Here is a 56,734-nt window from a genome sequence, read left to right as displayed (position 1 = left end):
CCGGTGCTGCCGAGCACGACCAGCGCCGTATACCAGAACGTCATCCACAGGGAGTGCCAGAACGCAGCATCGCCCAGAATGCGAATGTAGTTATCCAGGCCGACGAACACCGCATCAATACGCGGGTTCAGCGGTAAACGTAAAAAACTGATTTCAATGTTGGAAATCATTGGCCAGGCCACCAGGCACCCCAGCAAAATCAGGCTGGGGGCCAACAGCAGCATGGCGAAAGGCATATCTGAACGACCAGAAAACAACGTCTTCATAATTCCCTTCGCAAAGCGCTCCTATCGTTGTGATATCAGGTCAGTCAGTTTCTTCTGGCTGTTGCTTAACGTCGCACTGAGATCTTTTTGTCCCACCGTCACGTTATGCACCATGGAACTGATAATGCCGGAGCCGGTAACGTCTCCCATGCGGGTAAAGTTTTTGTCGCCTACGGCGCCAAATACCTGGACGTTCGGGAACTGCGCAATCAGCTCGTAAGGCAGTTGGCCAAAGGCTTTGATCACGTCGTTGTTTTTCCAGCTATCAGTGCCCACCACGAGTTTGTTCACCGGCAGCGCCGCGCCAGGGGACATCATCACCCAGTCAGACGCGTTTTGAGCCTGCTCCATCCAGGTCACAAACTTTTCTGCCGCCTGCGTTTCCTCTTCGGTCTGGCCGGTCGTGATCGTCAACGAGGTGATCATGCCGTACACGGCTGATGATTTTTCCGTCGGGACCACGAACCCCAGGTTGGCCGGATTGCCATCTTTGTAGACCGCGGGCAGGATATAGGTGGAGTAAACGGCCATAGGCGCAGAGCCGTTCATGAAGGCGTCTTTGATCTCCATGACATCATTGGAGCCCGGCATGGTGTTCGCGGCCAGTGCCCGATAAAACGCCAGCGCTTTCGACATTTCAGGGGTATCGATTTTCACGTTGCCGTTTGCATCAAAGACGTTGGCTCCGCCTGACAACGCAAACTGCGAGAAGGCCTGCTCCGTCATGACGCTTTCTGCGGTTGGAAGCGCGATACCGTAATGTTTTTTCGCCGGTTCGTTGAGCGCCTGACTGGCTTTCAGCAGTTGCTCCCAGTTGTGCGGTTCTTCGATTCCCGCTGCCGCGAGCGCATCTTTGTGATACCAGACGCCGGACAGCCACGCGCTAACCGGCACCCCCGTCCATGCCTTGCCGTCTTCGGTGCGAACAACGCGTAAAATACCGTCGTAAAAGGTATCTTCACCGACGGCTTTAATCGCGTTGCCGATCGCGTCACGGTCCAGCAGTTGCTCTTTATCCATGACTTTGGCGTAGTCATGGCTGACTTCAATCACTTCCGGCAGCGCGCCGGTACGGGCCAACGTAATGACCTTGGTGTTATAGGCATCTTCCTCAACGGGGACCTGTTTCACCGTAATAGTCGGGTTTTCTTTCTCGAATTTTTCGATCAGTTTCGTAATAACTGCCTGACGCTCCTGTTCTACCGACGAGTGCATAAACTCAATGGTGACCTGAGATGCTTTATCGTCCTTACAGCCTGATAACAGGGCGCACGAAACCAGTGCTGATAACAGCACAATTTTGGGCATTTTCATTTTAGGGTCCTTTTTAGTTTTCTTTAATCCACATTACCTGCCATGGATTGAGGGTCAGTTCCGTACCGCTAATATCTTGTCCTGAGAGTAATTCCCTACCAAAGAGCGTTTGTCCATAAACGGTCTGCATTTTATTGCTAAAATTAAATAATGCTGTCATTCGCTCGCCATTTTCAGCAACACGAACAATTTTAAGAATATGTTCACCGATTGCGTCAAAAATAGCCTGACTATCCGGATGGAACGCACGCTCGCCGCGACGAATAGCAATAAGCTCACTCAAACGAGAATAAATCTGATAACGTATACTCTTATTATTATTAAGCTCCCGATCAACCTGACCTGCGGTGTATTTCTTCCTGTTTATCGCGCGATTATATCCGAGACGTTCGACACCTTCATAATCGTTACGCGAACCAAGAATGCTTTGAATATATACAGCCGGTACGCCAGGAAAACTTAATAACACAGCATGCGCCAGGATGAACCGCGCAATGCGCTCATCATCTGAGCTGTCTCGCAAACTCAACGCATCAAGATAGGTGACATTAATTTCATAGGGGCTTCGCGTTCCGTCAGGATTATTTTTCCAGTTGACCAGCGCGCCTTCCTGCTGAAGCTTTTCGACCAGCGAAAGGATCTCTGATTCCGGAAGGATGCCGCGTAACGGGTTCAATCCGATACCATCATGTGAAGCCAGGAAATTAAACCAGGTGGTGTAAGTTGAAGGCAGCGCCAGCGAGCCCGCCCACCGGCACAGGGCTTTGACATCCTGACGATGAACGGCGTGCAGCACCAGCGGTGGTAAGGAAAACTGATAGACCATCTGGGCTTCATTTTCACCATCACCGAAGTAAGAGATATTGTCTTTGTGGGGAACATTTGTCTCAGTGATGATCACCGTGCCAGGCGCCACGGCGTCCGTAATGGCGCGGAACAGCTGGATAAGGCAATGGGTTTGTTCCAGATGGATACAGGTGGTTCCCGGGATCTTCCACATAAACCCGACCGCATCCAGACGGATATAACGCGCCCCTTCCATGAGGTAATGGAGCAGAACGTCAACCATGGCAATCAGCACCTGCGGCGAGGCGAAGTTGAGATCGATCTGGTCATCGCTGAATGTGGTCCACAGATGACGAACGCTGCCATCATTAAGCGTGAACGGCGTCAGCAGCGGTAATGCGCGGGGACGCGTCACCGCCGATAAATCGGTTTCGGGATCGACAGAAATAAAGAAATCTTCGTAGCCCGGCTTCTGCGCCAGATAATTAGCAAACCATTCGCTTTTCGCTGACATATGGTTGCAAACGAAGTCAAACATTAAGCTGGCAGACTGTTTTAATTCCGCGACATCTCGCCAGGTTCCGGTTTCAGGTGCAACTTCGTGATAATCAATAACGGAAAATCCATCATCCGACGACCACGGATAAAACGGTAACAGATGGACATGAGAAAACGTGCGAGAAAGCCATTCATTATAGAAACGGATAAATACCGGCAACGCTTTCTCCCCTTTCGCGGAGAACTGATCGGCATAGGTAATCAGCACAACGTCTTTTTCATCCCAGCCTGACTTACGCTTTTCCGTAATATTAACCGCCGCCTTTTCAAGCTTGGTTAATAACACGTTAAGGTGTGCATCTGAAAATGATTCACCGTAAATATGATTGATAAGTTTTTTAATTTTTGCGTTCACATTATTTTCCATGGTAGCGGTCCCACGGATTGGCAATCTACTCCCATGAAAAATATCTGTCAACGGACCCGGGGGCAGAAAGCAGCAATCTCAGCGCAGCGCAACGCATTATTGTGAGCTGCCGCAAAGAAAGCAGAAAAGGAGAAGAAACGCAGAAGGGAAAGTCATGCCCCTTCTCTGGGCGAGAAAGGGCTTATGCGGGAGGAACTAGCGTGACAGGTAGCGCCGGGAAACGCGTTTTGCCAACTTCTGTAACAGCGGCTCCAGAGCGACCGCCAGCAACATTCTGACCGGCTTGCGGGCAACAGACTTGATCGCCCAACCCGCCACACCGGCCGGGCCATAACGTAACGCCGTCATCAGAACCAGTTTACCTGCGATTTTCAGGCCGGGTTTTACCTTTTGACCGGCCTGTTGCCAGTTTTGTTTCATGTAAGTTCTCTCTTAAAGCTGACGAAAACGACTTCTCAGCGTAAAGGTATCGGAGGTGACATAACGTTCCATCTCGCGCAATCGCTTCTCCCCTGCGCTCAGCTGTTCATCCACCGCGTTCAGGAGATCGCTGCTGGTTGGCGTGTTCTCCGCATCCAGCTCACCTTCCGGCATAGGATCGAGTACAAACGACAGAATGATGTATGCCACAAGCGTAATAAAGGCCAGGCCGAAGAAAATCGACAATACGGTGACCACACGCACCAGTTTTACCGGAACATCCAGATAGTGCGCCAGCCCGGCGCAAACGCCCCGAACCATGCCCTGCTGTGGGATCCGCCACAGTTTTTTATTCAGATTCAGTCCAGCCATTACCGTTCCCTCCAGTTCGGGTGTTCCGCGTCCAGGATCGCTTCCAGCGCCTGAATACGTTCGCGCATTTTATTTGCCTCGGCAGAGAGCTGCGCCAGCCGCTGTTGTTCACTCTGCGACAGCTCACCGCGTGAAGAGCGGTTGCTGTAGTGCAGCCATAACCAGATGGGCAGAAAAAACAGCACGAAAATGGTCAGGGGTATAGCCAGAAAAAGCGCGCTCATGTGTACTCCTTGTCTTACGATGCGGCACGCTCAGGTGCCGCAGGAATTATTATTGGTTGTCTTGTTTCATTTTGGCTTTCAGCGCAGCCAGTTGCTCGCTAATTTCATCATCGGCTTTCAGGTCAGCAAACTGCTGATCGAGGGTTTTCTGCTTACCGATGCTGTGGCTCTCGGCTTCCGCTTCCATGTGGTCGATACGACGTTCAAACGATTCGAAACGGGCCATCGCTTCATCCAGCTTGCCGCTGTCCAGCTGGCGACGCACGTCGCGGGACGAGCTTGCAGCCTGGTGGCGCAGCGCCAGCGCCTGTTGACGTGCACGGGTTTCGCTGAGTTTGTTTTCAAGCTCACCAATCTCTTTCTTCATACGCCCCAGAGTATCATCCACCAGCGTCACTTCGTGTTCCAGCGTGGCAACCATGTCGGTCAGCTTCTGCTTCTCAATCAGCGCAGCGCGAGCCAGATCTTCTTTATCTTTACGCAGCGCCAGTTCCGCTTTTTCCTGCCATTCGTTAAGCTGGGCAGTTGCCTGCTCGATACGACGCGTTAACTGCTTTTTCTCTGCCAGCGCGCGGGCGGAGGTGGAGCGTACTTCAACCAGCGTGTCTTCCATCTCCTGAATCATCAGGCGCACCAACTTCTGCGGATCTTCCGCTTTCTCCAGCAGCGAGTTGATGTTGGCGTTCACGATGTCGGCAAAACGAGAAAAAATACCCATAATTCAATCCTCATAGTTCTGTTATCGGGCGATGCCCTGCTGAGTAGTTAATACAAATCCCATGCCAACTTTTTATCTTATTGATTTTACTGAGTGTGATTGATATTTATCCAGCCAGCGGCTATTCTCACCTGGTGAATATCACTAAGGAGTGGTTAATTTCATCATGGCTGAATATAAAGATAATTTGCTTGGCGAGGCCAACAGCTTCCTGGAAGTGCTTGAACAGGTATCGCGCCTCGCGCCGCTGAATAAACCGGTGCTGATTATCGGTGAGCGCGGAACGGGTAAAGAACTTATCGCTAACCGCCTGCACTTTCTGTCTGGCCGCTGGGACGGCCCTTTTATTTCGCTTAACTGCGCGGCGCTGAATGAAAACCTGCTCGACACCGAGCTGTTTGGTCATGAAGCTGGCGCCTTCACCGGCGCACAAAAACGCCATCCCGGACGCTTTGAGCGCGCCGATGGCGGAACGCTCTTTCTCGACGAGCTGGCGACCGCGCCGATGCTGGTGCAGGAAAAGCTGCTGCGCGTCATTGAGTACGGTGAACTGGAACGCGTTGGCGGCAGTCAGCCGCTCCAGGTCAACGTTCGCCTGGTGTGCGCCACCAACGCCGACCTGCCCGCGATGGTGGCTGAGGACAAATTCCGCGCTGACCTGCTGGACAGGCTGGCTTTCGATGTTGTACAGCTGCCGCCGCTGCGGGAGCGGCGCAGCGATATCATGCTGCTGGCCGATCAGTTTGCCATTCAGATGTGCCGGGAACTGGGTCTGCCTCTCTTTCCGGGCTTCAGTGAACGGGCCACCGGGACCCTGCTCGGTTACCACTGGCCGGGCAATATTCGTGAACTGAAAAACGTGGTGGAACGGTCCGTTTACCGGCATGGCAGCAGCGAGACCGAACTGGACAACATTATTCTCGATCCGTTTCGGCGCGAGGATAAACAGCTCCCTGCTCCGGCGACGCGCCAGCAGGCTCCGGCGTTGCCGCTCGATTTACGCCAGTTCCAGCATCAGCAGGAGCAACAGCTGCTTGAGCAGAGCCTGAAAGAGGCGAAATATAATCAGAAACGGGCGGCTGAACTGCTGGGCCTGACCTACCATCAGTTAAGGGCATTGCTCAAAAAACATCAAATGCGCTGACATTATCAGCACTTACCCCCAGACATTTTTACGAAGCAGGCGTAAGTGCGATACACTTTGCAGATCGAATCTAAAAACCTTAAAAACTATGCGCCTGGTTTTATCGTCCCTGTTTGCACTCGGTTTGTTCAGCAATCTGGCCTTTGCTGCGCCCGATCGCGCTGTGCCTCCTGATATCCGTGATAGTGGTTTCGTCTACTGCGTCAGCGGTCAAGTTGATATTTTTAATCCGCAAAAAGCGGGGAGCGGCCTGATTGTCGATACGCTGGCCGCACAGCTCTACGATCGCCTGCTCGACGTCGATCCTTATACCTATCGGCTGGTTCCGGAGCTTGCTGAAAGTTGGGAAGTGCTTGATAACGGCGCCACATACCGCTTTCGTCTACGCGATGATGTCGCATTTCAGCACACCCCGTGGTTTACCCCAACTCGTAAGCTCAACGCGGATGACGTGGTTTTCACCTTCCAGCGCATATTCAATCGCAATCATCCGTGGCATAACGTTAATGGCGGGAACTTCCCCTATTTCGACAGTCTGCAATTCGCGGACTCGGTCAAAAGCGTTCGCAAACTGGATAACCGTACGGTTGAGTTTCGTCTGAATCGCCCGGATGCCTCCTTCCTCTGGCATCTGGCGACGCACTACGCCTCGGTCATGTCAGCCGAATACGCGGATCAGCTGACGAAAAAGGATCGTCAGGAACGTCTCGATCGTGAGCCTGTAGGCACCGGTCCGTTCCAGTTAGCAGAGTACCGCGCCGGACAATACATTCGCCTGCAACGCCACGATCGTTTCTGGCGCGGCAAGCCGCTGATGCCGCAGGTTATTGTTGATCTGGGTTCAGGTGGAACAGGCCGACTCTCCAAACTGCTGACCGGCGAGTGCGATGTGCTTGCCTGGCCTGCGGCCAGCCAGTTGACCATTTTGCGCGACGACCCACGCCTGCGCCTGACCCTGCGCCCGGGCATGAACATCGCTTATCTGGCGTTTAACACCGATAAGCCGCCGCTGAATAATCCGGCCGTGCGCCATGCGCTGGCGTTAGCGATCAACAACCAGCGTCTGATGCAGTCGATTTACTACGGTACCGCGGAAACCGCCGCCTCTATTCTTCCGCGCGCCTCCTGGGCCTATGACGGCGAGGCGAAGATTACGGAATATAATCCGGCGAAAGCGCGCGAACAGCTTAAAGCGCTGGGGGCAGAAAACCTGACGCTACAGCTGTGGGTGCCCACCAGCTCTCAGGCGTGGAACCCCAGCCCGCTGAAAACGGCTGAGCTGTTGCAGGCTGATATGGCGCAGGTGGGCGTTAAGGTGATCATCGTGCCTGTCGAAGGCCGTTTCCAGGAGGCGCGTCTGATGGACATGAATCACGACTTAACGCTGGCTGGCTGGTCCACCGACAGTAACGACCCGGACAGCTTCTTCCGTCCGCTGCTGAGCTGTGCGGCAATCAACTCCCAGACCAACTACGCCCACTGGTGTAACCGGGAATTTGATGCCGTGCTGCAAAAAGCGCTGGCGTCTCAACAGCTTGCCTCACGCATTGAGGCCTACGATGAAGCGCAAAATATTCTGGCCAGAGAACTTCCCGTGTTGCCGCTTGCCTCTTCCCTGCGCCTCCAGGCCTACCGTTACGATATTAAAGGGCTGGTACTCAGCCCGTTTGGTAACGCCTCCTTCGCGGGCGTGACCCGTGAGAAAGAACAAGAGGTGAAGAAACCATGATTATATTTACCTTGCGTCGGCTGCTGTTACTGCTGGTGACCCTGTTCTTCCTGACCTTTGTCGGCTTTAGCCTGAGCTACTTTACGCCGCACGCCCCGCTTCAGGGCTCATCTCTCTGGGACGCCTGGCTGTTCTGGTTTAATGGCCTGCTGCACTGGGATTTTGGCGTGTCCAGCATCAACGGACAGCTCATCTCCGAACAGCTGAAAGTGGTTTTCCCGGCCACCATGGAGCTGTGTATACTCGCCTTTGGCTTTGCCCTCATGGTGGGGATCCCGGTGGGAATGCTGGCGGGAATTTATCGTAATAAATGGCAGGATAAATTTATTAGTGCGCTTGCCTTAATTGGCTTTTCCATCCCTGTTTTCTGGCTGGCGCTGCTGCTTACCCTATTCTTCTCACTGACGTTAGGCTGGCTGCCGGTATCTGGCCGTTTTGACCTGCTGTATAACGTGCAAACGGTGAGCGGCTTCGCCATCGTTGACGCCTGGCTTTCTGATTCAGTCTGGCGCGACGAGATGATCGTGAGCGCGCTGCGCCACATGGTGCTGCCGGTGCTCACGCTGGCCGTCGCGCCGACGACCGAAGTGATCCGCCTGATGCGCATCAGCACTATTGAAGTCTTCGATCAAAACTATGTGAAGGCCGCCGCCACGCGCGGACTGTCTCGCCTGACGATTCTACGTCGCCATGTGCTGCACAATGCGTTGCCACCCGTTATCCCACGTCTTGGGCTGCAATTCTCAACCATGCTGACGCTGGCGATGATCACCGAGATGGTTTTCAGCTGGCCGGGCCTTGGGCGCTGGATGATCAACGCCATTCGCCAGCAGGATTACGCGGCGATCTCCGCCGGCGTGATGGTGATTGGCTCGCTGGTCATTATTGTTAACGTTATTTCCGATATTTTGGGTGCCATGGCCAACCCATTGAAGCATAAGGAATGGTATGCCTTACGATAACGTCTACAGCGAAAAGCGCACGCCCGGTGCGCTACGTACCGTGTGGCGTAATTTTTACGGCGACACCACGGCGATGATCGGCTTTTACGGCTGCATTGGCCTCGTGTTGCTGTGCGTTTTGGGTTCGTGGTTTGCACCGTATGGCATCGATCAGCAGTTCCTTGGCTATCAGCTTTTACCGCCGTCGTGGTCGCGCTACGGGGAGGTTTCGTTCTTCCTGGGGACTGACGATCTCGGACGCGACGTGCTAAGTCGTTTGCTGAGCGGCGCCGCACCGACGGTAGGCGGCGCGTTCGTGGTCACCCTGGCTGCCGCAATCTGCGGCCTGGCGCTGGGCATTTTTGCCGGCTCAACCCACGGGCTGCGGTCGGCCGTGCTTAACCATATTCTTGATACCCTGCTCTCTATTCCTTCGCTGCTGCTGGCGATTATCGTCGTGGCCTTCGCGGGGCCGCACCTCACCCATGCGATGTTCGCCGTCTGGCTGGCCATTCTGCCGCGCATGGTGCGCTCGGTTTACAGCCTGGTTCACGACGAGCTGGAGAAAGAGTATGTCGTTGCCGCCCGCCTGGATGGCGCCACCACGTTTAATATTTTGTGGTTTGCCGTGCTGCCTAACATTGCCGCCGGGCTGGTGACGGAGATCACCCGCGCCCTGTCGATGGCGATTCTGGATATCGCAGCGCTGGGCTTCCTGGACCTTGGCGCGCAGCTCCCCTCCCCGGAATGGGGCGCCATGCTCGGCGATGCGCTGGAGCTGATTTACGTTGCGCCGTGGACGGTCATGCTGCCGGGCGCGGCCATCATGGTGAGCGTGCTGCTCGTTAACCTGCTGGGCGACGGGATCCGCCGCGCAATCAATGCGGGGGTGCAATAATGCCGTTACTCGATATCCGCAACCTCACGATCGAAATTAAAACGGGCGAAGGCTGGGTCAAGGCCGTGGATCGCATCAGTATTACGCTTGCAGAGGGCGAAATCCGCGGGCTGGTGGGCGAATCGGGTTCAGGGAAAAGTCTGATCGCCAAGGCCATTTGCGGCGTGGCGAAGGACAACTGGCGGGTGACCGCCGATCGTATGCGCTTCGACGACATCGATCTGTTGCGTCTCTCCCCGCGCGAACGCCGTAAACTGGTGGGCCATAACGTCTCGATGATTTTCCAGGAGCCGCAATCCTGTCTCGATCCGTCCGAGCGCGTCGGGAAACAGCTGATGCAGAACATCCCCGGGTGGACCTATAAAGGCCGCTGGTGGCAGCGTTTCGGCTGGCGTAAACGCCGTGCCATTGAGCTGTTGCACCGTGTCGGGATCAAAGACCATAAAGACGCGATGCGCAGTTTCCCCTACGAACTGACCGACGGTGAATGCCAGAAAGTGATGATTGCCATCGCCCTGGCGAATCAGCCGCGTCTGCTGATTGCGGACGAACCAACGAACGCGATGGAGCCAACCACCCAGGCCCAGATTTTCCGCCTGCTCACGCGTCTGAACCAGAATAACAACACCACCATTTTGTTGATCAGCCACGACCTGCAAATGCTGAGCAAGTGGGCGGATAAAATTGATGTAATGTATTGCGGCCAGACGGTAGAAACCGCGCCAAGCGAAGACCTGGTGACGACGCCGCATCATCCCTACACGCAGGCGCTGATCAGGGCGATCCCGGATTTTGGCAGCGCGATGCCGCACAAAAGCCGGCTGAATACGCTGCCTGGCGCGATACCGCTGCTGGAATCGCTGCCCATTGGCTGCCGTCTGGGTCCGCGTTGCCCGTATGCTCAGCGCAAATGCATCGAAACACCGCGCCTGACAGGGCCGAAAAATCATCTGTTTGCCTGTCATTTCCCGCTGAACATGGAGAGAGAGTGAAATGGTCGAAACCTTACTGGAAGTACGTAACCTAAGTAAGACCTTTCGCTATCGCACCGGCCTGTTTCACCGTCAGACCGTCGAGGCTGTTAAACCGCTGAGCTTTACGCTGCGCGAAAAGCAGACGCTGGCGATTATCGGTGAAAACGGCTCGGGCAAATCGACCCTGGCAAAAATGCTCGCGGGTATGGTCGAGCCGAGCGGCGGTGAAATACTGATTGACGATCATCCTCTGGAATTTGGGGACTACTCTTTTCGCAGTCAGCGCATCCGGATGATTTTTCAGGATCCGTCGACGTCCCTGAACCCGCGCCAGCGTATTTCCCAGATTCTGGATTTCCCGCTGCGGTTGAATACCGACCTGGAGCCGGAAGCGCGTCGCAAACGGATTGTCGAAACCCTGCGTCTGGTAGGCCTCCTGCCCGACCATGTCAGCTATTACCCGCACATGCTGGCCCCGGGCCAAAAACAGCGTCTCGGTCTGGCCCGCGCGCTGATCCTGCGCCCGAAGGTCATCATCGCCGACGAAGCGCTGGCGTCGCTGGATATGTCGATGCGTTCGCAGCTCATTAACCTGATGCTGGAGTTACAGGAAAAACAGGGGATCTCGTATATCTACGTGACTCAGCACCTGGGCATGATGAAGCACATCAGCGATCAGGTGCTGGTAATGCACCAGGGAGAAGTTGTCGAGCGCGGCAGTACCGCTGACGTACTGGCCTCCCCGCTCCATGACCTGACGAAACGCCTGATTGCCGGACACTTTGGTGAAGCGTTGACGGCGGACGCGTGGCGTAAAGATCGTTAGCCGCTGCGTAACCCGCTTGCCAGCAGAGTAAACACCTCTATGGCATGCGGGAGGGTCTTCTGCGGTTCATCACTCGCGGCAATCAGCAGAGCCGCATTCAGAGCAGCGCCATTTAGCAGATGGGCTGCGACTCTGGCATCCATCTTTTTGATTACGTTGCACTCCATCATTTTTTCGATGGTCTGACGGGTCGACTCAAGGCAGCTGTTCTGGCTGGGCCATTGCGCCGGGTCGCCCAGAACAGCAGGGCCGTCAAGGAGGACGATACGCTGAACTTCCGGAACGAGCGCCATTTTGATATAGGCGATGCCCTCCGCCAGCAGTCGCTCCCAGTCATCTTCGGCGGCGGCGGCAATCGCTTTTGCGTTTGCTGCCATTTCGCTGTCTATCTGCGCGACCACCGCCGCCAGTAGTCCCTTCTTGTCGTTGAAATTATGATATAGCGCGCCGCGTGTTAACCCCACGCTTGCCGTGAGTTCATCCATTGACGCTGCGGCATAGCCTTTTTCAGCAAATGCCTTTCGCGCCGCCTGAATCATTTTCTCGCGATTTTCCTGGGCCGTTTCAGCGCGACGTTTTGTAGCCATGGGACTTCCTTAATTAAGCGATAACTATAATTTGACATACGCGACGTATGTGAATTACATTTTTCACATACATCGCGTATGTTACTTCTACCGTGTAAGCACAACAATACCTCTGACAGAAAAGGAAAAGCCATGCCTTCACGTGATCCCGTCTTCCCGGCTAACCGACATGCCCTCTATGAAGAGCATGGCTATTCAGCTGCAATTCGCTCTGGCGATCTGTTATTTGTTTCCGGTCAGGTTGGCAGCCGCAGCGATGGCACACCTGAACCCGACTTCCCCGCTCAGGTGCAGCTGGCGTTCGATAATTTACGGGCGATCCTGGCAGCCGCGGGATGTACTTTTGACGATCTGATTGATGTCACGACGTTTCATACCGATCCTGAAAACCAGTTCCCCGTTATCATGGAGGCGAAAAAACTGGCATTTCCCCACGCTCCTTACCCAAACTGGACAGCAATAGGCGTTAACTGGCTTGCGGGTTTTGATTTCGAAATTAAGGTTATCGCCAGAATCCCCTCGTCAGCGAATTAAGATCCGGCTGTATAAGCGTGAAGCTCCGGGCAGTCTCTGGTTGGATGAGGCGAACCCTGCGTGCGGTGATATACTGCTGGGATACACACGAAACAGCCTGATGAAGAGTCAGTTCAACCTCTTCCGTGAGCCCATTCACGGCGCAGGAGCGAGAAATATCGTGACACAAGGGGCTGTGAGTGGGCTATAATTTCGAGCTAATTTCGAATGATTTTGAAATACTGCCTGTAACGCTATGAATTACAAGGCAAAATAAGCAATGAATATAAGGATTAAAGCTATGGGTTTTCTTTCCGGTAAGCGCATTCTGGTGACTGGCGTTGCCAGCAAACTGTCCATCGCATACGGCATCGCACAGGCAATGCATCGCGAAGGCGCTGAGCTGGCGTTCACCTACCAGAACGACAAGCTGAAAGGCCGTGTTGAAGAATTTGCCGCGCAGCTGGGTTCCAGCATTGTTCTGGAATGTGACGTTGCACAAGACGAAAGCATTGATGGCATGTTTGCTGAACTGGCAAAAGCATGGCCGAAATTCGACGGTTTTGTTCACTCCATCGGCTTCGCTCCTGGCGACCAGCTGGACGGCGACTACGTGAACGCGGTTACCCGTGATGGCTTCAAAATCGCCCACGACATCAGCTCCTACAGCTTCGTTGCAATGGCAAAATCCTGCCGCGCGATGCTGAACCCGGGCGCAGCCCTGCTGACTCTGTCCTACCTCGGCGCAGAACGTGCTATCCCTAACTACAACGTTATGGGTCTGGCGAAAGCATCTCTGGAAGCCAACGTGCGCTACATGGCGAACGCGATGGGTCCTGAAGGCGTGCGTGTTAACGCTATTTCTGCGGGTCCAATCCGTACCCTGGCCGCTTCCGGTATCAAAGATTTCCGTAAAATGCTGGCACACTGCGAAGCGGTTACCCCGATTCGTCGTACCGTTACCATCGAAGATGTGGGTAACTCTGCGGCATTCCTGTGCTCTGACCTTTCCGCGGGCATCTCCGGCGAAGTGGTTCACGTTGACGGCGGCTTCAACATCGCTGCAATGAACGAGCTGGAAATCAAATAAGCTTGTCACTCTCTTCCCGCCAGGGAAGAGAGTTTCCTCCCGCCCCGCCCCTCGTTATTCCGTTCAGCTATTTGTTATCACCTAACAATATTTTTCCCCTCATCCGCCTTACGCCAGGATATTGATCGCCATTTTGAGATCAAGGAACGCCCATGGAACAACGCCGTTTTTCCGGCAAAGGCCACTGGTATCATGAAACCCAGTCGAATCATTCGCAGACGGACGTTCTGCCGCTGGTGCCCGAAGCCGCTAACGTCGACGACCGTTTTTTGCTCGATCTAGCCCTGCCCGATGACATTCTCGCAAGCTGTGCTGGTTGGCTTACGCATGCCCGAACCCTCTGTCATCTTTTGTTCCCACTTGATACTCCCGTGAACCGTCTGCATACGCTCAGCGCCTACGACAGGCTGAGCACGGCATTAACGGTTGCCCAGGCGTGTGGCGTTCAGCGGCTCTGTAACCACTACGCTGCTCTGCTCGCCCCTCTTCCGGGGCCGGACTCCTCCCGGGAAAGCAATCGACGCCTTGCAGAAATTACCCAGTATGCCCGCCAGTTAGCCAGCTCACCCGATGTCATCGATGATAAAGCCCAAAACCAGCTTGATGAGGTTGGACTCACAACGTATGACATTGTGCTCATCAACCAGATCATCGGCTTTGTCGGTTTTCAGGCGCGAGTGGTCGCGGTATTTCAGGCATTGCTTGGCCATCCGGTACGCTGGCTGCCCGGGCATCACATTCAGCCCCATACGCTGCCGGTCAGCTTCAGCAGATGGACCGCCACGCTACCCCCGGTTGAGCTAAAATATGCCAGTGCGCTTCAGCTTGAGGCGCTCTCACGCTGGCAGGCGGAACCGGCGCTTGAAGCGCTTACTCCTGTGCTGTGTCATGAGCCGATGCTGCTTGATCTGACGGGCGAAATTCTGCTTAACCATCCGCGAAGTGAAGGCCCCGCGTCTTCGATGCTCTCAGCCGCTCGTGCGCTGCTTGTCGCCTCTCCGGATCGCTTTAGCGCCGCCCAGTTAACGCCCCTGACCGGGTCAGGTCTCTCGCCAGAGAAGGCCATCAACCTGCTTACCCGAGATGCATTTTATGGCTGGCTGGACCGTCTGCGCGTGGCGCTCGGCAAAGAGGAATAACCATACTCTTTACCTAAAGAGCGCTTGCTGTAGCAGTGAGATTCGCGTAAAACTGTCAGCCGCTCAATGGCTACGAAAATAGAACATTATGTTTCAGGACAACCCGCTGCTAGCGCAGCTTAAACAGCAACTGCATTCCCAGACGCCGCGTGCAGAAGGGGTCGTAAAAGCCACGGAAAAGGGCTTTGGCTTTCTTGAAGTTGACGGGCAGAAGAGCTACTTCATTCCGCCTCCTCAGATGAAGAAAGTGATGCATGGCGACCGCATTTCGGCCGTTATTCATACCGAAAAGGAACGAGAGTCTGCCGAGCCGGAAGCACTGATCGAACCTTTCCTGACCCGCTTTGTCGGGAAAGTGCATAAAAAAGACGATCGTCTTTCTGTCGTGCCGGACCATCCTCTCCTGAAAGATGCTATTCCGTGCCGCGCCGCGCGTGGCGTTGAGCATGATTTTGTTGAGGGTGACTGGGCGGTTGCTGAGATGCGCCGTCATCCTTTAAAAGGCGATCGCGGTTTTTACGCCGAGCTTACCCAATACATTACCTTCGGCGACGACCATTTCGTCCCATGGTGGGTGACGCTGGCGCGCCACAACCTCGAAAAAGAAGCGCCTGAGGGCGTGGCGACTGAAATGCAGGACGAAGGTCTGGAACGTCGCGATCTGACGGCACTGGACTTTGTCACCATCGACAGCGCCAGCACCGAGGATATGGACGATGCGCTGTATGCCGAAGAGACAGCCGATGGCAAACTGCATCTGACCGTCGCCATTGCCGACCCTACCGCATGGATTGTCGAAGGCAGCAAGCTGGACGAGATGGCCAAAGTGCGCTCGTTCACCAACTACCTGCCGGGTTTTAACATTCCGATGTTGCCGCGTGAACTCTCCGACGATCTTTGCTCGCTGCGTGCGCACAAAGTACGTCCGGTGCTGGCCTGTCGGATGACCATTGCGGCTGACGGTACCATTGAAGAAGATATTGAATTCTTCGCCGCCACCATCGAATCCAAAGCCAAGCTGGCCTATGACGACGTGTCCGACTGGCTGGAGAACACGGGCAGCTGGAAACCCGAGTCCGACAACATTGCCGCACAAATTCGTCTGCTGCACCGCGTCTGCCTGAGCCGCAGCGAATGGCGTCAAACTCACGCGCTGGTCTTCAAAGATCGTCCGGACTACCGTTTTGTGCTGGGTGAAAAAGGTGAAGTGCTGAATATCGTCGCTGAGCCGCGCCGTATTGCCAACCGCATCGTTGAAGAAGCGATGATATCCGCCAACATTTGTGCCGCCCGCGTGCTGCGCGACAAATTAGGCTTTGGCATTTACAACGTGCACACCGGGTTTGATCCGGCGAACACCGAAGCGCTGGCTGCCCTGCTGAAAACCCATGACGTACACGTCGATCCTGAGGAAGTGCTGACCCTGCAAGGTTTCTGCAAACTGCGCCGCGAGCTGGACGCGCAGCCTTCAGGGTTCCTTGACAGCCGTATTCGCCGCTTCCAGTCCTTTGCGGAAATCAGCACCGAGCCAGGCCCGCACTTCGGCCTTGGCCTTGAGGCTTACGCGACCTGGACCTCCCCGATCCGTAAGTACGGCGATATGGTTAACCATCGTCTGCTGAAAGCGATCATCAAAGGGGAATCTGTTGCCCGCCCACAGGATGATACGACGTTGCAGATGGCAGAACGTCGCCGTCTCAACCGTATGGCGGAGCGTGATGTCGGCGACTGGTTATACGCGCGCTTCCTGAATGATAAGGCAGGGACTGACACCCGTTTCTCGGCTGAAATCATTGACATCAGCCGCGGCGGTATGCGCGTTCGTCTGGTGGATAATGGCGCCGTTGCCTTTATTCCTGCCCCGTTCCTGCATGCCGTTCGCGACGAACTGGTTTGTAGCCAGGAAAACGGGACCGTGCAAATTAAAGGCGAAACGGTTTACAAGGTCACTGACGTGATTGATGTCACCATCGCTGAAGTGCGCATGGAAACCCGCAGTATTATCGCGCGCCCTGTCGCCTGATAACCGCGTAAACTTCCGGCCGTTCCGTTAAGGGGTGGCCGGGAGTTCTCTTCTGTATTATCTCCCGCAAAATCATCGTTTTTTCTCACACTTTTCTGTTTCCCATCGCCACATTTCGCCAGAATTATCTACAGTAAAAGAGAGCCGTCATTGTCGACTGCAAATGAATAATTTGTGCGCTACTCAGCAGCCGCGGGAGAAAACGTGATGGACGATCTGGAGCAGAATTTGCTGTTTCGTTACATGGGTACGCATAGCCCCTGGTGGCGACTGACAGCAGACAGCAATGCTCTGCATCTTGCTGCCAGTGAAAGCGCTGACATCATTCAGGTGGTGGCGCTGGATGATGAGCAGGCCGCGCTGATCCGCCAGCTCACCGTGATAACCTCCAGCATTGCCATGACCCTGCCCTTGTACGGTGTGGACGTTCCCGTTCATCTTGTCGGCCGTAAAATTAACAAAAATGAGTGGGCAGGAACGGCATCAGCCTGGAACGATACTCCTTCCGTGGCGCGGGACCTGGCGCAGGGGCTCTCCTTCGCCGAACAGGTAGTGTCCGAGGCTAACTCCGTGATTGTGATCCTCGACCAGAACGGGAATATTCAGCGCTTCAACCGTTTAAGTGAAGAATATACGGGCCTGAAGGAACAGGAAGTTATCGGGCAAAACGTGTTCAAACTGTTTATGAGCCGTAGCGAAGCCGCGGCCTCCAAACGCAACATCACCGGTTTTTTTCGTAACGGCAGCTCGTACGAAGTTGAACGCTGGATCAAGACCCGCAAAGGGCAGCGCCTGTTTCTCTTCAGAAATAAATTTGTTCACAGCGGCAGCGGGAAAAATGAAATTTTCCTCATCTGTTCAGGTACCGACATAACCGAAGAGCGTCGGGCCCAGGAGCGCCTGCGCGTACTCGCCAATACGGATACGATTACCGGTTTGCCTAACCGAAACGCCATCCATGAGCTGATCTCTGATGCCATCACCGCTCGGGGTGACACCCAGGTAGGCGTGGTTTATCTCGATCTGGATAACTTTAAAAAAGTGAACGATGCCTATGGGCATATGTTTGGCGACCAGCTGCTACAGGCCGTTGCGCTGGCGATCCTGAGCTGTCTGGACGAAGGACAAACCCTGGCGCGCCTGGGTGGGGATGAGTTTATCGTGCTAGCCACCGATACCTCGCAGGGCGCGCTGGAAGCCATGGCATCGCGCATACTGACCCGACTTCGCCAGCCTTTCCGCATCGGGCTGATAGAGGTTTACACCGGCTGCTCGCTGGGCATCGCGCTTGCGCCCCAGCACGGTAACGATCGCGAAAGCGTCATTCGTAATGCCGACACCGCCATGTACACCGCCAAAGAAAATGGCCGGGGCAAATTCTGCGTCTTCTCGCCAGAGATGAACCAGCGCGTATTTGAATACCTGTGGCTGGATACCAACCTGCGTAAAGCGCTGGATAACGATCAGCTGTTAATCCACTACCAGCCCAAAATAACCTGGCGCGGCGAAGTCAGAAGTCTGGAGGCGCTGGTGCGCTGGCAGTCGCCAGAGCGTGGCCTGATCCCGCCGATGGAGTTTATCTCCTATGCTGAGGAGTCAGGGCTGATTGTGCCCCTGGGCCGCTGGGTTATGCTTGATGTGGTGCGCCAGGTGGCGAAATGGCGCGACAAGGGGATCAACCTTCGCGTCGCGGTCAACGTCTCCGCCCGTCAGCTGGCGGACCAGACCATCTTCAGCGACCTGAAGCAGGCGCTGAAAGACCTGAGTTTTGAATACTGCCCGATTGATGTGGAATTGACCGAAAGCTGTCTCATTGAAAATGAAGAGCTGGCCCTGTCAGTGATCCAGCAATTTAGCCGCCTGGGAGCGCAAATTCACCTGGATGACTTTGGTACGGGGTACTCTTCCCTGTCGCAGCTGGCGCGCTTCCCTATCGATGCCATTAAGCTTGACCAGGCTTTCGTGCGGGACATCCATAAGCAGTCCATTTCACAGTCGCTGGTGCGTGCGATAGTCGCCGTGGCGCAGGCGTTAAATTTGCAGGTCATTGCTGAAGGGGTGGAAAGTGCAAAAGAAGACGCCTTTCTGACGAAGAATGGCGTCAACGAACGGCAGGGTTATCTTTTTGCTAAGCCCATGCCCGCTGCCGCATTCGAGCGATGGCTAAAGCGCTATCAGGCCAGAAATGTCCGTTAGCTGGCTTTGCGTAAGCCCGTCGCCTGATGGCGATTTTGCAGCATAACCAGCCGCTCCATGTAGGCGATATCCTTCGGTTCAAGGCAGAAGGCGGCATCAACCCAATCCTCGGTAATGTCCATCAGCTCGCTTCGCGGAAGTGGCAGCACGCGCGTACGCGCACGCAGCATGGCCCTTACGCCGTTCAGCTTCGGCTGTAGCGTGTCGATAAACGTCCGCACCGAAACATAGCTCTGTAACGGCTCGAATAAGAGATCCACAAGACCATGCTGCTCATACCATTCCGCCGTATGCGTCTCACCTTTGTAGATCAGCGCCTCCGCCATTTTCATGCCGGCGCGACGCGCCACCAGTGAATAGCCGCCCATGCCCGGGAACAGATTGAACGCGATTTCCGGAAAGCCTAATCGGGCATCGCGCTGGGCCAGAATGAAATGATGCGCCAGCGCGGCTTCAAACCCGCCCCCTAACGCGCTTCCTTCCACCATAGCCAGCGTGACAGCACCGGTATCAAACCCTCGCGAGGCGGCATGAACGCAGTCCACACAGGCCCGGGCATAGGCGCGTAACGCTTCGCGTCGGTTGTTTTTGATGCACTCAACGAAGAACTGTAAATCACCGCCGGTATTGTAGATGTCGGGGACCAGCGATCCGGTGACCCAAAAATCAACGACAAATCCGGACTGTCGAACCAGCCAGGAGAGATTCATGATCTCCTCGATCAGCGCATGATTGAAGCAAGGCCGTGGCGTGGCACGTAACATCATCCACACCGTACGCCGTTCGGCCTCATAATAAGCCGCCAGTTGAGTGAATCGTTCAGCATCAGTAAACAATGTGCAGGTTGTCTGGTTGATAACTGTCATAGTCGAATTCCTCTTATAAAAAAGCGCGTTGCGCGCAGTTTTAGACTAATCCACCCCTACAACCCGCAGCATACGGGGGCCAAATTTATCACTTTCATTTATGAACTTTGGTTATTGCATTTTTTACCTTCTCTTTTGAATCAATTTTCTGCATCATTGATAATATTAACTTTTCGCTTCAGGGTGAGCTTATGTCTAACATTGATGCAACAGCCGTGGCACAGCGTATTGATACTGTGCTGGATATTCTTGTCGCAGGCGATTATCACTCTGCTATCCGTAACCTTGAAATCCTCAAGTCTGAACTGCTGGCTGAGAACGGCGCTGATAACGCTCCAGAATCCACTCAACCTAAAGCCCCGTGGGAAGTGTAGCCACGTCGTTTCCGCCCTTGCCTTTTAAATGGATGCTATGAATTCCCGACAACAAATCATTTTGCAGATGGTGATCGATCAGGGACGCGTAAGCGTGGTCGATCTCGCTAAAGCCACCGGCGTTTCTGAAGTCACCATTCGTCAGGATCTGAATCTGCTGGAAAAACAGAGCTACCTGCGGCGTGCACACGGATATGCCGTTCCACTGGACAGCGACGACGTCGAAACCCGCATGATGAACAATTATGCGCTCAAGCGGGAGCTGGCGGAGTTTGCTGCATCCTTAGTGAATAACGGTGAGACCGTCTTTATTGAAAATGGCAGCAGTAACGCCCTTCTGGCGCGCACGCTCGCCGATCAAAAAGACGTTACCATCATCACCGTAAGCAGCTATATCGCCCATCTGTTGAAGGAAACTCAGTGCGAGGTGATACTGCTGGGCGGCATTTACCAGAAGAAAAGCGAAAGCATGGTGGGGCCATTAACGCGTCAATATGTTCAGCAGGTTCACTTCAGTAAAGCATTCATTGGTATTGACGGCTGGCAGCCCGACACCGGCTTTACTGGTCGCGACATGATGCGTTCAGACGTGGTTAACGCAGTACTCGCCAAAGAGTGTGAAGCGATAGTGCTGACCGACAGCTCTAAGTTTGGCGCCGTACACCCTTATACGATGGGTCCGGCTTCGCGCTTCAGCCGCGTGATCACGGATGAGCGTTTGCGCGATGAATATCGCCAGCAATTAGAACAAGACGGCCTGACTGTCGATATTGTGAAAAAAACGGCCTGATTATCCTGCTGCGCCCGAATAATGGGCGCACTTAAACCTTTCTCTGAGAGTATTCTGACCCTGCCTTTAAGAGTTTTTACCTGTTGAAACCGTTCTAAACACGTAAAATTAATATTAGCGATATAACAGGAAGTGACTATCACCTGCGTGATGATGAAACACCTGCGCGACCAGCTTTCACGGGAACAGAATTTAAGTATGGATATTGTCTATACTTAAAGTGCATTCCTTTCCGTGAATCGATAATTCAGGAGAAAGTATTATGACCTTTACCAGCAAAAAATTAGCCGCCGCTGTTCTGGCAATCACTGTAGCAATGTCCCTGAGCGCTTGCTCTAACTGGTCTAAACGTGACCGTAACACCGCGATTGGTGCCGGTGCTGGTGCGCTTGGTGGTGCAGTATTAACGGATGGTAGTACGCTGGGGACATTAGGTGGTGCTGCCGTAGGTGGTGTTATCGGTCACCAGGTGGGCAAATAATCACCATAACGGCTCTCACCGGTATAATAATATATTTTGTATTTTCAGGTCTGACTTACGCACGTAAAAAAAAGAGCCACGGCAATGTCCGTGGCTCATTTATTTTAGCCGCCCGCCAGTTTAACTTTCATTCCTTTGGCTTCCAGCAGCGCTTTAATTAAATCCCGTTTATCACCCTGAATCTCAATAATGCCGTCTTTTACTGCCCCACCGCATCCGCACTTCTTTTTAAGTTCAGCGGCGAGCTTTACCAGGTCTGCATCATCCAGATCAATGCCAGTGACAAGGCAAACCCCTTTACCTTTCCTGCCGCTGGTCTGGCGCTGAATTCGCACGATACCATCGCCTTTCGGACGTTCAGCTTTCTCTTTTGGCTCTTCAATGCGCCCGGTATCCGTTGAATAGACCAGACGACTGTTGGCGTCACGCATTATGCCCCCTTTTTCAGTGATGCATTAATCGCTTTCAGGGTCTCTGCCGGATGAGCGGATTGCGTCACCGGGCGACCAATCACCATATAGTCTACACCCGCGCTCAGCGCCTGCTCTGGCGTCATGATGCGTCGCTGATCCCCAGACTCGGTGCCTGCCGGACGGATACCTGGCGTTACCAGTTTAAAGTCGCGGCCTAGCACAGATTTGAAGCGAACCGCCTCCTGAGCCGAACAGACCACGCCATCGAGACCACACTGTTGCGTGAGGCGCGCCAGACGCTCCGCGTGTTCGGCAGGTGACAACGTCACACCCAGATCGCGCAGGTCGGATTCATCCATACTGGTCAGCACGGTGACGGCGATCAGAAGCGGAGCGTCATTACCAAACGGCACCAGCGCTTCGCGCGCAGCCGTCATCATGCGTGCCCCGCCGGATGCATGAACGTTAACCATCCACACGCCCAGTTCAGCCGCCGCAGCTACGGCGTGCGCAGTGGTATTTGGAATATCATGGAATTTCAGGTCGAGGAAAACGTCGAAGCCACGCTGGTGCAGATCGCGGACGATTTGTGGGCCGAACAGCGTAAACATCTCTTTGCCTACTTTCAGACGGCAATCGCGGGGATCAATGCCATCAACAAAGGCCAGTGCGGCGTCACGGTTATTGTAATCCAGAGCAACAACTACGGGAGAATCGGTAACTACGCGGGAAGTGGAGGATGTAACAGACGTCATGACCAGCCCTTTTCGTCTATGGGCGCGCAGCGGCGCGGAACAGATAAACGGCGTGCATTCTACCTGCCCTCGGGGTAAATGAACAGAATCGAATGATTTTCCTGCCGAACCCCAGACCGCACGGTGCTGACGAAATCACTGTAACTATTAGTATGTTGTAACTAAAATGCGGAGTTTTAAAAAATCACTGCCCGTCCAGACCTCGGATTGGCTTAATGGTGGACCACGCCCGGCAGGAAGGGCAATGCCAGTAAAGCGAATAGGCGGTGAAGCCGCATTTCTGGCAGCGATAGCGCGGTTTGCTCCGCACCTGTTCACCCACCATGTCTCGCAGCACCATCAGGCTCTCTTTAGCGCGCCCTTCTTCTGCGTCATTAAGGTGGTAATCCATCAGCTTATGGAATACCCGCATGGTAGGATGACGCTGCAACTGACGGGTAATGTATACCTGGGCGGTATCACTCCCTTCGTGCTCTTCAACGACGTCGGACAGCATCAGCTCGGCTGTGGCACCGGTATTTTCTTCAACGCAGCGACGCAGAAACGCAACCCACTCGTCCTGCTTACCTAACTGCTGATAGCAGGTTTGCAGCATTTCCAGCGTTTCGCTGACCAGCTCTTTGTCCTGATCGATAACGCGAAGCAGGCTCTCCACGGCTTTGGCGTAATCACCGTTAGCCATAAAGACCCGCCCCATCATGATCGAGATGCGCGCGCTGTTGCGATCGGCCGCAGCGCCTTTCTTTAACAATGCCATGGCTTTATCCATGTCATCGCTACCCATCTGCTGGAGAGCCAGCTCGCAATAGAAGTGGGCAATTTCGACGCGTTGTTTGTCTTTACCGAGTTTGACCAGCCGTTCGGCGGTATCAATCGCTTTTTGCCAGTCGCTGGTGGCCTGATAGATTTGCAGAAGCTGCTGAAGCGCACCGATACGGAAGTCCGTCTCATCCACCAGCTGAGAGAACATATCCTCGGCGCGATCGTAAAGCCCCGCGGCCATGTAATCCCGCCCAAGCTGCTGCACGGCCAGCAACCGTTGCTCATAGGTCAACGAAGCGCTTTCCATCAGGGTCTGGTGGATACGAATGGCACGGTCAACCTCTCCGCGCGAGCGGAACAGGTTTCCCAGGGTGAGATGCGCCTCTACGGTGCCGGTATCCTCTTTAAGCATGTCGAGGAACAGATCCACCGCTTTATCCTGCTGATTGCTCAGCAGGAAGTTCACCCCCGCTACGTAGTCACGGGAGAGTCGGTTTGCTTCATCCTGTTTTGTTTGTTGCGCGCTTCTGCGGCCCATATACCAGCCATAGGCTGCGGCGACAGGCAAAAGCAGAAACAACAACTCCAGCATATTCGATTATTCCTTGACTACCGGCACACCAGAGCTCGCCGGAATGTCAGACGCAGGCGTAAGTTGATGTTCAAGTCGTTTAATTTTACGTTCAGCGCGAACAAGAGAAACACGAACCTTAAGCCAGAACAGGCCGCATACAAGCCAGCCGATGACAAAACCCGCCGCGAATAACACCGCCAGCAGGCTCGACACCCGGTACTCGCCCTGCGCCAGCAGATAGTTAAAACTTACCTGTTGATCGTTTTGCGCGCCCAATGTGACTGAAATGACAAAAATCGCCAACACCAGTAAGAAAATGAGTAAATATTTCACATGACTTCCCGTTATGTGGTTCGAGCGTATAAAGCGTGTTCAACTCACTGCAATCAGCCTTATAAGCTACCATTTTAGTGGCGGGCGCGAAATGGAAAAAGTAACGCGCCCTACATGGATTTATGGTCAAAATGCGGAATATCAACCTTCAGGTTCCGCCAGACTCCCTTTCGGCTATTTCTTCCTTCTCTTCCGGCGGCGGCGTCAATGGTCCACAAAAACGTTGTGCAAGCCAGGTCGCCAGCGTCACCAGTACCCACGAGATCAGCGTTGCCACCACCAAATCACGCGGCCAGTGCATCCCCAGCAGCATCCGGCTGCCCATTACGCCTGTCGCCCAGACCAGCAAAATCGCAATCGTGAGGGTACGCCGACGCGGCCACAGCAGTCCCACGCCAAGTAGCGCCCAGCTGGCAGCAAACATCGTATGCCCGGAAGGAAACGCAAAGCCGGTCTCTTTTTGCCAGTGTTTGCGTAAAAAGGTCGGGATATCCTGCTGTTCTGCAAGCTGCTCCTTTACCAACGCCCCGCGATCTTTACGCTTTAAATTGTAGAACTCATCCACCGGAACATGATGCGTTTTTTCCAGCCAGACGACGAAAGGACGGGGTTCCTGCACGCGATCCTTGACCCACGACTTCACCCCTTGCCCGGTAAGTATGGCGCCGCCGAGAATAGCGAACAGTACCAGCGCCGCGCGAAGGCGAAAGCGCAGGCACCACAGGAACCAGCCACAGAGCAGCACGTGCGTAATAATCCCCCACGGCTGGGTGACCGTCTCGGTTATCCAGTATAAGGCTTTCAGCCACGTCTCGTTTTGTCCGGGCTGCCACATCCAGCCGGAGAACCAAACGACCAGGGGTATAACGAGCAATACGGCGGCTCCTGCGGCCGTTCGTTTGGCAATTGAAAGCATGTCCTCTCCTTTTTCACTAAGCACCACAATCATAACTGAATTTCATCATTCTGGTGGATATGTCGGATTGTGCGTTTAACGTTTGTAAAGCGTGGTGGTGATTAGGTGAAGTTGCCGGGCTTGTGGCAAAATAGTCCGATACAGAAAGCATAATGGGGCAAAGGCACGAAACGTGTCAGCCTGGTCTGGAGAATCACATGCAGCTTAAACGTGTGGCAGAAGCCAAACTGCCAACCCCATGGGGCGATTTCCTGATGGTGGGTTTTGAAGAACTGGCAACCGGGCAAGATCACGTCGCCCTGGTGTTCGGCGACATTTCGGGGCAAACGCCGGTGCTGTCCCGCGTTCATTCAGAGTGTCTGACCGGTGACGCGCTGTTCAGCCTGCGCTGCGACTGCGGTTTTCAGCTTGAAGCTGCCCTTTCTCATATCGCAGAGGAAGGACGTGGCGTTCTGCTGTATCACCGTCAGGAAGGACGCAATATCGGCCTGCTGAATAAAATCCGCGCCTACGCGTTGCAGGATCAGGGTTACGATACCGTCGAAGCGAACCATCAGCTCGGCTTTGCTGCTGACGAGCGCGATTTCACCCTGTGCGCGGATATGTTCAAGCTGCTGGGCGTGGACGAAGTGCGTCTGTTGACCAATAACCCGAAAAAAGTGGAAATCCTCACTGAAGCGGGCATCAATATTGTGGAACGCGTACCGCTGATTGTCGGCCGCAACCCGAAAAACGCGCACTACCTCGATACCAAAGCTGCCAAAATGGGGCATCTGCTGAGCGAGTAAACGCAAAACGCCCGGCACATGTGCCGGGCGAGTTTTATCAGTCCAGCATCTTACGAATCACATAATGTAAAATGCCGTCGTTCTGATAATAGGTCAGCTCTGTTGCCGTATCAATACGACACCGGCAATCCAGCACTTCTGTCGTTCCATCTGCGCGCGTTAACTTCACCGGAACGGTTTTACCCGGTTGCAGATTTTGCAGACCGCTGATATCAATCTGCTCTTCCCCGGTCAAACCCAGCGTTTTACGCGTTACGCCCTGCGGGAACTCCAGCGGCAGGATCCCCATCCCGATCAGGTTTGAGCGGTGGATACGTTCAAAGGATTCGGCAATCACCACGCGAACCCCGAGCAGACGCGGACCTTTTGCCGCCCAGTCGCGACTGGAACCGGAGCCGTACTCTTTACCGGCAATAACGGCCAGCGGCGTACCCTGCTGCTGATACTTCATGGCTGCGTCATAAATTGAAATGACCTCTGTATCCGGCAGGTGGCGCGTCATACCCCCTTCCACGCCTGGGACCATTTCATTGCGAATGCGGATGTTGGCAAAGGTCCCGCGCATCATCACTTCGTGGTTACCGCGGCGCGAACCGTAGGAGTTGAAATCGCGACGTTCCACGCCACGACTTTGCAGATACCGACCTGCCGGACTGTCCGCCTTGATGCTACCCGCAGGGGAGATATGGTCAGTGGTGACGGAATCGCCCAGCATCGCCAGAATGCGCGCACCGTGAATATCTTTCAACGGTGCAGGCTCCGCCAGCATTTCGTCGAAGAATGGCGACAGGCGAATATAGGTGGAATCATCCTGCCAGTCATAGGTATCGGAACCCACTACGTCGATCGCTTTCCACTCCGCTGTGCCTTCGAACACTTCCGCATACTCTTTGCGGAACATCTCGGTGGAAACTTTCTCTACCGCGCGCGCAATTTCGCGCGATGATGGCCAGATGTCTTTCAGATAGACCGGTTCATTTTTGCGATCGTGACCAATCGGATCGGTCGCCAGGTTAATGTTCATGTTTCCGGCCAGCGCATAGGCTACAACCAGCGGCGGCGAGGCCAGCCAGTTGGTTTTCACCAGCGGATGAATACGCCCTTCAAAGTTTCGGTTACCGGAAAGTACCGCGCCAACGGTCAAATCCCCCTGCTTGATCGCCATTTCAATAGGTTCAGGCAGTGGACCAGAGTTACCGATGCAGGTCGTACAGCCGTAGCCCACCAGGTTAAAGCCCAGCTCGTCGAGGTAAGGCGTGAGTCTGGCCTGTGCCAGGTAATCGGATACCACTTTCGAACCAGGCGCCAGGGAGGCTTTAACCCAAGGCTGTGGCTTGAGCCCCAGCTCTACCGCTTTTTTTGCCAGCAGCCCGGCAGCCATTAACACACTCGGGTTGGACGTGTTGGTACAGGAGGTGATAGCGGCGATCACCACGGCGCCGTCAGGGAGCTGATACTGATGCCCGTTCAGAACATAGTCCACCGGACGGTGATCTTTTTGCGCGGCGTTAACCTCCAGCTCATTGCTGGCGGCGAAGGCTTTGGGAACGTTGCTCAGGGCGACGCGGTCCTGCGGACGTTTTGGCCCTGCGAGGCTTGCCTCAACGGTGCCCATATCCAGCTCCAGCGTACTGGTAAATACCGGCTCGTCACCCGGGTTACGCCACATGCCCTGCGCTTTGGTGTAGGCCTCAACGAGAGCCACCTGCTCCTCGCTGCGACCACTGAGGCGCATATACTCCAGCGTAACGCTATCAATCGGGAAAAAGCCGCAGGTCGCGCCATATTCCGGCGCCATGTTGGCGATGGTGGCCCGGTCCGCCAGCGGCAGTGAATCCAGACCATCGCCATAAAATTCAACGAATTTGCCCACCACGCCATGCTTACGCAGCATCTGGGTGACCGTCAGAACCAGATCCGTGGCGGTAATGCCTTCGGACAATTTACCGGTCAGCTTAAAGCCCACCACATCGGGAATGAGCATTGATACCGGCTGGCCGAGCATGGCCGCTTCCGCTTCAATACCACCGACGCCCCAGCCCAGAACGCCAAGGCCGTTAATCATGGTGGTGTGTGAATCGGTGCCCACCAGCGTATCAGGGTAAGCCACCCACTCTTTATCCTGCAATTCACTCCAGACGGCTTTGCCAAGATATTCCAGGTTGACCTGGTGACAAATGCCAGTGCCCGGTGGAACAACGCTGAAGCGGCTGAATGCCTGCTGACCCCATTTCAGAAATACGTAGCGTTCATGGTTACGTTCCATCTCCAGACGGACGTTTTCGCCGAAAGCATCGTCGTCACCAAAGTGATCGACGGTGACGGAGTGGTCAATGACGAGGTCTACCGGGGACAAGGGGTTAACCTTAGCTGTATCGCCCCCGAGACGCTTAACGGCTTCACGCATAGCAGCTAAATCCACCACCGCTGGCACGCCGGTGAAATCCTGCATCAGCACTCTGGCCGGGCGATAGGCTATTTCTCTGTCTGCATGAGCATTTTTCAGCCACCCTGCCAGAGCCTGGATATCCTCCTCGGTAACCGAGTCGCCATCCTGCCAGCGCAAGAGGTTTTCCAGTAAGACTTTCAACGACTTGGGTAACCGCGAAATGTCCCCAAGCGTTCTGGCAGCCAGCGGTAAGCTGTAGTAGCGCCAGGTTTTATTTTCCGCCTGTAATGTGTCCTTACTGGCTTCGCGTAGGGTTAACGACATAAGCTCCTCCTTAAAAACAGGGATGTCCTGACAATCATCAGGGCTGTAATTAAAGATAACACAAAGATGTCGTAACGTTTTGATAACAACCCAAATTGATAAATTTAGGAATGGTCCAACGCGAGGGATAAAACAAAAACCCCGCCGTGGCGAGGTTTTACGATTTAGTGCAAGGCCAGCCAGAGGAGCTGACACCAGAAGAGGATCGACGCTGAGAATACGCCGAGCCATGACCAGTATTTTACGGTTGTCATGTTATTCATCATAGGGACACCAGACTTTAATTATTTAAGGTTGCGAGGTCTGCCCTCGTTCTATATTGCTGATGTGTATTTATTAAGGAGTACAAAAGTGCACAGTCTATATTCAGACTATTTGCATCATTACGCAAAAATCAAAATTATTGTTTTTTGGGTTCGTCTTCCGCGAACACATCAATAAAGGCCTGCTGCTGCGGCGTCAGTTTCCAGGAAGCTGGCACGCTGGTTGCTGGCGCCTTACGGGCTTTGTGAGCATTGTCACGAAGCTGACACATCTCTTTTCTCGCTTCTGTACGCACCGTCATGACCATAATCAACCCCAGTAATTCCAGACAAGAAGAGCAACCACCACCCAGAACAGGGCAGAGCCAAGAAAGACCGCCAGCCAGGCTTTACGCTTAAGCGCGGGATCCCTTTGCGGTTCTTCACTTCCTGACGGCATTGCTAACCTCATACAATCGATATCGCTTATCATTTAGAGACCAAACAATTGGCACAAGTAATCATCTGATGAGATAAATCCTAAAGAAACTTTAGCCGAAAAGCCAGTGAATTTACGTATCTGAGCCCGGGAAAATTCAATCTTTTGACCAGAAATAAATAATTGAAAAGAATAATTTGCACAGCTGTAAATTAGTTTCTACTTTTGTCGCAAATTTGCGACAGTAAAACCATAGTCATCAAATGGGTTATGACGATATATGACAGTGGGCGTAGATGATGATAATTCTAATTCAGGTTTAAAGCGGAATGACGGTATCTTTCCGCAAGAGAAAGATACCGGGAGTGATTATTTGGCGGGAAGTTTAATGTCTTTAAACATCTCTTCGATGTCTTCATTGGAGCGTAACGCCACAGCTGTATCCACCACATCGCGCGTTAAATGTGGCGCAAAGCGTTGAATAAAATCATACATATAGCTGCGCAGGAACGTGCTGCGACGAAAACCTATCTTGGTGGTGCTGTGACTGAAAATATCATGCGCATCCAGACGCACCAGGTCCGGGTCTGAGACAGGATCCACCGCCATGCTGGCAATAACCCCAACGCCCAGGCCCAGACGCACATACGTTTTTATGACGTCCGCATCCGTCGCCGTAAAGACAATCCGTGGCGTTAATCCGGCGCGGTTAAACGCGGTGTCCAGTTCAGACCGGCCCGTAAAGCCGAACGTATAGGTCACCAGCGGGTATTGCGCCAGTTCTTCGATTGTCACTTCGTCCTTCCCCGCCAGCGGGTGATCCGGGGTCACGACAATAGAGCGGTTCCAGTGGTAGCACGGGAGCATGACCAGATCATCGTACAGATGGAGCGCTTCCGTCGCGATAGCGAAGTCTGCATTGCCTTTAGACACGGCCTCTGCGATTTGCGTCGGTGAGCCCTGATGCATATGCAGGGAAACGCGGGGATAGCGTTCTATGAAGCCTTTGATCACCCCGGGAAGCGCATAACGCGCCTGTGTATGCGTGGTGGCAATATACAGAGAGCCTTTATCTGGCCAGGTATGTTCCCCGGCGACGGATTTAATGGCGTCGACTTTGGAGAGCACTTCCCGTGCGATGCGTATGATTTCCTGTCCTGCCGGGGTGACCTGAGTCAGGTGCTTACCGCTGCGGGCAAATATCTGTATACCTAACTCATCCTCCAGCATACGCACCTGCTTACTGATGCCGGGCTGAGAGGTATAAAGACCTTCTGCGGTGGAAGAGACATTGAGGTTATGATTGACGACCTCAACGATATAGCGTAGCTGCTGTAATTTCATGCCAGACCATCCGATTTAGCGCATGCGTCAATCGCTTAAGACGATTTGATAATAAGAAACGGGTTAACTATAACCACTATATCATTTATAGCCAGGCTGTATAGTACGGAACAAAAAATAATAACTACGTAATAAAAAAGGGCCGGAAGTCCGGCCCTTTTACAGGTAAGTTACGGTAAGGGAAGATTATTTCTTGCCTTCAACCCATTTCCCGTCGACAAAGAAGGCTGACCATCCGGTCGCTTTGCCCTCTTTCTCTGCCGCCACGTACTGCTGCTTCGTTTTACGGCTGAAGCGCACCACGGTTTTGTTGCCTTCCGGATCCTGCTGTGGCGCATCGGCCAGGTAACGCAGTTTCTCCGGCAGACGGTCGCGGAAGCGGTACAGTTCTTCTACCAGCGGCGCACGGGTTTCGCGCGATTTCGGGAAGGTGTTGGCCGCCAGGAATACCCCGGCAGCGCCGTCACGCAGCACGAAATACGCGTCTGACTTCTCGCACGGCAGCTCAGGAAGCGGAACCGGATCTTCCTTTGGCGGCGCAACTTCACCGTTACGCAGGATCTTACGCGTGTTTTTACAGTCGTCGTTGGTGCATGCCATGTACTTACCGAAGCGTCCCATTTTCAGGTGCATTTCGGAACCACATTTCTCACACTCAACGATTGGACCGTCATAGCCCTTAATGCGGAACTCACCTTCTTCGATCTCATAACCATCGCAGGTCGGGTTATTGCCACAAACGTGCAATTTGCGTTTGGGATCGATCAGGTAGCTGTCCATCGCCGTGCCGCATTTCTTACAGCGGCGTTTGGCGCGCAGTGCATTGGTCTCCGCATCGTCACCTTCCAGCACGTTGAGAACTTCGTTCTCCGGCACGAGGTTGATGGTGGTTTTGCAACGCTCTTTCGGCGACAGCGCATAGCCAGAGCAACCGAGGAACACGCCCGTGGTCGCGGTACGGATCCCCATTTTACGGCCGCAGGTTGGGCAGTCGATGCTCGTCAGTACCATCTGGTTAGGCAGCATGCCGCCCTCTTCAGGATCTTTCTCGGCTTTCTCAAGCTGATTGGTAAAATCGCTGAAGAAGCTGTCGAGAACTTTCTTCCATTCTGCCTTATGGCTGGCAACCTCATCGAGGCTGTCTTCCATCTGCGCGGTGAAGTCATAGTTCATCAACTCACGGAAGTTCGCTTCCAGACGGTCGGTGACAATCTCACCCATTTTTTCAGCATAGAAACGACGGTTCTCGACGCGAACGTATCCACGATCCTGAATGGTCGAAATGATTGACGCATAGGTGGACGGGCGACCGATGCCGCGTTTTTCCAGCTCTTTCACCAGCGATGCTTCGCTGAAGCGCGCAGGTGGCTTGGTGAAGTGCTGAGCCGGGACCAGATCAACCAGCGACAGCTCGTCACCTTTGTTGACTGAAGGCAGCGTTCTGTCTTCATCACCTTTACGCAACGCTGGCATCACTTTTGTCCAGCCGTCGAAGCGCAGAATGCGGCCGCGCGCTTTCAGGCGGAAATCACCCGCGCCGACCGTCAGCGTGGTGGAGTCGTATTTCGCTGGCGTCATCTGGCAGGCTACGAACTGGCGCCAGATCAGCTGATACAGCTTCTGGGCGTCCGCTTCCATATCTTTCAGCGATTCAGCCAGAACAGAAACGTCAGAAGGACGAATCGCTTCGTGCGCTTCCTGAGAATTCTCTTTGCTGGCGTACTGATTAGGCCCGTCCGGCAGGTATTTCTTACCGAAGTTGTCCTCGATATAGCCACGCACCATGTTGACAGCGTCCTGGCTCAGGTTGGTGGAGTCAGTACGCATGTAGGTGATGTAACCCGCTTCATACAAGCGCTGGGCCATCATCATGGTTTTCTTCACGCCGTAACCCAGACGGGTACTTGCCGCCTGCTGGAGAGTTGACGTGATAAACGGTGCGCCAGGCTTGCTGCTGGTTGGTTTATCTTCACGATCCAGAACCTGATAACGCGCTTTTTCCAGCAGCGCCACGGCGGCCATGGTCTGATCGCGATTTTCAGGACGGAACGGTTTGTCGTTGTGATGGCTCACCTGCAACGGCAGCGCATCGCCGCCCGGCGTGGTGACATTCGCATCCACTTCCCAGAACTCTTCCGGGACGAACGCTTTGATCTCGCGTTCACGCTCAACAACAAGACGAACAGCCACAGACTGCACACGCCCCGCAGACAGGCCGCGAGCGACCTTTTTCCACAGCAACGGCGAGACCATGTAGCCTACAACGCGGTCCATAAAGCGACGCGCCTGCTGAGCGTTAACACGGTCGATATTCAGTTCACCCGGCTTTTCAAACGCCTGACGAATCGCATTCTTTGTAATTTCGTTGAACACTACACGGCTGTAGCGTTTGTCATCACCCCCGATCACTTCCCGCAGGTGCCATGCAATGGCCTCCCCTTCGCGGTCAAGGTCGGTTGCGAGATAAATGTGGTCTGCTTTTTCAGCAAGCTGTTTCAGCTCGTTAACGACTTTTTCTTTGCCTGGCAGCACTTCGTAATGTGCATCCCAGTTGTGCCATGGGTTAACACCCATGCGGTTGACAAGCGCGCTACGTTCATCCTTTTTAGGCTTTTTAGCCCCTTTGGTGGAGGTAGAGTCTGCGCTCTTTTTGCTGGCTGAGCCACTGGTCGGCAAATCGCGAATGTGACCAACGCTGGACTTAACCACGTAGTCATTGCCCAGATATTTATTGATCGTTTTGGCTTTTGCCGGGGACTCAACGATGACGAGAGCTTTACCCATATTCACCTTTACCTAATTTAATTCTTCCAGGAATACGCCGCACGTTGATTTCCCTTCCGCTGACGACGAGCCATTGATATTGCGACATCGTCAGGGGATATCAACCCCTATGTGTTACCGAACGTCAGAATGGCGACATCCAGGTCATTGAGTTTTCGGGTATTTTTCTCACATCAAAGTTCATTCGTGACGAATTCCCGGTCGAATGTCAAGCAATTCTGTTGCCAGAATGACGAAAGCGCACACTGTACCTGATAAAATTCGTTACGCAACTTTATTAGCATGCAAAAGCAAATCCCGCCAGCCAGCCCCTGTTTCTTATCCCCTCGGATAACAGGGAAAATTTGCCCCCGAAGCGACCCAGGCGTAGACTATTGTCACTGTTTAAGGAGTGGAATATGCAGAATACGACCCAACCCATTGACCGAGCTTCATTGCTTATCGAAGCAAACAAACTCATTCGCGACCATGAAGACACCCTGGCGGGAATTGAAGCGACTGGCGTGGAACAACGTAATGGCGTGCTGGTGTTCAGCGGTGAATACTTCCTTGATGAACAAGGGCTACCCACCCCGAAAAGCACCGCCGTGTTTAACATGTTTAAATACCTGGCGCATACCCTCTCAGAGAAGTACCACCTGGTCGATTAAAACGAAAACGCGAGGCATCTGCCTCGCGTTTTTCTTTACAGCAGCGGCTTTTGTCCGCGCTGCAACCAGCGTAGCAGCAGGCGATCCGCGCTTTCTGCCGCGCTATTGGTAAAACGGTCGAGCAGGCGCTTACGTCGGGTGAAGCGCACCCCCACCAGCTCACGGCCTTCCATCAGGTTGAGCAGGAGGTCGTCGCTGGTACCCACCTCATCCACCAGCCCTTTCTCCTGCGCCTGCGTGCCGTACCAGTGCTCGCCCGTAGCCACCTGCTCAATGTCCAGCGTTGGGCGCATGCGGTGCACGAAATCTTTGAACAGATGGTGGGTTTCGTTCAGATCTTCCCGGAATTTCTGCCGTCCCTCTTCGGTATTTTCGCCGAGCAGCGTCAGCGTACGTTTGTACTGACCCGCCGTATGCAGTTCGATGTCGATCTCTTTATTTTTCAGGAAACGATTGAAGTTAGGGATCTGCGCGACCACCCCAATCGAGCCGATAATGGAGAACGGTGCCGCGACGATTTTATCCGCCACGCACGCCATCATATAGCCGCCACTCGCCGCGACCTTATCTACCGCAACGGTGAGTGGGATCTGTTTGTCCCGCAGACGTTGTAACTGCGAAGCCGCCAGTCCATACCCATGCACTACGCCGCCCGGGCTTTCAAGGCGTACCACCACCTGATCCTGGGCTGTCGCCACGGCCAGCACCGCCGTCACTTCTTCACGCAGAGAGGAGACTTCATGCGCATCCATGCTACCTTTAAAATCGAGCACATAGACGCGCGGTTTTGCGTCAGCCTGTGGCGTGGCGAGCTTAGCTTTCGCCTTCGCGGCTTTGGCGTCCTGCTTATGTTTTTTCTTCTGGGCTTTTAGCCACAGCTTCTGTTGATGATCGTCAAGCAGCGCCAGAGACATCTCCTCCTGCATCTCTTTATACTGCTCGCTCAGGCGGGTAATGCGTAACTCACCACGCTGACGCTTACGCTGCGTCAGGTTGACAATCAGGACGGCAATCACCGCGACAGCAATAACCACCGTCGCGATTTTGGCCAAAAACAACCCATACTGAGAAAGTAATTCCACGCGTTCCACCTTGATTTAACCACGAATCTTTCACGCCAGTGTACAACAGCCCTGCGCAGGCGTCTCGCTCTGGACATTACCTCTGCGAGGCGGCTTCAGGAATCCCCCGTTTCTGGTTTAAATCTTTGCAAATTGTTAATTTCCCAGCGTTCTGTCCTGTAGACTGATTGAATTCTGACGCTGTTTCGGGCATAAAGCCGAAAAGTCATAAATAAAGGTGCAAGTCACGCCCAATGCGCCTGAGGAGCCACCGTGCATTATCAGCCACAAAAAAACCTTCTACAGAACCGCATCATTCTGGTTACCGGTGCCAGCGACGGGATTGGTCGCGAAGCGGCGCTGACCTATTCTGAATACGGTGCGAGCCTTATTCTGCTGGGACGTAATGAAGAAAAGCTCAAGGCCGTCGCCCGTGAAATCGAAAACGCCGGCGGTACCCCCACGCCCTGGTATACGCTCGATCTGCTGACCTGCACGCCAGCGTCATGTCAGGCCCTTGCCCAGCGGATCAGCACACATTATCCGCGTCTGGACGGCGTACTGCACAACGCGGGGTTACTGGGCGAAGTGCGCCCGATGGATGAACAGGATCCGGAAATTTGGCAACAGGTGATGCAGGTTAACGTCAACGGGACGTTTTTCCTGACCCAGGCCTTGCTTCCTTTATTACTCAACTCCGATTCCGGCTCGCTGGTATTTACCTCCTCCAGCGTGGGGCGTCAGGGGCGTGCGAACTGGGGGGCTTACGCCGTCTCAAAATTTGCCACCGAAGGAATGATGCAGGTGCTGGCCGAAGAGTACCAAAGCCGCCACCTGCGGGTTAACTGTATTAATCCAGGCGGTACGCGCACCAAAATGCGCGCCAGCGCCTTCCCGACAGAAGATCCGCAGAAGCTTAAAACCCCGGCCGATATCATGCCCCTTTACCTGTGGCTGATGGGTGACGACAGCCGTCGCAAAACCGGAATGACCTTCGATGCCCAGCCAGGCCGCAAACCGGGGATATCGCAATGAGTGATGATCGTCATCAGCAGCGCCAGCAGCGTCTGAAAGAACAGGTTGATGCACGCGTGGCGGCCGCTCAGGACGAGCGCGGTATCCTAATCGTGTTCACCGGCAACGGCAAAGGCAAAACCACCGCCGCATTTGGGACCGCCACCCGCGCAGTCGGGCATGGGCAGAAAGTGGGCGTGATCCAGTTTATCAAGGGTGAATGGCCCAACGGCGAGCGTAATCTGCTCGAGCCGCATGGCGTTGAGTTTCAGGTAATGGCAACCGGTTTTACCTGGGATACCCAGAACCGGGAAACCGATACCGCAGCCTGCCTCGCCGTCTGGGAGCATGCCAAAAGAATGCTTTCAGACCCGTCGCTGAACATGGTGTTGCTGGATGAGATCACCTATATGGTGGCGTATGACTACCTGCCGCTGGAAGCCGTGCTGGAGGCCCTCAGGAACCGCCCTGCACACCAGACGGCGATCGTCACGGGGCGCGGGTGTCATCGGGACATTCTGGAGCTGGCCGATACCGTCAGCGAGCTGCGTCCGGTTAAGCATGCGTTCGATGCGGGTATCAAAGCGCAAATTGGGATTGATTACTGAAAAAAAAGCCCGGTATATTCACCGGGCTTTTCAATTAACCGTTGTTATTACGGCTGCCAGAGCGGCGATTGCTGCTGACCTGGCTGTGACGTTTCACCGCACGGCGGATTTGATTCGCCTTCATGCGACGACGATCTTTCTCTACCGCCACTTTCGACGTGGTTTCTGGCGTCAGGCCAACCAGATCGCGCAGGTAGTTGGTTTGCGTCAGATCCAGTTCGGTATAGCCGCCACGTGGCAGGCCTTTCGGCAGCAGAATGTCGCCATAGCGGACGCGAATCAAGCGACTCACCTGGACACCGACCGCTTCCCACAGTCGACGCACCTCGCGGTTACGTCCCTCTGTCAGGGTAACGTTGTACCACTGGTTAATGCCTTCACCACCGGTAAACTTGATGGTTTTGAACGCCGCAGGGCCGTCCTCCAGCTGAACACCACGCGACAGGTCGCGCAGTTTGTTCTCATCAACCTGGCCGAAAACACGAACGGCGTATTCACGTTCCACTTCACGACTCGGGTGCATCAGACGGTTTGCCAGTTCACCATCGGTGGTGAACAGCAACAGGCCACAGGTGTTCACGTCCAGACGGCCTACGGCAATCCAGCGGGCGCCACGCAATTTTGGCAGACGGTCAAACACCGTCGGGCGACCTTCCGGGTCGTTGCGGGTACACAGTTCGCCTTCCGGCTTGTAGTAAGCCAGTACGCGGCAGATCTGTTCAGCAGACTCTTTCACGGAAATAAGATGGCCGTCAATGCGGATCTTCAGCCCCGGTACGATTTCAACGCGGTCACCGAGCGTGGCGATTTTACCGTCCACACTCACGCGGCCTGCTTCAATAATGGCTTCGATTTCACGGCGCGAACCGTGGCCGGCGCGCGCCAGCACTTTCTGTAACTTCTCGCTCATTGAGCTTCCTCAGGTGTCGCCTTCACAGGCGTCGAATCAGGTCAAAAACAGGGCGGCGCCCTGCTTTGATGGCCGCGTAGTATATCTGCTTACACCCTTACAAGAAAGGCTTAACATCGCCCACGCCTTCACGAATCACTTCTGGCGCGTCTTCGGTGAGATCCACCACGGTGGTCGGCTGCTGGCCAAGATAGCCGCCATGGATAATCAGCTCCACCACCTTCTCCAGACGATCTTTGATCTCTTCCGGGTCGGACTCGGTAAACTCACTGCCCGGCAGCATCAGCGATGTGGAGAGCATCGGCTCCCCGAGGGTTTCCAGTAGCGCCTGGGCAATCGGGTTCGACGGCACGCGCATGCCGATGGTTTTACGTTTTTCCTGCAACAGACGACGCGGCACCTCTTTTGTCCCCTTCAGAATGAAGGTGTAGTTACCCGGCGTGTTGTTTTTAATCAGACGAAAGGCCACGTTATCAACATAAGCATAGGTCGACAGCTCAGAGAGATCGCGACACATCAGGGTGAAGTTGTGGCCATCCGGCAGCTGGCGGATGCGACAGATGCGCTCCATCGCCCCTTTATCCTCAATTTTACAGCCCAGCGCGTAGCCAGAATCGGTTGGGTAGACAATAACGCCGCCTTTGCGGACGATCTCCACGGCCTGATTAATCAGACGTGGCTGGGGGTTATCCGGATGGATATAAAAAAACTGACTCATACTTCCCTCTCTTCAATTTGCTGTGGCTGTTCCCAGAGCTGCCAGACAGGCTCAACGCCCGCGGGTAACCAGAGCTTGCGCCCCAATTCAATCCACGCGCAGGGCTGATGGAAATCTGAACCCTGTGACCCAAGCAGACCAAACTGACGGGCGTAGGTCGCGAGCTGCGAACGCTCATTGGGTGCCTGCTGACACTGGGCAACTTCCATCGCCTCACCGCCGCAGTCGGCAAAGTGTGCCAGCAGTCTTTTCAGCCATTTAGCAGAAAGATTATACCGCCCCGGATGGGCCAGCACGGCCTTACCGCCAGAATGATGAATCACATCAATAGCTTGTTTTATTGTACACCACTGTGGGGGAACGTATCCGGTTTTCCCGCGCGCCAGATACTTTTTAAAGACATTCGCCATGGTCGTCGCCTTACCGGCATCCACCAGAAAACGGGCGAAATGGCCACGCGTCACCGCCCCACCGTTCGCCAGCGTTCGCGCGCCTTCCAGCGCACCGGGAATATGCGCTTTTTCCAGACGTTCGCCAATCATCTCCGCGCGTTGATTGCGGCGTGTTTTTTGTTCTTGCAAAAAAGCACGCATGGCCGGATGTTCTGTATCGATATTCAGGCCAACGATATGAATTTCGTGGTTTTCCCAGACCGTCGAGATCTCAACCCCGGCCACCAGATCCAGCGCCAGTCCGCTGCGGGCAATCTCGGCGCGCGCGGCAGGAATGCCGTCAGTGGTATCGTGATCGGTTATTGCCAGCGTGCCGACACGCATTTCAACGGCGCGATGGACCAAAGCTTCGGGTGTCAGCAGGCCATCTGAAGCCTGCGTATGGCTATGTAAATCATAAATTACGGCGTAGGTGGTATCGCTCAAAGCACTTCCCATAACAGGTTGGAGACATCCGAAGCCCCTATGATACCGACTAACCGTGAAATACTGAAATCAGGGGTTGACAACACGCCATCGAACTAGTTAACTAGTACGCAAGTTCACACGAGAAAGGTATCTGAAAATGACAGCACATTTCGCTCTGCACGGTTGGTGGCGTACTTCCTGATCTTCGGGCAGTGTCACACGTCTGCGATAAGCAAACAGATACCCGGCCCGCTCCCAAGCGGGCTTTTTTTTGAACAGAATATGAGAACAACAACATGCAAACAGCCAAACCCCACCTCGAACTGCTGACCTGCGAGGCGGCCTATCGCCATAACCCTACCGCGCTGTTTCATCAGGTGTGCGGCGCACGTCCCGCGACGCTGCTGCTGGAGTCAGCTGATATCGACAGTAAGGACGACCTCAAAAGCCTGCTGCTGGTTGACAGCGCGCTGCGCATTACCGCGTTAGGTGACACCGTCACTATCAGGGCGTTGTCTGACAATGGCGCGTCGCTCCTGCCGCTGCTGGATGCGGCGCTGCCTTCAGGCATTGAAAATGAACGCCACCCGGACCTGCGTATTCTGCATTTCCCGCCGGTGAGCCAGCTGCTGGATGAGGATGCCCGCCTCTGCTCGCTCTCCGTTTTTGACGCCTTTCGCCTGCTGCAAAATCTGGTGGCCGTGCCGGAAGTTGAGCGCGAAGCAATGTTTTTTGGCGGGCTGTTTGCTTACGACCTGGTTGCTGGCTTTGAAGATTTACCGGAAACCGAGCAGGGAAACCGCTGCCCGGACTACTGTTTCTACCTGGCCGAAACCCTGCTGGTGATCGACCATCAGAAAAAATATACCCGCATCCAGGCCAGCCTTTTCACTCCGTCTGAGTCTGAGAAAAATCGCCTCGCGCAGCGCATCGCCCAACTGCAACAGCAGATGTCAGAAGCACCGCCCGCGCTCCCGGTGCAGCGTGTTGAAAAGATGACCTGCGAGGTGAGTCAGACCGACGATCAGTACGGCGCGGTGGTACGTCAGATGCAAAAAGCGATTCGTGCCGGGGAGATTTTCCAGGTAGTGCCGTCCCGTCGCTTCACACTGCCCTGCCCGTCGCCGCTGGCGGCTTACGATGTGCTGAAAAAGAGCAACCCAAGCCCGTACATGTTCTTTATGCAGGACAATGATTTCACCCTGTTTGGCGCGTCGCCGGAAAGCTCCCTCAAGTACGACGCCACCAGCCGCCAGATTGAGATCTACCCGATAGCGGGAACCCGTCCACGCGGCCGTCGTGCCGATGGCTCCCTGGACCGCGATCTCGACAGCCGCATCGAACTTGAAATGCGTACCGACCATAAAGAGCTCTCCGAACACCTGATGCTGGTTGACCTGGCGCGTAACGATCTGGCACGTATTTGCACCCCAGGCAGCCGCTACGTGGCGGACCTGACCAAAGTCGACCGCTACTCCTTCGTCATGCACCTGGTATCCCGCGTGGTGGGTGAACTGCGCCACGACCTCGACGTTCTGCATGCCTACCGCGCCTGCATGAACATGGGCACCCTGAGCGGCGCGCCGAAAGTCCGCGCCATGCAGCTGATCGCCGAAGCGGAAGGACGCCGTCGCGGCACCTACGGTGGTGCCGTGGGCTATTTCACCGCTCACGGTGACCTTGATACCTGCATCGTGATCCGCTCCGCCTACGTTGAGGACGGCATTGCCACCGTCCAGGCCGGGGCCGGGATTGTGCTGGATTCTGTTCCGCAGTCGGAAGCCGACGAAACCCGCAGTAAGGCGCGCGCGGTACTGCGCGCCATTGCTACCGCACACCATGCACAGGAGATTTTCTGATGGCTGACATTCTGCTGCTCGATAATATCGACTCCTTTACCTACAACCTGGCAGATCAGCTGCGTGCGAATGGTCACAATGTCGTTATCTATCGCAACCACGTTCCGGCCCAGACGCTAATTGACCGTCTGGCGACCATGCAAAACCCGGTGCTGATGCTCTCCCCGGGCCCAGGCGCACCGAGCGAAGCAGGCTGTATGCCTGAGCTGTTGACCCGTATGCGCGGCAAGCTGCCGATTATCGGCATCTGCCTCGGCCACCAGGCGATTGTCGAAGCCTACGGCGGTTACGTGGGTCAGGCGGGGGAGATCCTCCATGGTAAAGCGTCAAGTATTGAACATGACGGTCAGGCGATGTTTGCCGGTCTGCCGAACCCGCTTCCGGTAGCGCGTTACCACTCGCTGGTCGGCAGCAACATTCCGGCCGGGCTGACCATTAACGCCTCGTTTGAAGGGATGGTGATGGCGGTGCGTCACGATGCGGATCGCGTCTGCGGGATGCAGTTCCACCCGGAATCTATCCTGACGTCCAACGGCGCGCTTCTGCTGGAGCAAACGCTCGACTGGGCGCTACAAAAGCTGGAGCAGACCAACACCCTGCAACCGATCCTGGAAAAACTGTATCAGGCTCAGACCCTGAGCCAGCAGGAGAGCCATCAGCTGTTCTCCGCCGTCGTGCGCGGCGAGCTGAAGCCTGAGCAGCTGGCCGCTGCGCTGGTGAGCATGAAGGTACGTGGCGAAAGCCCGCAGGAGATCGCCGGCGCGGCAACCGCGCTGCTGGAAAATGCCGCCCCGTTCCCGCGCCCGGACTATCCGTTTGCCGATATTGTCGGGACCGGTGGCGACGGCAGTAACAGTATCAATATTTCCACCGCCAGCGCCTTTGTGGCCGCGGCATGCGGTCTGAAGGTGGCGAAACACGGCAACCGCAGCGTGTCCAGCCGTTCAGGATCGTCCGACCTGCTGGCGGCTTTCGGTATCAACCTGGACATGAACGCCGAGCGTTCCCGTGAAGCGCTGGATGACCTGGGCGTCTGTTTCCTGTTTGCGCCGAAGTATCACACCGGTTTCCGCCACGCGATGCCGGTTCGCCAGCAGCTCAAAACCCGCACGCTGTTTAACGTGCTCGGTCCACTCATTAACCCGGCGCACCCGCCGCTGGCGCTGATTGGCGTTTACAGCCCGGAACTGGTCCTGCCGATTGCGGAGACGCTGCGCGTCCTCGGTTACCAACGCGCCGCCGTGGTACACAGCGGCGGGATGGATGAAGTTTCCCTGCATGCGCCCACGCTGGTGGCGGAACTGAATAACGGCGAAGTGCTGAACTATCAGCTTGAGGCCGCTGACTTCGGGTTGACCCCGTACCATCAGGACGCCCTGGCGGGCGGCACGCCGGAAGAAAACCGTGACATTCTCACGCGCTTATTACAAGGTAAAGGTGAGGCCGCCCATGAGGCCGCCGTGGCGGCCAACGTAGCCATGCTGATGCGTTTACATGGCGAGGAAGATCTGAAAGCCAACGCCCAAAAAGTTCTGGACGTACTGCGCTCCGGTGCAGCTTACGATCGCGTTACCGCACTTGCGGCAAGAGGGTAAATAATGCAGACCGTTTTAGCGAAAATCGTCGCCGATAAGGCCATCTGGGTGGAAGCCCGTAAGCAACAGCAGCCGCTCGCCAGTTTTCAGAACGACGTCGTTCCGAGCAGCCGTCGTTTTTATGATGCGCTCCAGGGCGCGCGTACCGCGTTTATTCTGGAGTGTAAAAAAGCGTCTCCGTCCAAAGGCGTGATCCGCGACGATTTCGACCCGGCGCGTATTGCCGGTATCTACAAGCATCATGCGTCTGCCATTTCTGTGCTGACGGATGAGAAATATTTCCAGGGCAGCTTCGATTTTCTGCCCGTTGTCAGCGGCATCGCGCCGCAGCCTATTCTGTGCAAAGACTTTATTATCGACCCGTATCAGATCTGGCTGGCGCGCTTTTACCAGGCAGATGCCTGCCTGCTGATGCTCTCCGTTCTGGATGACGAGCAGTATCGCCAGCTCTCCGCCGTCGCGCACAGCCTGAATATGGGCGTGCTGACCGAAGTGAGCAACGAAGAGGAGCTGGAGCGCGCCATCGCGCTGGAAGCCAAAGTGGTCGGCATTAACAACCGCGACCTGCGCGACCTGTCGATTGACCTCAACCGTACGCGCCAGCTTGCGCCGCGTCTGGGCGCGGGCGTCACGGTGATCAGCGAATCCGGGATTAACAGCTACGCTCAGGTGCGCGAACTCAGCCACTTTGCCAACGGTTTCCTGATCGGCTCCGCGATGATGGAACACGACGATCTTAATGCGGCCGTGCGCCGCGTGCTGTTGGGTGAGAACAAAGTCTGCGGCCTGACCCGTGAACAGGATGCGCAGGCCGCATATGAAGCGGGCGCAATCTATGGTGGTCTGATCTTTGTTGAGTCCTCTCCTCGCGCCGTTAATGAGGAACAGGCGCGCAAGGTGGTGGCGGCTGCGCCTCTGAGCTACGTGGGCGTGTTCCGCAATGCGGATATTAACGACGTTGCGGCAAAAGCGGACGCGTTATCCCTGAGCGCGGTCCAGCTGCACGGCGATGAAGATCAGGCGTACATCGATGCTCTGCGACATGTTCTGGCGCCTCAGGTTCAGATCTGGAAAGCGCAAAGCGTTGGCGCCACCCTGCCCGCGCGTAACCTGAAGCATGTTGATAAATACGTGCTCGACAACGGCCAGGGCGGCACGGGGCAGCGTTTTGACTGGTCACTGCTGCGTGGCGAAGTGCTGGACAATGTCCTGCTGGCGGGGGGATTAAGCCCCGATAACTGTGTGGAAGCGGCCAAAACCGGCTGCGCAGGCCTCGATTTCAATTCAGGCGTAGAGTCCCAACCGGGCATTAAAGACGCCAGCAAGCTGGCATCGGTATTTAAAACTCTGCGTGCATATTAAGGAAGAGAAGATGACGACATTACTTAACCCGTATTTTGGTGAGTTCGGTGGGATGTATGTCCCACAAATCCTGATGCCCGCGCTGCGCCAGCTGGAAGAAGCGTTCGTGAGCGCACAGAAAGATCCGGCGTTTCAGGCGGAGTTTACTGACCTGCTGAAAAACTACGCCGGTCGTCCGACGGCGCTGACAAAGTGCCGCAACCTGACCGAAGGCACTAAAACTACGCTGTATCTTAAGCGTGAAGATCTGCTGCACGGTGGCGCGCATAAAACTAACCAGGTGCTTGGCCAGGCGCTGCTCGCGAAGCGGATGGGTAAAACCGAAATCATCGCCGAAACCGGCGCGGGACAGCACGGTGTGGCTTCAGCGCTCGCCAGCGCCCTGCTCGGCCTGAAATGCCGCATTTACATGGGGGCGAAGGACGTTGAGCGCCAGTCGCCAAACGTGTTCCGTATGCGTCTGATGGGGGCGGAAGTGATCCCGGTGCACAGCGGTTCTGCCACGCTGAAAGATGCCTGTAATGAAGCGCTGCGCGACTGGTCTGGCAGCTACGAAACCGCCCACTACATGCTCGGTACCGCCGCGGGCCCGCACCCGTTCCCGACCATCGTGCGTGAATTCCAGCGCATGATCGGTGAAGAGACTAAAGCGCAGATCCTCGAAAAAGAGGGTCGTCTGCCGGATGCGGTGATCGCCTGCGTTGGCGGCGGATCTAACGCCATCGGCATGTTTGCCGATTTTATCGACGAAACCAGCGTTGGGCTGATTGGCGTTGAGCCTGCCGGCCACGGTATTGAAACGGGCGAGCATGGTGCGCCGCTGAAGCATGGCCGCGTGGGGATCTACTTCGGCATGAAGGCCCCGATGATGCAGACCGATGAAGGGCAGATTGAAGAGTCTTACTCAATCTCTGCCGGGCTGGATTTCCCGTCCGTAGGGCCGCAGCACGCGTTCCTGAACAGCACCGGCCGCGCGGATTATGTCTCCATCACCGATGACGAAGCGCTGGAGGCCTTCAAAACGCTGTGCCGCAATGAAGGGATCATCCCGGCGCTGGAGTCTTCCCACGCGCTGGCGCACGCGCTGAAAATGATGAAGGAAAACCCGGAAAAAGAGCAGCTGCTGGTGGTAAACCTTTCCGGTCGCGGTGACAAAGATATCTTCACCGTTCACGATATTCTGAAAGCACGAGGGGAAATCTGATGGAACGCTACGACAACGCATTTGCACAACTGAAAGCTCGCCAGGAAGGCGCCTTCGTTCCCTTCGTGACGCTGGGCGACCCCGGCCCGGAGCAGTCGCTGAAGATTATCGACACCCTGATTGATGCCGGTGCCGACGCGCTGGAGCTCGGTATTCCGTTCTCCGATCCGCTGGCGGATGGCCCGACCATTCAGAACGCAACGCTACGCGCGTTTGCCGCGGGCGTGACGCCGAGCCAGTGCTTTGAAATGCTGGCGGCGATCCGTCAGAAGCACCCGACCATTCCGATCGGCCTGCTGATGTACGCCAACCTGGTGTTCAGCCGCGGTATTGATGCGTTTTACGCAGAGTGCGCCCGCGTGGGCGTTGACTCCGTGCTGGTGGCTGACGTGCCCGTTGAAGAGTCTGCGCCATTCCGTCAGGCGGCAATGCGCCACAACGTCGCGCCGATTTTCATCTGTCCACCGAATGCCGATGACGATCTGTTGCGCCAGATTGCCTCTTACGGACGAGGTTACACCTACCTGCTCTCCCGTGCGGGCGTCACCGGTGCGGAAAACAAAGCCGCGCTGCCGCTGCATCATCTGGTGGAGAAGCTGGCAGAATACCATGCTGCACCGCCGCTTCAGGGCTTTGGCATTTCTTCACCGGATCAGGTTACTGCGGCGATTGACGCGAAAGCCGCCGGAGCCATTTCCGGTTCGGCTATCGTGAAAATTATCGAGAAGAACGTGGATAAGCCAGAGCAGATGCTGGCTGAGTTACACGCATTCGTCACATCCATGAAAGCGGCCACGCGCAAGGCGTAACCGTTAACACCGTCTGGCCCCGGCGTCAGGCGGTTTTCCCTTCTCTCTTCCTGAAAGAAGCAGGTCAAAATTGATCCTGTCGATATTTTCGGTGTGAATGACTTTCCAAACTTTCGCGTAAGCGTATGATCTGGGCTCTTTTTAGCGTTACCCTTCTGAGTTCAGAGGTTATTCATGTCATGGCATTCCTTCAAACAGACTTACCTGGTTAAGTTCTGGTCACCTGTTCCGGCCGTTATCGCGGCAGGCATTCTCTCTACTTATTATTTCGGTATTACCGGCACCTTCTGGGCTGTTACGGGCGAGTTTACTCGCTGGGGTGGGCAGCTATTACAGCTGGCAGGCGTCCATGCCGAAGAGTGGGGCTACTTCAAACTGATCCATCTTGAGGGCACACCGCTGACCCGCATCGACGGGATGATGATCATTGGCATGTTCGGCGGCTGTTTTGCGGCCGCGCTGTGGGCCAACAACGTTAAGTTGCGCATGCCGAAAAGCCGCATCCGCATTATGCAGGCCGTGGTCGGCGGCATCATTGCCGGGTTTGGCGCCCGCCTGGCGATGGGCTGTAATCTGGCCGCGTTCTTTACCGGTATTCCGCAGTTCTCGCTGCATGCCTGGTTCTTTGCCGTCGCCACCGCCATCGGCTCCTACTTCGGTGCTAAATTCACCCTGCTGCCGCTGTTCCGCATTCCGGTGAAAATGACGAAAGTTAGCGCTGCCTCTCCGTTAACGCAAAAACCCGATCAGGCGCGTCGTCGCTTCCGCCTCGGTATGCTGGTCTTTTTTGCCATGGTTGCCTGGGCGATTTGCACGGCGATGAATCAGCCAAAACTCGGCCTGGCCATGCTGTTCGGCGTCGGTTTTGGTCTGCTGATTGAACGCGCGCAGATCTGCTTTACCTCCGCGTTTCGCGATATGTGGATCACCGGACGAAGCATGATGGCGAAGGCGATCATTGCCGGTATGGCCGTGAGCGCGATCGGCATCTTCAGCTACGTTCAGCTCGGCGTGGAACCGAAAATCATGTGGGCGGGCCCAAATGCCGTCATTGGCGGGCTGCTGTTTGGTTTTGGCATCGTGCTGGCGGGCGGGTGTGAAACCGGCTGGATGTATCGCGCTGTGGAAGGCCAGGTGCATTACTGGTGGGTGGGTCTGGGTAACGTGATTGGCTCTACCATTCTGGCCTACTACTGGGATGACGTCTCTCCGGTACTGGCAACAAACTGGGACAAGGTCAACCTGCTGAATACCTTTGGTCCACTCGGGGGGCTCCTGGTGACCTACGCCCTGCTGCTTATCGCCTTCTTACTGGTTGTTGCACAAGAGAAGCGCTTCTTCCGACGCGCCACCGCCAAAACTGAAACTCAGGAGAATGCCGCATGAAAGAGATCGTGCCTGATTATCGTCTCGATATGGTGGGTGAACCTTGCCCTTACCCGGCCGTCGCCACGCTTGAAGCGCTACCGCAGCTAAAGAAAGGTGAAATTCTGGAAGTGGTGAGCGATTGCCCCCAGTCGATCAATAACATTCCTCTTGATGCCAAAAATCACGGCTATACCGTGCTGGATATCCAGCAGGACGGACCAACCATTCGTTATTTAATTCAGAAGTGACTTCACGATCGAAAAAGGCCTCTCAGAGGCCTTTTCTAGTTTACTGGCTTTGGCCACCGTCGTCGTCTGAGCTTCGGCAGGCATGAATGAATGGTGAGACGTGTTCCGCAAACGGAACAGATAGCACCGTGAGGTAGGCTATGTGCTGGGCTGAACGTCGTGAACTGAAACTGTTTACCTGCACAAACCGGACACTCAAATTTGATGTTGGGGATATCCCCTCCAGCCAGGTGTATGGAACAACCACCATACAGCAATCACCGGCTGACAGGGGATATATCTTCTGTCAGAAACGATAGCCTGCTGAGAACATAAATACCCACGGATCCAGTCGGGTATTGATACTTTGCTGCTGCCCGCCAGCTTTAAAGCGCACGTCCGTATCAATGTCCATATACCAGACCGAGGCGTTGATCAGCCAGTCACGGTTAATCAGATAATCCAGACCAACCTGCCCCGCCATACCCCACGAGTCTTTCAGGCTGAGATCGGAGAGCCCGGCCTTTTTACCGGTATCGTTAAATTTCTCATCAAAGAAGGTGGTGTAGTTAACCCCTGCACCAATATAAGGGCGCACCTTGCTGCTGGAATCGCCGAAGTACCACTGCGCCATCAGCGTTGGTGGCAAATGGTGAACCGTGGCAATGTCCCCGGTCGGTCCTAAACCGACGCGGTGACGGAATGGCGTGGCGGCTAAAAGCTCGACGCCAACGTTATCCGTTGCCATATACGTAAACGTCAGGCCTAACTGGGTGTTATTGCTGACGTTAAACCCGCCCATACCCAGTACATTATCGGACCCTTCCGTTGGACGTACCGTTGCCGAACCGGCACGAATAAAGAATTCGCCTGCTTCATGCGCGTACGCGCCGCCAGAGAGACTGCTTAAGATAAGGGCTGCCACCGCTAATTTTTTCATATCCGCTCCATCGTTGTGGTTTTAATTGCGGAGGAGAATATACTCACAAATGAGTAATAAGTGATCTAACACAGATCACATTAAAACCAGTAAGTTAACATTCATTGATCTAGGTTAATTTTTGGTGACGCCTCATAAAGCAATAAGTTGTTACCGCGTCAATTTTTGGCATTTCATGGTTACAAAATTTTCTGTTTTCCCTCTCTTGCGCTTCCTGTAGCGGCTGGATAATTTATCGCTCTCACAATGTGATTTGATGCGTTCTACTTTTGCAGGTGTGCCATGAGTGATCATAACCCGTGCATGACGTGCGGAGCCTGTTGTGCGTATTTTCGAGTCTCGTTCTACTGGGCTGAAGCCAGCGATGGCGGCGGCACCGTTCCGGTTGATCTCACTGAACCCTTAACCCCTTTTCTGCGCTGTATGCGCGGCACCAACCAAAAACAGAGCCGCTGTGTGGCACTGCAAGGTGAGCCTGGGGTATCCACCCGCTGTTCCATTTACGCGGATCGCCCCAGCCCGTGTCGCACTTTCGCGATGTCGGGAAAGGATGGGCAGGTCAATGAGGCATGCAATCGCGCCCGCGCCCGCTATGGATTACCGCCGCTTTACAAAGATATGCTTTTCCATACAAGCCTTGATGCTGCCACCAGCGTGTTATCCGGTGTACAATTGCCGGCTAATTAACACCTGCAATACTCAAGGAGAGTGCATGTCTATCACGGCGAAGTCTGTCTACCGTGACACGGGAAATTTTTTCCGCAATCAGTTCATTACCTTTTTACTGATCGCGTTGTTGTGCGCCTTTATTACGGTGGTGCTGGGTCATGCGTTCTCACCCAGTGATGAACAGATTGCCACGCTGAGCCAGGGGGAAAATCTTGCAGGCAGCGCAGGGTTGTTTGACCTTGTGCAGAATATGACGCCAGAGCAACAGCAAATCTTGCTGCGCGCATCTGCGGCATCTACCTTCTCGGGCCTGATTGGCAACGCCATTCTGGCGGGTGGCGTGTTGCTGATGATCCAGCTGGTGTCTGCCGGCCAACGCGTCAGCGCGTTACGTGCAATCGGGGCCAGCGCTCCGGTGCTGCCAAAACTGTTTATCCTCATCTTCCTGACCACGCTGCTGGTCCAGATGGGGATAATGTTGGTTGTCGTTCCGGGCGTGCTGCTGGCTATCGTGCTTTCATTCGCGCCAGTAATGGTTGTGCAGGACAAAATGGGCATTTTCACCGCCATGCGCAGCAGCATCAGGCTCGCATGGGCCAATATGCGACTGGTCGCCCCGGCCGTTATCAGCTGGCTGCTGGCCAAAACTCTGCTGTTGCTGTTTGCGCCGAATTTTGCGGTGTTAACGCCAAACGTCGGAGCGGTTGTCGCCAATACGCTGAGCAATCTGATTTCAGCCGTGCTGCTGGTCTATTTGTTCCGCCTGTACATGTTAATTCGTCAGTAACTGGGATCGCAGAATGAAGCAGTTTCTTGATTTTTTACCGCTGATCGTATTTTTCGCTTTTTATAAGCTGTACGACATTTATGCCGGCACGCTGGCGCTGATTGTGGCAACGGCTGTGGTGCTGATTTACAGCTGGGTTCGCTATCGCAAAGTTGAAAAGATGGCGCTCATCACCTTCCTGATGGTGGCGGTGTTTGGAGGTCTGACGTTGTTCTTCCACAATGATGAATTTATCAAATGGAAGGTCACGGTGATTTACGGCCTGTTTGCGGGCGCACTCCTCATCAGCCAGTGGGTGATGAAGAAGCCGCTGATCCAGCGCATGCTGGGGAAAGAACTGACCCTGCCACAGGCTGTGTGGGGGCGTCTGAATATCGCCTGGGCGCTATTTTTTATTCTGTGTGGTCTGGCGAATATCTATATCGCATTCTGGCTGCCGCAGAATATCTGGGTCAACTTCAAGGTGTTTGGCCTGACGGCGCTGACTCTTATCTTCACCCTGCTCAGCGGCGTTTATATTTATCGCCACATGCCGCAGGATGACAAGCACTGATCCTTCTGGCCAGATCGCCACGCGGTCTGGCCTCTTTTCCGCCTTCTCTTTTCTCTACATCCTTCCTGCGAAAATGTCTGAATCATGAAGATTTTATGGAGTTTGCTGTCACTTTATTGTAATGAGAATGACTATCATTAATATTCGTCATCGCATTTTTAACAAATGGAAATGAGTTGATGAATAACATAATAAGATTTGCCCCGGCTACACTTACGCTCGCCATTCTTTCAACGCTTTATCAGAGCGCACACGCAGCGGAAGATCCTCTCGCCGATGGTGAAACAATGGTTGTTCAGGCCACCGCTGAAGAGGCGCTGAAGCAACAGCCGGGGGTTTCCATCATCACGGCAAAGGACATAGAAAAGGATCCACCGGTTAACGATCTTTCAGAAATTATTCGCAAAATGCCCGGGGTTAACCTCACCGGAAACAGCGCGACAGGCAGCCGCGGTAACAACCGCCAGATCGACATCCGCGGTATGGGGCCGGAGAACACGCTGATTCTGATTGACGGTGTGCCGGTGACGTCACGTAACTCGGTGCGCTACAGCTGGCGCGGGGAGCGCGACACCCGCGGGGATACCAACTGGGTTCCGCCAGAGATGGTTGAGCGCATTGAAGTGCTCCGGGGACCTGCTGCCGCCCGCTATGGTTCGGGGGCGGCCGGCGGCGTCGTCAACATCATTACCAAACGCCCGACCAACGACTGGCACGGCTCGCTCTCCCTGTACACTAACCAGCCTGAAAATGATAAAGAGGGAGCGACGAAACGCGCTAATTTTGATCTGAGCGGCCCCCTTGCGGGCGATGCGTTAACGATGCGTCTGTACGGGAATATCAACAAAACTGACGCAGATGCTCAGGACATCAACACCGCGCAAAACGGCTCTTACGCCGCCGGACGTGAAGGCGTGCGCAACAAGGACATTAATGCCCTGCTCTCCTGGAAACTCACGCCACAGCAGATTATCGATTTCGACTACAGCTACAGCCGCCAGGGCAATATCTACGCGGGTGATACTCAATACAGCAACAGCAACGTCAGCCCTGACGGTCTGGTGTCGTCCCTGTATGGACACGAAACGAACCGAATGTACCGCCAGTCTTATGGCATTACGCACAACGGCATCTGGGACTGGGGTCAGTCAAAGTTCGGTGTTTATTATGAAAAGACCAACAACACCCGCCTGGAAGAAGGCTCTACGGGCAAAGTTGAGGGGATGATCAATAGCGATAAATACGATACCAGCCGGCTGGAGTCATACCGTTCAACGGGTGAACTGAACATGCCTTTCTTCTGGCTGGTCGAACAGACGCTAACCGTGGGTGCAGAATGGAACCGTGATGAACTGAACGATCCGGCCTCAATGCAGGCGACAAATGTGTCGGGAGAAGTGATTAACGGCGTTCCCGGTACGGCTTCTGAGCGCAACAGCAAAAACAGCGCTGACCTCACTGGCATCTATCTTGAGGACAATATTGAAGCGCGCCAGGGCACCAACCTGATCCCAGGGCTCCGCTTTGATTATCACAATCAGTTTGGCAGCAACTGGAGTCCTAGCCTGAACCTCTCTCAGGATTTGGGTGACATGTTCAAGGTTAAAGCGGGTATCGCTCGGGTATTTAAAGCGCCAAACCTGTATCAATCCAGCGAAGGCTATCTGCTTTCCACGCGCGGCAATGGCTGCCCGAATAACGTTTCCGAAGGAAGCTGTTACCTGTTAGGTAACCCGGATCTGGATCCTGAAATCAGCGTGAACAAAGAGATTGGCCTGGCCTTTGCGCTGGAAGGCTACGAGGCTGGCATAACCTGGTTCCGCAACGATTACAAAAACAAGATTGTTTCGGGAACGGACGTGCTGGGCCAGACAAGCAGCGGCGCAAATATCCTTCAGTGGCAGAACGGAGGAAAGGCTGTTGTTGAGGGGCTGGAAGGCAACCTCACCGTCCCGGTTATCCGCGACACGCTAACCTGGCGCACCAATGCGACGTATATGATTCAGTCTGAAAGTAAGGACACCGGCAACCCTCTGTCGATTATCCCAAAATATACCGTCAACACGATGCTCGACTGGCAGGTTAACAGCAAACTTTCAGCGAACCTTAGCTGGACGATGTATGGCCGCCAGAAGCCAAGAGAAAATGCTGAAATCCGCAAAGAGCAGAATGCGATGTCAGATAAAGAGATTGGCGCCTATTCCATCGTTGGGATCGGTAGTAACTATCAACTGACAAAAGATCTCCGACTGAATGCCGGGATCAGCAACCTCTTTGATAAGCAGATTTATCGAGAAAATGACGGTGCATCGACCTATAACGAACCAGGCCGTGCGTATTACGCCGGCGTGACCCTGTCCTTCTGACCCTCTGGCGCCTGCTCTGCGGGCGCTAACCCTATTCTCTCCAGCCAGAAATCATAGTAGCATCCCGCCTGAAGTCTTCAGTTACGAGTTTAAAACAATGACAACAAATGACGCCCCACAGGGCGAACTGGTTTTACGCACACTGGCAATGCCTGCGGATACGAATGCCAATGGCGATATTTTTGGTGGCTGGTTGATGTCGCAGATGGATATGGGCGGTGCAATCCTGGCAAAAGAGATTGCACACGGGCGCGTGGTGACAGTCCGGGTCGATGGCATGACCTTCCTGCGCCCTGTCGCGGTGGGGGACGTGGTGTGCTGTTACGCACGCTGCGTAAAACGCGGCAATACGTCTGTCTCCATCAACATTGAAGTATGGGTGAAAAAAGTCTCTTCTGAGCCGATTGGTCAGCGCTATAAGGCGACGGAGGCATTATTTATCTATGTGGCGGTGGATAGCGACGGTAAGCCCCGCCAGCTCCCACGGAGCTGATCCTCAGGTAAAAAAAAGCCTCCTTGCGGAGGCTTCTTTTATTCCATCTGTGCCCCGCCGTTCAGGCGGAAGACAATGTTCACAATCAACCCATTGCCGGGTTTACCGGCTTCATAGCGCCACCTGCGCATGGCCGATTTAACTTCGCGTTCAAACATATTCGCCGGCTGTGCGGACAGGATTTCCACGTTATCCACACGTCCATCGGCCGTAACGTCGAATTTCACCCGTACACGCCCTTCAATACGTAACGCCTGAGCACGTGCCGGGTACTGCGGCTGGTTACGGCTCAGCGCGCGCGGGCCCGCGGGCGCCGTTACCGTCGGTTTTGTCGCGGTCGTGGTGTTATTCATCAGCGGACGTGACGGGGCGGCATTTTCAACCGGCTGCGTGGCGCGTGGCTCAACCGGACGCACTTCGCGTTTCGGACGCTCTTCCACCTTTTTGACCGGCTTGGGTTTTGGCTTCGGCTTAGGTTTCGGCTCCGGCTTATGGATCACTACCGGTGCTTCTTTCGGCGGTTCAGGAACCGGCTCGGGCTCTGGCTCCGGCTCGGGTTCAACAACGGGCTGTGGCGGCGGCGGCGCAACCTGCGGCGGCTCAAGATCCGCAGGCGATACCATGGTCACAGAAATTGGCTGCGCTGGCGCCGGCATTTCAATAACCTGATGAACCGAGGTATAGAGCAGACCCGCCACGACAGCACCGTGAATAACGACGGAAAGCAGCGTCGGCCATGGAAAGCGGCGAGGTAAATCAAGGGTCATCGAAGTCATAATCATCAACGTTAAAAAACCGAACCTCGATTTTAAATGCAAATAGCAATCATATTCAATAAGACACTTTGTCCTGGCGCAATTTAAGCGTACATGAGGGCAAAAAAGGGGCATCCAGATCAGGGTTTTAACATTGTTATTATCTTTACATTGCAGTCATTTGTGCTTTCACATAACGTAATTGTCACTTTTACCGGTTAAGGAGCTTTGCCGTGCTTTACGTGATTTACGCTGAAGATGTACCTGATTCTCTGGAAAAACGTCTTTCCGTTCGCCCTGCTCATCTGGCGCGTTTACAGTTGCTACAGGATGAAGGTCGGTTGCTGACCGCAGGTCCGATGCCTGCCGTTGACAGCAACGATCCGGGCGCGGCGGGTTTTACCGGCTCCACGGTGATTGCCGAGTTTGAATCTCTGGAAGCCGCACAGGCCTGGGCAGAAGCAGACCCGTACGTCGCAGCCGGCGTGTACGAGAAAGTCACGGTTCGCCCGTATAAAAAAGTGTTCTGAAACGAAAGGCTCCCTCGGGAGCTTTTGAAATCGCTTCAACACAATGAAATAAAAGGATTTATATCAGGTCGCGTCCACAAATTGACCACATCGATAAGAGAAGCCCCGCAAATGCGGGGGTTTCTCGTATCAGTGGTAAATGATATCAATGTCCTTCTATTTTTTTAAAGACTTTAATTTAGGGAACTTCATGATTGTCCATTAATCGAAATGTGAGTCACCATTTATTTTCATAGTTCAACCATGGAGTTTTTAGTAATATCCATGTTATTATTGTTTATCTTTCCATCATGACTTACTAAACAAAGGGAATTATATGAGACTCAAAAATGAAATAGTTCAGGACGGTTATTTTTGGCTTCCTGGCGGTGAAGGCAGTAAGATATTCGGTACTTTTATTATGAGGGAGAATGAAAATATACATATCGAGTTAAAAGGTCTCTTCGAAGGTGACACTACATCTCCTGATAATGATATCTTTGATACTGTTCATGGATATACTGATCATCTTGGTTACATAACTTTCTCAGATTGTTTTTATACAAAACAGGACATTTCATTTGGTGGGATGTCAAATGGTAGCGCGACTTTATTGGTTAATCATGTTTATACAGGTGATCTACTTACTAACCCTAACGACTTACACTTAAAATCACTAACTTTTCGATTCGATCACTTAGATGAATGGTTGTCAATTTCAGGGATAAAAGTAGAGAGACAGTCGAGTAACTCAGAGAAACCTAATGCCATTTATTATAACAAACCCAACCCTATTTATTTTGATTTAGGAGAAGGGTTTAGTCTTTCTATAGATTTCTCATATTCCATACCGGGATTTCCGAATATTACTGAAGCGAAATTCACACAAAAAGCTTTTTTTAACCTTACTTCTGACAAACCTTGTGCGCTGTCTGAACTGGACAAAATGGCGCATAAGATCTTGAGATTGATATCATTATTTATTGGCACCCCATTAGTAATTTCAGATTTAGTAGCCAAGACTTTTACTGAAGATAAAATCATTAAAATATTCTATAAAAGTGCAGCATATGCAAAGAAAGAAAACATTTCTTTTCATGATATGAACTTTCTTTATAAGCATATAGAGGGTGATCTTGGTGAATTAATACGAAAATGGAGCACTTCCCACGATCTCTTGCTACCATCTATTTCACTTTATTTTTCCTCTTTCACCGGTCAAAATGCCCTACTCGATGCAAGATTTCTCTCTTTAGTTCAAGGTTTAGAAACTTTCCACAGAAGAACTAGTAGTGAAAAATACATGGATGAGGACCTTTTTAAAAAATTAGTAGAAGAATTGCTGAATTCCTGTCCTGAGGAACATGTTAAATGGCTTAAAGGAAGAACTATGCATGGTAATGAAATAAGTCTTAATAGAAGGCTGGAACTCCTGATGGCTCCATTTTCAAATTTAATCGGCAATCAAAGAACCCTAGCTAAGCTAGCAAGAAAAATAAGCACGACCAGAAATTATAAAACTCACTATGACCCATCAGCTGAAAACGCAGCCGTGGATGGGATTGACATGTACAAACTCATCGTATTCATGGAATGTCTATTAAACTTGTTATTCCTAAATCATATTAACTTTCCTATCGAAAAATTAAATCTTCGCGTGGAAAATAATTCATGTAAATTGAATAAGCTTTTAAAATATTCACTTTCAAAATAAACAGCATAAATTTATACCCTCAAACAATAATAACTTTGAAAGAT

The 56,734-nt window shown here is 54.0% G+C and carries 60 protein-coding genes and 1 other annotated feature (1 of these 61 running past the window's edge); of the genes, 33 read left to right on the top strand and 27 right to left on the bottom strand.

The window, feature by feature from the left end:
* From O1722_RS10570 to pspA, 7 genes are all read right to left on the bottom strand, one after another.
* A protein-coding gene (locus O1722_RS10570; protein WP_033486867.1) for a carbohydrate ABC transporter permease crosses the window boundary here: on the bottom strand, window positions 1-266 show its start. 616 nt of this gene lie to the left of the window's left edge; 266 of the gene's 882 nt are visible here — the first part of the coding sequence; the start codon lies at window positions 264-266; its stop codon lies beyond the left edge, outside the window.
* Window positions 267-287: 21 nt separating this feature from the next.
* Window positions 288-1,580: an ABC transporter substrate-binding protein gene (locus O1722_RS10565; RefSeq protein WP_033486866.1), complete on the bottom strand. Its 1,293-nt coding sequence runs from the start codon at window positions 1,578-1,580 to the stop codon at window positions 288-290.
* Between the two features lie 13 nt (window positions 1,581-1,593).
* Window positions 1,594-3,291 (bottom strand): sugar phosphorylase, encoded by a 1,698-nt coding sequence (locus O1722_RS10560; protein ID WP_033486865.1) that lies wholly within the window; start codon window positions 3,289-3,291, stop codon window positions 1,594-1,596.
* Between the two features lie 195 nt (window positions 3,292-3,486).
* The gene (gene pspD / locus O1722_RS10555; protein ID WP_033486864.1) at window positions 3,487-3,711 is read right to left on the bottom strand and encodes a phage shock protein PspD; all 225 of its coding nucleotides are present in this window, start codon (window positions 3,709-3,711) and stop codon (window positions 3,487-3,489) included.
* Window positions 3,712-3,723: 12 nt separating this feature from the next.
* Window positions 3,724-4,083 (bottom strand): envelope stress response membrane protein PspC, encoded by a 360-nt coding sequence (gene pspC / locus O1722_RS10550; protein WP_006810819.1) that lies wholly within the window; start codon window positions 4,081-4,083, stop codon window positions 3,724-3,726.
* On the bottom strand, window positions 4,083-4,307 hold the full coding sequence (gene pspB / locus O1722_RS10545; RefSeq protein WP_033486863.1) for an envelope stress response membrane protein PspB: 225 nt from the start codon (window positions 4,305-4,307) through the stop codon (window positions 4,083-4,085). The genes pspC and pspB overlap by 1 nt, the downstream gene beginning before the upstream one ends.
* Before the next feature lie 49 nt (window positions 4,308-4,356).
* On the bottom strand, window positions 4,357-5,025 hold the full coding sequence (gene pspA / locus O1722_RS10540; protein WP_033486862.1) for a phage shock protein PspA: 669 nt from the start codon (window positions 5,023-5,025) through the stop codon (window positions 4,357-4,359).
* Window positions 5,026-5,176: 151 nt separating this feature from the next.
* On the opposite strand from pspA, the gene pspF reads away from it, so the two are divergent.
* The 6 genes from pspF (at window position 5,177) to sapF (ending at window position 11,537) form a co-directional block, all read left to right on the top strand.
* Window positions 5,177-6,169: a phage shock protein operon transcriptional activator gene (gene pspF / locus O1722_RS10535; protein WP_163358567.1), complete on the top strand. Its 993-nt coding sequence runs from the start codon at window positions 5,177-5,179 to the stop codon at window positions 6,167-6,169.
* A gap of 88 nt (window positions 6,170-6,257) precedes the next feature.
* Window positions 6,258-7,898 (top strand): ABC transporter substrate-binding protein SapA, encoded by a 1,641-nt coding sequence (gene sapA / locus O1722_RS10530; RefSeq protein ID WP_017383082.1) that lies wholly within the window; start codon window positions 6,258-6,260, stop codon window positions 7,896-7,898.
* Entirely contained in the window at window positions 7,895-8,860 is a 966-nt protein-coding gene (gene sapB, locus O1722_RS10525; RefSeq protein ID WP_033486861.1) for a putrescine export ABC transporter permease SapB, read from the top strand. The genes sapA and sapB overlap by 4 nt, the downstream gene beginning before the upstream one ends.
* On the top strand, window positions 8,847-9,737 hold the full coding sequence (gene sapC, locus O1722_RS10520) for a putrescine export ABC transporter permease SapC (RefSeq protein ID WP_003856843.1): 891 nt from the start codon (window positions 8,847-8,849) through the stop codon (window positions 9,735-9,737). Before sapB ends, sapC begins: the two co-directional genes overlap by 14 nt.
* Window positions 9,737-10,729 (top strand): putrescine export ABC transporter ATP-binding protein SapD, encoded by a 993-nt coding sequence (gene sapD / locus O1722_RS10515; RefSeq protein ID WP_003856840.1) that lies wholly within the window; start codon window positions 9,737-9,739, stop codon window positions 10,727-10,729. The genes sapC and sapD overlap by 1 nt, the downstream gene beginning before the upstream one ends.
* Window position 10,730: 1 nt before the next feature.
* Window positions 10,731-11,537 (top strand): putrescine export ABC transporter ATP-binding protein SapF, encoded by an 807-nt coding sequence (gene sapF, locus O1722_RS10510; RefSeq protein WP_003856838.1) that lies wholly within the window; start codon window positions 10,731-10,733, stop codon window positions 11,535-11,537.
* On the opposite strand, the gene O1722_RS10505 is transcribed toward sapF, so the two are convergent.
* Window positions 11,534-12,124: a TetR/AcrR family transcriptional regulator gene (locus O1722_RS10505; RefSeq protein WP_015570397.1), complete on the bottom strand. Its 591-nt coding sequence runs from the start codon at window positions 12,122-12,124 to the stop codon at window positions 11,534-11,536. The two genes, sapF and O1722_RS10505, sit on opposite strands and share 4 nt — an antisense overlap.
* A gap of 132 nt (window positions 12,125-12,256) precedes the next feature.
* On the opposite strand from O1722_RS10505, the gene O1722_RS10500 reads away from it, so the two are divergent.
* The 5 genes from O1722_RS10500 to pdeR all read left to right on the top strand — a co-directional run bounded on the left by O1722_RS10500 (window position 12,257) and on the right by pdeR (window position 19,085).
* Window positions 12,257-12,658, top strand: a complete 402-nt coding sequence (locus O1722_RS10500; protein ID WP_023296708.1) for a RidA family protein — start codon at window positions 12,257-12,259, stop codon at window positions 12,656-12,658.
* Window positions 12,659-12,938: 280 nt separating this feature from the next.
* Window positions 12,939-13,727: an enoyl-ACP reductase FabI gene (gene fabI / locus O1722_RS10495; protein WP_003856831.1), complete on the top strand. Its 789-nt coding sequence runs from the start codon at window positions 12,939-12,941 to the stop codon at window positions 13,725-13,727.
* Window positions 13,728-13,879: 152 nt separating this feature from the next.
* A complete protein-coding gene (locus O1722_RS10490) occupies window positions 13,880-14,866 on the top strand; it encodes a CMD domain-containing protein (RefSeq protein WP_033486860.1) in 987 nt (328 codons plus the stop codon).
* A gap of 88 nt (window positions 14,867-14,954) precedes the next feature.
* The gene (locus O1722_RS10485) at window positions 14,955-16,889 is read left to right on the top strand and encodes an exoribonuclease II (RefSeq protein WP_033486859.1); all 1,935 of its coding nucleotides are present in this window, start codon (window positions 14,955-14,957) and stop codon (window positions 16,887-16,889) included.
* A gap of 204 nt (window positions 16,890-17,093) precedes the next feature.
* Entirely contained in the window at window positions 17,094-19,085 is a 1,992-nt protein-coding gene (gene pdeR, locus O1722_RS10480) for a cyclic di-GMP phosphodiesterase (RefSeq protein WP_032103394.1), read from the top strand.
* On the opposite strand, the gene O1722_RS10475 is transcribed toward pdeR, so the two are convergent.
* Window positions 19,082-19,951 (bottom strand): crotonase/enoyl-CoA hydratase family protein, encoded by an 870-nt coding sequence (locus O1722_RS10475; RefSeq protein ID WP_003856826.1) that lies wholly within the window; start codon window positions 19,949-19,951, stop codon window positions 19,082-19,084. The two genes, pdeR and O1722_RS10475, sit on opposite strands and share 4 nt — an antisense overlap.
* Before the next feature lie 191 nt (window positions 19,952-20,142).
* On the opposite strand from O1722_RS10475, the gene O1722_RS10470 reads away from it, so the two are divergent.
* The 3 genes from O1722_RS10470 (at window position 20,143) to osmB (ending at window position 21,596) form a co-directional block, all read left to right on the top strand.
* Entirely contained in the window at window positions 20,143-20,325 is a 183-nt protein-coding gene (locus tag O1722_RS10470; RefSeq protein ID WP_003856825.1) for a YciZ family protein, read from the top strand.
* A gap of 37 nt (window positions 20,326-20,362) precedes the next feature.
* Window positions 20,363-21,115 (top strand): DNA-binding transcriptional regulator YciT, encoded by a 753-nt coding sequence (gene yciT / locus O1722_RS10465; protein ID WP_017384211.1) that lies wholly within the window; start codon window positions 20,363-20,365, stop codon window positions 21,113-21,115.
* A gap of 262 nt (window positions 21,116-21,377) precedes the next feature.
* A complete protein-coding gene (gene osmB, locus O1722_RS10460; RefSeq protein WP_017384212.1) occupies window positions 21,378-21,596 on the top strand; it encodes an osmotically-inducible lipoprotein OsmB in 219 nt (72 codons plus the stop codon).
* Window positions 21,597-21,700: 104 nt separating this feature from the next.
* Here the strand turns inward: osmB and yciH are convergent, their stop codons facing one another.
* The 5 genes from yciH to pgpB all read right to left on the bottom strand — a co-directional run bounded on the left by yciH (window position 21,701) and on the right by pgpB (window position 25,349).
* A complete protein-coding gene (gene yciH, locus O1722_RS10455) occupies window positions 21,701-22,027 on the bottom strand; it encodes a stress response translation initiation inhibitor YciH (protein WP_015570389.1) in 327 nt (108 codons plus the stop codon).
* Entirely contained in the window at window positions 22,027-22,764 is a 738-nt protein-coding gene (pyrF, locus tag O1722_RS10450) for an orotidine-5'-phosphate decarboxylase (RefSeq protein WP_032648497.1), read from the bottom strand. The genes yciH and pyrF overlap by 1 nt, the downstream gene beginning before the upstream one ends.
* A 184-nt stretch (window positions 22,765-22,948) precedes the next feature.
* Window positions 22,949-24,118 (bottom strand): lipopolysaccharide assembly protein LapB, encoded by a 1,170-nt coding sequence (gene lapB, locus O1722_RS10445; RefSeq protein WP_003856819.1) that lies wholly within the window; start codon window positions 24,116-24,118, stop codon window positions 22,949-22,951.
* A gap of 6 nt (window positions 24,119-24,124) precedes the next feature.
* Window positions 24,125-24,433, bottom strand: coding sequence for a LapA family protein (locus O1722_RS10440; RefSeq protein WP_003856817.1), 309 nt, complete (start codon window positions 24,431-24,433; stop codon window positions 24,125-24,127).
* Window positions 24,434-24,581: 148 nt separating this feature from the next.
* The gene (gene pgpB / locus O1722_RS10435; RefSeq protein WP_033486858.1) at window positions 24,582-25,349 is read right to left on the bottom strand and encodes a phosphatidylglycerophosphatase B; all 768 of its coding nucleotides are present in this window, start codon (window positions 25,347-25,349) and stop codon (window positions 24,582-24,584) included.
* Between the two features lie 197 nt (window positions 25,350-25,546).
* Here pgpB and ribA point away from each other — a divergent pair, with 197 nt between their 5' ends.
* The gene (gene ribA, locus O1722_RS10430; protein ID WP_003856813.1) at window positions 25,547-26,137 is read left to right on the top strand and encodes a GTP cyclohydrolase II; all 591 of its coding nucleotides are present in this window, start codon (window positions 25,547-25,549) and stop codon (window positions 26,135-26,137) included.
* Window positions 26,138-26,174: 37 nt separating this feature from the next.
* On the opposite strand, the gene acnA is transcribed toward ribA, so the two are convergent.
* The 6 genes from acnA to topA form a co-directional block, all read right to left on the bottom strand.
* Window positions 26,175-28,850 (bottom strand): aconitate hydratase AcnA, encoded by a 2,676-nt coding sequence (gene acnA, locus O1722_RS10425; protein WP_017693321.1) that lies wholly within the window; start codon window positions 28,848-28,850, stop codon window positions 26,175-26,177.
* A gap of 164 nt (window positions 28,851-29,014) precedes the next feature.
* Window positions 29,015-29,113, bottom strand: a complete 99-nt coding sequence (ymiC, locus tag O1722_RS10420; RefSeq protein ID WP_032103392.1) for a small membrane protein YmiC — start codon at window positions 29,111-29,113, stop codon at window positions 29,015-29,017.
* Window positions 29,114-29,250: 137 nt separating this feature from the next.
* A complete protein-coding gene (locus tag O1722_RS10415; protein WP_162183706.1) occupies window positions 29,251-29,415 on the bottom strand; it encodes a hypothetical protein in 165 nt (54 codons plus the stop codon).
* An 8-nt stretch (window positions 29,416-29,423) separates the two neighbouring features.
* Window positions 29,424-29,564: a YmiA family putative membrane protein gene (locus O1722_RS10410; RefSeq protein WP_213083754.1), complete on the bottom strand. Its 141-nt coding sequence runs from the start codon at window positions 29,562-29,564 to the stop codon at window positions 29,424-29,426.
* A 336-nt stretch (window positions 29,565-29,900) separates the two neighbouring features.
* Window positions 29,901-30,875, bottom strand: coding sequence for an HTH-type transcriptional regulator CysB (gene cysB, locus O1722_RS10405; RefSeq protein WP_033486857.1), 975 nt, complete (start codon window positions 30,873-30,875; stop codon window positions 29,901-29,903).
* 186 nt (window positions 30,876-31,061) lie between these two features.
* Window positions 31,062-33,659 (bottom strand): type I DNA topoisomerase, encoded by a 2,598-nt coding sequence (gene topA / locus O1722_RS10400; protein ID WP_017384217.1) that lies wholly within the window; start codon window positions 33,657-33,659, stop codon window positions 31,062-31,064.
* A gap of 398 nt (window positions 33,660-34,057) precedes the next feature.
* Here topA and O1722_RS10395 point away from each other — a divergent pair, with 398 nt between their 5' ends.
* A complete protein-coding gene (locus O1722_RS10395) occupies window positions 34,058-34,309 on the top strand; it encodes a YciN family protein (RefSeq protein WP_003856804.1) in 252 nt (83 codons plus the stop codon).
* Between the two features lie 35 nt (window positions 34,310-34,344).
* Here the strand turns inward: O1722_RS10395 and sohB are convergent, their stop codons facing one another.
* Window positions 34,345-35,391: a protease SohB gene (gene sohB, locus O1722_RS10390; RefSeq protein ID WP_023296716.1), complete on the bottom strand. Its 1,047-nt coding sequence runs from the start codon at window positions 35,389-35,391 to the stop codon at window positions 34,345-34,347.
* A gap of 252 nt (window positions 35,392-35,643) precedes the next feature.
* On the opposite strand from sohB, the gene O1722_RS10385 reads away from it, so the two are divergent.
* Both O1722_RS10385 and cobO read left to right on the top strand, forming a co-directional pair.
* A complete protein-coding gene (locus tag O1722_RS10385; RefSeq protein WP_017384219.1) occupies window positions 35,644-36,405 on the top strand; it encodes a YciK family oxidoreductase in 762 nt (253 codons plus the stop codon).
* Window positions 36,402-36,992: a cob(I)yrinic acid a,c-diamide adenosyltransferase gene (gene cobO / locus O1722_RS10380; RefSeq protein WP_015570385.1), complete on the top strand. Its 591-nt coding sequence runs from the start codon at window positions 36,402-36,404 to the stop codon at window positions 36,990-36,992. The genes O1722_RS10385 and cobO overlap by 4 nt, the downstream gene beginning before the upstream one ends.
* 34 nt (window positions 36,993-37,026) lie before the next feature.
* On the opposite strand, the gene rluB is transcribed toward cobO, so the two are convergent.
* The 3 genes from rluB to rnm all read right to left on the bottom strand — a co-directional run bounded on the left by rluB (window position 37,027) and on the right by rnm (window position 39,510).
* The gene (gene rluB / locus O1722_RS10375) at window positions 37,027-37,902 is read right to left on the bottom strand and encodes a 23S rRNA pseudouridine(2605) synthase RluB (protein WP_003856794.1); all 876 of its coding nucleotides are present in this window, start codon (window positions 37,900-37,902) and stop codon (window positions 37,027-37,029) included.
* A gap of 97 nt (window positions 37,903-37,999) precedes the next feature.
* On the bottom strand, window positions 38,000-38,620 hold the full coding sequence (locus O1722_RS10370) for an L-threonylcarbamoyladenylate synthase (RefSeq protein WP_003856793.1): 621 nt from the start codon (window positions 38,618-38,620) through the stop codon (window positions 38,000-38,002).
* Complete coding sequence (rnm, locus tag O1722_RS10365; protein WP_023296717.1) at window positions 38,617-39,510, bottom strand: RNase RNM; 894 nt, start codon at window positions 39,508-39,510, stop codon at window positions 38,617-38,619. The genes O1722_RS10370 and rnm overlap by 4 nt, the downstream gene beginning before the upstream one ends.
* Window positions 39,511-39,637: 127 nt before the next feature.
* On the opposite strand from rnm, the gene trpL reads away from it, so the two are divergent.
* The 8 genes from trpL to yedF all read left to right on the top strand — a co-directional run bounded on the left by trpL (window position 39,638) and on the right by yedF (window position 47,925).
* Entirely contained in the window at window positions 39,638-39,682 is a 45-nt protein-coding gene (gene trpL / locus O1722_RS10360) for a trp operon leader peptide (protein ID WP_071524153.1), read from the top strand.
* Window positions 39,659-39,753 (top strand) — a sequence feature (Trp leader region). Its footprint overlaps the gene before it by 24 nt.
* Window positions 39,754-39,776: 23 nt before the next feature.
* Entirely contained in the window at window positions 39,777-41,339 is a 1,563-nt protein-coding gene (locus tag O1722_RS10355) for an anthranilate synthase component 1 (RefSeq protein ID WP_033486856.1), read from the top strand.
* A complete protein-coding gene (gene trpD, locus O1722_RS10350) occupies window positions 41,339-42,934 on the top strand; it encodes a bifunctional anthranilate synthase glutamate amidotransferase component TrpG/anthranilate phosphoribosyltransferase TrpD (RefSeq protein WP_033486854.1) in 1,596 nt (531 codons plus the stop codon). Before O1722_RS10355 ends, trpD begins: the two co-directional genes overlap by 1 nt.
* A 3-nt stretch (window positions 42,935-42,937) precedes the next feature.
* Window positions 42,938-44,296, top strand: coding sequence for a bifunctional indole-3-glycerol-phosphate synthase TrpC/phosphoribosylanthranilate isomerase TrpF (gene trpCF / locus O1722_RS10345; RefSeq protein ID WP_033486853.1), 1,359 nt, complete (start codon window positions 42,938-42,940; stop codon window positions 44,294-44,296).
* Between the two features lie 10 nt (window positions 44,297-44,306).
* Window positions 44,307-45,500 carry a tryptophan synthase subunit beta gene (gene trpB, locus O1722_RS10340; protein WP_003856780.1) on the top strand — a complete coding sequence of 398 codons (1,194 nt, stop codon included), beginning with the start codon at window positions 44,307-44,309 and terminating at the stop codon, window positions 45,498-45,500.
* A complete protein-coding gene (gene trpA, locus O1722_RS10335; protein ID WP_015570379.1) occupies window positions 45,500-46,309 on the top strand; it encodes a tryptophan synthase subunit alpha in 810 nt (269 codons plus the stop codon). Before trpB ends, trpA begins: the two co-directional genes overlap by 1 nt.
* Window positions 46,310-46,483: 174 nt before the next feature.
* Entirely contained in the window at window positions 46,484-47,695 is a 1,212-nt protein-coding gene (gene yedE / locus O1722_RS10330) for a selenium metabolism membrane protein YedE/FdhT (protein ID WP_017384226.1), read from the top strand.
* Window positions 47,692-47,925, top strand: a complete 234-nt coding sequence (gene yedF, locus O1722_RS10325; protein WP_003856774.1) for a sulfurtransferase-like selenium metabolism protein YedF — start codon at window positions 47,692-47,694, stop codon at window positions 47,923-47,925. The genes yedE and yedF overlap by 4 nt, the downstream gene beginning before the upstream one ends.
* A 35-nt stretch (window positions 47,926-47,960) precedes the next feature.
* Here yedF and ymcF read toward each other — a convergent pair whose 3' ends face one another.
* A complete protein-coding gene (ymcF, locus tag O1722_RS10320; protein ID WP_463682615.1) occupies window positions 47,961-48,182 on the bottom strand; it encodes a cold shock small protein YmcF in 222 nt (73 codons plus the stop codon).
* 29 nt (window positions 48,183-48,211) lie between these two features.
* A complete protein-coding gene (gene ompW / locus O1722_RS10315) occupies window positions 48,212-48,844 on the bottom strand; it encodes an outer membrane protein OmpW (RefSeq protein WP_023303840.1) in 633 nt (210 codons plus the stop codon).
* Window positions 48,845-49,126: 282 nt separating this feature from the next.
* Here ompW and O1722_RS10310 point away from each other — a divergent pair, with 282 nt between their 5' ends.
* From O1722_RS10310 to yciA, 5 genes are all read left to right on the top strand, one after another.
* On the top strand, window positions 49,127-49,531 hold the full coding sequence (locus O1722_RS10310) for a YkgJ family cysteine cluster protein (RefSeq protein WP_023296724.1): 405 nt from the start codon (window positions 49,127-49,129) through the stop codon (window positions 49,529-49,531).
* A gap of 25 nt (window positions 49,532-49,556) precedes the next feature.
* Window positions 49,557-50,300, top strand: coding sequence for a YciC family protein (locus O1722_RS10305; protein WP_015570376.1), 744 nt, complete (start codon window positions 49,557-49,559; stop codon window positions 50,298-50,300).
* A 13-nt stretch (window positions 50,301-50,313) separates the two neighbouring features.
* Window positions 50,314-50,853 (top strand): septation protein A, encoded by a 540-nt coding sequence (locus tag O1722_RS10300; protein WP_003856762.1) that lies wholly within the window; start codon window positions 50,314-50,316, stop codon window positions 50,851-50,853.
* Between the two features lie 179 nt (window positions 50,854-51,032).
* Window positions 51,033-53,219 carry a TonB-dependent siderophore receptor gene (locus tag O1722_RS10295; RefSeq protein WP_032671613.1) on the top strand — a complete coding sequence of 729 codons (2,187 nt, stop codon included), beginning with the start codon at window positions 51,033-51,035 and terminating at the stop codon, window positions 53,217-53,219.
* 97 nt (window positions 53,220-53,316) lie between these two features.
* Complete coding sequence (gene yciA, locus O1722_RS10290; protein WP_003856759.1) at window positions 53,317-53,712, top strand: acyl-CoA thioester hydrolase YciA; 396 nt, start codon at window positions 53,317-53,319, stop codon at window positions 53,710-53,712.
* A 38-nt stretch (window positions 53,713-53,750) separates the two neighbouring features.
* On the opposite strand, the gene tonB is transcribed toward yciA, so the two are convergent.
* Entirely contained in the window at window positions 53,751-54,479 is a 729-nt protein-coding gene (gene tonB, locus O1722_RS10285) for a TonB system transport protein TonB (protein WP_017384230.1), read from the bottom strand.
* Window positions 54,480-54,700: 221 nt separating this feature from the next.
* Between tonB and O1722_RS10280 the strand changes: the two genes are divergently transcribed.
* A complete protein-coding gene (locus O1722_RS10280) occupies window positions 54,701-54,997 on the top strand; it encodes a YciI family protein (RefSeq protein ID WP_003856755.1) in 297 nt (98 codons plus the stop codon).
* A gap of 316 nt (window positions 54,998-55,313) precedes the next feature.
* Window positions 55,314-56,690, top strand: coding sequence for an ApeA N-terminal domain 1-containing protein (locus tag O1722_RS10275; protein WP_033486851.1), 1,377 nt, complete (start codon window positions 55,314-55,316; stop codon window positions 56,688-56,690).
* Window positions 56,691-56,734 lie beyond the last annotated feature (44 nt).

It is taken from the genome of Enterobacter cloacae complex sp. HYC003_NIDB (assembly GCF_056673375.1).
The sequence above is the reverse complement of the archived record's forward strand: the minus strand, read 5'-3'. Positions and strand labels throughout refer to the sequence as shown.

Bases quoted from the DNA above. Each gene is read 5' to 3' on its own strand.
- O1722_RS10565 (WP_033486866.1), bottom strand. From the start codon at position 1,580: ATGAAAATGCCCAAAATTGTGCTGTTATCAGCACTGGTTTCGTGCGCC.
- O1722_RS10560 (WP_033486865.1), bottom strand. From the start codon at position 3,291: ATGGAAAATAATGTGAACGCAAAAATTAAAAAACTTATCAATCATATT.
- pspD (WP_033486864.1), bottom strand. From the start codon at position 3,711: ATGAAACAAAACTGGCAACAGGCCGGTCAAAAGGTAAAACCCGGCCTG.
- pspC (WP_006810819.1), bottom strand. From the start codon at position 4,083: ATGGCTGGACTGAATCTGAATAAAAAACTGTGGCGGATCCCACAGCAG.
- pspB (WP_033486863.1), bottom strand. From the start codon at position 4,307: ATGAGCGCGCTTTTTCTGGCTATACCCCTGACCATTTTCGTGCTGTTT.
- pspA (WP_033486862.1), bottom strand. From the start codon at position 5,025: ATGGGTATTTTTTCTCGTTTTGCCGACATCGTGAACGCCAACATCAAC.
- sapA (WP_017383082.1), top strand. From the start codon at position 6,258: ATGCGCCTGGTTTTATCGTCCCTGTTTGCACTCGGTTTGTTCAGCAAT.
- sapB (WP_033486861.1), top strand. From the start codon at position 7,895: ATGATTATATTTACCTTGCGTCGGCTGCTGTTACTGCTGGTGACCCTG.
- sapC (WP_003856843.1), top strand. From the start codon at position 8,847: ATGCCTTACGATAACGTCTACAGCGAAAAGCGCACGCCCGGTGCGCTA.
- sapD (WP_003856840.1), top strand. From the start codon at position 9,737: ATGCCGTTACTCGATATCCGCAACCTCACGATCGAAATTAAAACGGGC.
- sapF (WP_003856838.1), top strand. From the start codon at position 10,731: ATGGTCGAAACCTTACTGGAAGTACGTAACCTAAGTAAGACCTTTCGC.
- O1722_RS10505 (WP_015570397.1), bottom strand. From the start codon at position 12,124: ATGGCTACAAAACGTCGCGCTGAAACGGCCCAGGAAAATCGCGAGAAA.
- O1722_RS10500 (WP_023296708.1), top strand. From the start codon at position 12,257: ATGCCTTCACGTGATCCCGTCTTCCCGGCTAACCGACATGCCCTCTAT.
- fabI (WP_003856831.1), top strand. From the start codon at position 12,939: ATGGGTTTTCTTTCCGGTAAGCGCATTCTGGTGACTGGCGTTGCCAGC.
- O1722_RS10490 (WP_033486860.1), top strand. From the start codon at position 13,880: ATGGAACAACGCCGTTTTTCCGGCAAAGGCCACTGGTATCATGAAACC.
- O1722_RS10485 (WP_033486859.1), top strand. From the start codon at position 14,955: ATGTTTCAGGACAACCCGCTGCTAGCGCAGCTTAAACAGCAACTGCAT.
- O1722_RS10475 (WP_003856826.1), bottom strand. From the start codon at position 19,951: ATGACAGTTATCAACCAGACAACCTGCACATTGTTTACTGATGCTGAA.
- O1722_RS10470 (WP_003856825.1), top strand. From the start codon at position 20,143: ATGTCTAACATTGATGCAACAGCCGTGGCACAGCGTATTGATACTGTG.
- yciT (WP_017384211.1), top strand. From the start codon at position 20,363: ATGAATTCCCGACAACAAATCATTTTGCAGATGGTGATCGATCAGGGA.
- osmB (WP_017384212.1), top strand. From the start codon at position 21,378: ATGACCTTTACCAGCAAAAAATTAGCCGCCGCTGTTCTGGCAATCACT.
- yciH (WP_015570389.1), bottom strand. From the start codon at position 22,027: ATGCGTGACGCCAACAGTCGTCTGGTCTATTCAACGGATACCGGGCGC.
- pyrF (WP_032648497.1), bottom strand. From the start codon at position 22,764: ATGACGTCTGTTACATCCTCCACTTCCCGCGTAGTTACCGATTCTCCC.
- lapB (WP_003856819.1), bottom strand. From the start codon at position 24,118: ATGCTGGAGTTGTTGTTTCTGCTTTTGCCTGTCGCCGCAGCCTATGGC.
- pgpB (WP_033486858.1), bottom strand. From the start codon at position 25,349: ATGCTTTCAATTGCCAAACGAACGGCCGCAGGAGCCGCCGTATTGCTC.
- ribA (WP_003856813.1), top strand. From the start codon at position 25,547: ATGCAGCTTAAACGTGTGGCAGAAGCCAAACTGCCAACCCCATGGGGC.
- acnA (WP_017693321.1), bottom strand. From the start codon at position 28,850: ATGTCGTTAACCCTACGCGAAGCCAGTAAGGACACATTACAGGCGGAA.
- ymiC (WP_032103392.1), bottom strand. From the start codon at position 29,113: ATGAATAACATGACAACCGTAAAATACTGGTCATGGCTCGGCGTATTC.
- O1722_RS10415 (WP_162183706.1), bottom strand. From the start codon at position 29,415: ATGACGGTGCGTACAGAAGCGAGAAAAGAGATGTGTCAGCTTCGTGAC.
- O1722_RS10410 (WP_213083754.1), bottom strand. From the start codon at position 29,564: ATGAGGTTAGCAATGCCGTCAGGAAGTGAAGAACCGCAAAGGGATCCC.
- cysB (WP_033486857.1), bottom strand. From the start codon at position 30,875: ATGAAATTACAGCAGCTACGCTATATCGTTGAGGTCGTCAATCATAAC.
- topA (WP_017384217.1), bottom strand. From the start codon at position 33,659: ATGGGTAAAGCTCTCGTCATCGTTGAGTCCCCGGCAAAAGCCAAAACG.
- O1722_RS10395 (WP_003856804.1), top strand. From the start codon at position 34,058: ATGCAGAATACGACCCAACCCATTGACCGAGCTTCATTGCTTATCGAA.
- cobO (WP_015570385.1), top strand. From the start codon at position 36,402: ATGAGTGATGATCGTCATCAGCAGCGCCAGCAGCGTCTGAAAGAACAG.
- rluB (WP_003856794.1), bottom strand. From the start codon at position 37,902: ATGAGCGAGAAGTTACAGAAAGTGCTGGCGCGCGCCGGCCACGGTTCG.
- O1722_RS10370 (WP_003856793.1), bottom strand. From the start codon at position 38,620: ATGAGTCAGTTTTTTTATATCCATCCGGATAACCCCCAGCCACGTCTG.
- rnm (WP_023296717.1), bottom strand. From the start codon at position 39,510: ATGGGAAGTGCTTTGAGCGATACCACCTACGCCGTAATTTATGATTTA.
- O1722_RS10355 (WP_033486856.1), top strand. From the start codon at position 39,777: ATGCAAACAGCCAAACCCCACCTCGAACTGCTGACCTGCGAGGCGGCC.
- trpD (WP_033486854.1), top strand. From the start codon at position 41,339: ATGGCTGACATTCTGCTGCTCGATAATATCGACTCCTTTACCTACAAC.
- trpCF (WP_033486853.1), top strand. From the start codon at position 42,938: ATGCAGACCGTTTTAGCGAAAATCGTCGCCGATAAGGCCATCTGGGTG.
- trpB (WP_003856780.1), top strand. From the start codon at position 44,307: ATGACGACATTACTTAACCCGTATTTTGGTGAGTTCGGTGGGATGTAT.
- trpA (WP_015570379.1), top strand. From the start codon at position 45,500: ATGGAACGCTACGACAACGCATTTGCACAACTGAAAGCTCGCCAGGAA.
- yedE (WP_017384226.1), top strand. From the start codon at position 46,484: ATGTCATGGCATTCCTTCAAACAGACTTACCTGGTTAAGTTCTGGTCA.
- yedF (WP_003856774.1), top strand. From the start codon at position 47,692: ATGAAAGAGATCGTGCCTGATTATCGTCTCGATATGGTGGGTGAACCT.
- ompW (WP_023303840.1), bottom strand. From the start codon at position 48,844: ATGAAAAAATTAGCGGTGGCAGCCCTTATCTTAAGCAGTCTCTCTGGC.
- O1722_RS10310 (WP_023296724.1), top strand. From the start codon at position 49,127: ATGAGTGATCATAACCCGTGCATGACGTGCGGAGCCTGTTGTGCGTAT.
- O1722_RS10305 (WP_015570376.1), top strand. From the start codon at position 49,557: ATGTCTATCACGGCGAAGTCTGTCTACCGTGACACGGGAAATTTTTTC.
- O1722_RS10300 (WP_003856762.1), top strand. From the start codon at position 50,314: ATGAAGCAGTTTCTTGATTTTTTACCGCTGATCGTATTTTTCGCTTTT.
- O1722_RS10295 (WP_032671613.1), top strand. From the start codon at position 51,033: ATGAATAACATAATAAGATTTGCCCCGGCTACACTTACGCTCGCCATT.
- yciA (WP_003856759.1), top strand. From the start codon at position 53,317: ATGACAACAAATGACGCCCCACAGGGCGAACTGGTTTTACGCACACTG.
- tonB (WP_017384230.1), bottom strand. From the start codon at position 54,479: ATGACCCTTGATTTACCTCGCCGCTTTCCATGGCCGACGCTGCTTTCC.
- O1722_RS10275 (WP_033486851.1), top strand. From the start codon at position 55,314: ATGAGACTCAAAAATGAAATAGTTCAGGACGGTTATTTTTGGCTTCCT.